Source organism: Psychrobacter sp. NC44, from assembly GCF_904846655.1.
Taxonomy (GTDB): domain Bacteria; phylum Pseudomonadota; class Gammaproteobacteria; order Pseudomonadales; family Moraxellaceae; genus Psychrobacter.
The window spans coordinates 1-57,671 of the sequence record NZ_CAJHBN010000014.1 but is presented as its reverse complement, the minus strand read 5'-3'; the positions used below and the strand labels follow the sequence as shown (position 1 = coordinate 57,671).

48 protein-coding genes (1 of these 48 running past the window's edge) are annotated in these 57,671 nt (G+C 42.4%); 14 read left to right on the top strand and 34 right to left on the bottom strand.

All coding sequences use genetic code 11. From position 1 onward, the window contains the following. Nucleotides 1-59, top strand: the final stretch of a protein-coding gene (locus tag JMX95_RS10685; protein ID WP_109592225.1) for a phosphoglycolate phosphatase. 643 nt of this gene lie to the left of the window's left edge; 59 of the gene's 702 nt are visible here — the last part of the coding sequence; its start codon lies beyond the left edge, outside the window; its stop codon occupies nucleotides 57-59. A gap of 45 nt (nucleotides 60-104) precedes the next feature. Here JMX95_RS10685 and JMX95_RS10680 read toward each other — a convergent pair whose 3' ends face one another. Then, the gene (locus JMX95_RS10680; RefSeq protein ID WP_201560788.1) at nucleotides 105-1,682 is read right to left on the bottom strand and encodes a YifB family Mg chelatase-like AAA ATPase; all 1,578 of its coding nucleotides are present in this window, start codon (nucleotides 1,680-1,682) and stop codon (nucleotides 105-107) included. Nucleotides 1,683-2,052: 370 nt separating this feature from the next. Between JMX95_RS10680 and JMX95_RS10675 the strand changes: the two genes are divergently transcribed. Next, nucleotides 2,053-4,536, top strand: coding sequence for a penicillin acylase family protein (locus JMX95_RS10675; protein ID WP_201560787.1), 2,484 nt, complete (start codon nucleotides 2,053-2,055; stop codon nucleotides 4,534-4,536). Between the two features lie 438 nt (nucleotides 4,537-4,974). Further along, on the top strand, nucleotides 4,975-6,516 hold the full coding sequence (gene hemN, locus JMX95_RS10670; RefSeq protein ID WP_109592231.1) for an oxygen-independent coproporphyrinogen III oxidase: 1,542 nt from the start codon (nucleotides 4,975-4,977) through the stop codon (nucleotides 6,514-6,516). A 278-nt stretch (nucleotides 6,517-6,794) separates the two neighbouring features. Here the strand turns inward: hemN and JMX95_RS10665 are convergent, their stop codons facing one another. From JMX95_RS10665 to JMX95_RS10640, 6 genes are all read right to left on the bottom strand, one after another. Further along, complete coding sequence (locus JMX95_RS10665) at nucleotides 6,795-8,186, bottom strand: esterase-like activity of phytase family protein (protein WP_109592234.1); 1,392 nt, start codon at nucleotides 8,184-8,186, stop codon at nucleotides 6,795-6,797. 164 nt (nucleotides 8,187-8,350) lie between these two features. After that, the gene (locus tag JMX95_RS10660) at nucleotides 8,351-9,211 is read right to left on the bottom strand and encodes an SPFH domain-containing protein (protein WP_045447605.1); all 861 of its coding nucleotides are present in this window, start codon (nucleotides 9,209-9,211) and stop codon (nucleotides 8,351-8,353) included. 15 nt (nucleotides 9,212-9,226) lie between these two features. Beyond that, on the bottom strand, nucleotides 9,227-9,724 hold the full coding sequence (locus JMX95_RS10655) for an NfeD family protein (RefSeq protein ID WP_087816353.1): 498 nt from the start codon (nucleotides 9,722-9,724) through the stop codon (nucleotides 9,227-9,229). Between the two features lie 184 nt (nucleotides 9,725-9,908). Continuing rightward, nucleotides 9,909-10,457 (bottom strand): porin family protein, encoded by a 549-nt coding sequence (locus JMX95_RS10650; protein ID WP_087816351.1) that lies wholly within the window; start codon nucleotides 10,455-10,457, stop codon nucleotides 9,909-9,911. Between the two features lie 209 nt (nucleotides 10,458-10,666). Next, a complete protein-coding gene (locus JMX95_RS10645; RefSeq protein ID WP_045447596.1) occupies nucleotides 10,667-11,209 on the bottom strand; it encodes a porin family protein in 543 nt (180 codons plus the stop codon). Nucleotides 11,210-11,320: 111 nt separating this feature from the next. Further along, nucleotides 11,321-11,866 (bottom strand): porin family protein, encoded by a 546-nt coding sequence (locus JMX95_RS10640; protein ID WP_060492091.1) that lies wholly within the window; start codon nucleotides 11,864-11,866, stop codon nucleotides 11,321-11,323. A 307-nt stretch (nucleotides 11,867-12,173) separates the two neighbouring features. On the opposite strand from JMX95_RS10640, the gene JMX95_RS10635 reads away from it, so the two are divergent. Further along, nucleotides 12,174-13,406 carry an 8-amino-7-oxononanoate synthase gene (locus tag JMX95_RS10635; RefSeq protein ID WP_109592236.1) on the top strand — a complete coding sequence of 411 codons (1,233 nt, stop codon included), beginning with the start codon at nucleotides 12,174-12,176 and terminating at the stop codon, nucleotides 13,404-13,406. Nucleotides 13,407-13,480: 74 nt separating this feature from the next. Beyond that, complete coding sequence (locus tag JMX95_RS10630; protein WP_201560786.1) at nucleotides 13,481-14,290, top strand: methyltransferase domain-containing protein; 810 nt, start codon at nucleotides 13,481-13,483, stop codon at nucleotides 14,288-14,290. A 108-nt stretch (nucleotides 14,291-14,398) separates the two neighbouring features. Here JMX95_RS10630 and dnaK read toward each other — a convergent pair whose 3' ends face one another. Then, entirely contained in the window at nucleotides 14,399-16,342 is a 1,944-nt protein-coding gene (gene dnaK / locus JMX95_RS10625) for a molecular chaperone DnaK (protein ID WP_045447587.1), read from the bottom strand. Between the two features lie 192 nt (nucleotides 16,343-16,534). Next, nucleotides 16,535-17,134 carry a nucleotide exchange factor GrpE gene (gene grpE, locus JMX95_RS10620; RefSeq protein WP_055125643.1) on the bottom strand — a complete coding sequence of 200 codons (600 nt, stop codon included), beginning with the start codon at nucleotides 17,132-17,134 and terminating at the stop codon, nucleotides 16,535-16,537. Between the two features lie 454 nt (nucleotides 17,135-17,588). On the opposite strand from grpE, the gene JMX95_RS10615 reads away from it, so the two are divergent. Next, nucleotides 17,589-18,992: an alpha/beta hydrolase gene (locus JMX95_RS10615; RefSeq protein ID WP_109592240.1), complete on the top strand. Its 1,404-nt coding sequence runs from the start codon at nucleotides 17,589-17,591 to the stop codon at nucleotides 18,990-18,992. Nucleotides 18,993-19,116: 124 nt separating this feature from the next. On the opposite strand, the gene JMX95_RS10610 is transcribed toward JMX95_RS10615, so the two are convergent. From JMX95_RS10610 to fmt, 15 genes are all read right to left on the bottom strand, one after another. After that, entirely contained in the window at nucleotides 19,117-20,259 is a 1,143-nt protein-coding gene (locus tag JMX95_RS10610) for a metallophosphoesterase (RefSeq protein ID WP_109592242.1), read from the bottom strand. A gap of 156 nt (nucleotides 20,260-20,415) precedes the next feature. Further along, nucleotides 20,416-21,450, bottom strand: a complete 1,035-nt coding sequence (locus JMX95_RS10605) for a metallophosphoesterase (RefSeq protein WP_227676047.1) — start codon at nucleotides 21,448-21,450, stop codon at nucleotides 20,416-20,418. A 187-nt stretch (nucleotides 21,451-21,637) separates the two neighbouring features. Then, the gene (locus JMX95_RS10600; RefSeq protein ID WP_109592246.1) at nucleotides 21,638-22,099 is read right to left on the bottom strand and encodes a thiol-disulfide oxidoreductase DCC family protein; all 462 of its coding nucleotides are present in this window, start codon (nucleotides 22,097-22,099) and stop codon (nucleotides 21,638-21,640) included. A 1-nt stretch (nucleotide 22,100) separates the two neighbouring features. Continuing rightward, nucleotides 22,101-22,970 carry a fatty acid desaturase family protein gene (locus JMX95_RS10595; protein ID WP_109592248.1) on the bottom strand — a complete coding sequence of 290 codons (870 nt, stop codon included), beginning with the start codon at nucleotides 22,968-22,970 and terminating at the stop codon, nucleotides 22,101-22,103. Nucleotides 22,971-23,085: 115 nt separating this feature from the next. Next, nucleotides 23,086-23,541, bottom strand: coding sequence for a hypothetical protein (locus tag JMX95_RS10590; protein WP_109592250.1), 456 nt, complete (start codon nucleotides 23,539-23,541; stop codon nucleotides 23,086-23,088). 83 nt (nucleotides 23,542-23,624) lie between these two features. Further along, nucleotides 23,625-24,590: a TIGR01777 family oxidoreductase gene (locus tag JMX95_RS10585; RefSeq protein WP_109592252.1), complete on the bottom strand. Its 966-nt coding sequence runs from the start codon at nucleotides 24,588-24,590 to the stop codon at nucleotides 23,625-23,627. A gap of 23 nt (nucleotides 24,591-24,613) precedes the next feature. Next, entirely contained in the window at nucleotides 24,614-25,114 is a 501-nt protein-coding gene (locus tag JMX95_RS10580; RefSeq protein WP_109592254.1) for a hypothetical protein, read from the bottom strand. Between the two features lie 117 nt (nucleotides 25,115-25,231). After that, the gene (locus tag JMX95_RS10575) at nucleotides 25,232-26,179 is read right to left on the bottom strand and encodes a fatty acid desaturase family protein (protein ID WP_109592256.1); all 948 of its coding nucleotides are present in this window, start codon (nucleotides 26,177-26,179) and stop codon (nucleotides 25,232-25,234) included. 156 nt (nucleotides 26,180-26,335) lie between these two features. Next, a complete protein-coding gene (locus JMX95_RS10570) occupies nucleotides 26,336-26,854 on the bottom strand; it encodes a GbsR/MarR family transcriptional regulator (protein ID WP_045447558.1) in 519 nt (172 codons plus the stop codon). A 123-nt stretch (nucleotides 26,855-26,977) separates the two neighbouring features. Then, on the bottom strand, nucleotides 26,978-27,607 hold the full coding sequence (locus JMX95_RS10565) for an L-threonylcarbamoyladenylate synthase (RefSeq protein WP_109592258.1): 630 nt from the start codon (nucleotides 27,605-27,607) through the stop codon (nucleotides 26,978-26,980). A gap of 336 nt (nucleotides 27,608-27,943) precedes the next feature. Beyond that, nucleotides 27,944-29,215 carry a DNA-processing protein DprA gene (gene dprA, locus JMX95_RS10560; protein ID WP_109592294.1) on the bottom strand — a complete coding sequence of 424 codons (1,272 nt, stop codon included), beginning with the start codon at nucleotides 29,213-29,215 and terminating at the stop codon, nucleotides 27,944-27,946. Nucleotides 29,216-29,291: 76 nt separating this feature from the next. Next, nucleotides 29,292-30,389 carry a LysM peptidoglycan-binding domain-containing protein gene (locus JMX95_RS10555; protein ID WP_227676046.1) on the bottom strand — a complete coding sequence of 366 codons (1,098 nt, stop codon included), beginning with the start codon at nucleotides 30,387-30,389 and terminating at the stop codon, nucleotides 29,292-29,294. Nucleotides 30,390-30,762: 373 nt separating this feature from the next. After that, a complete protein-coding gene (gene thrC, locus JMX95_RS10550) occupies nucleotides 30,763-32,184 on the bottom strand; it encodes a threonine synthase (protein ID WP_109592260.1) in 1,422 nt (473 codons plus the stop codon). Nucleotides 32,185-32,225: 41 nt separating this feature from the next. Then, nucleotides 32,226-33,794 (bottom strand): transcription antitermination factor NusB, encoded by a 1,569-nt coding sequence (locus JMX95_RS10545; RefSeq protein WP_201560784.1) that lies wholly within the window; start codon nucleotides 33,792-33,794, stop codon nucleotides 32,226-32,228. A 119-nt stretch (nucleotides 33,795-33,913) separates the two neighbouring features. Then, nucleotides 33,914-34,966, bottom strand: coding sequence for a methionyl-tRNA formyltransferase (gene fmt, locus JMX95_RS10540; RefSeq protein WP_407691885.1), 1,053 nt, complete (start codon nucleotides 34,964-34,966; stop codon nucleotides 33,914-33,916). A 349-nt stretch (nucleotides 34,967-35,315) separates the two neighbouring features. On the opposite strand from fmt, the gene JMX95_RS10535 reads away from it, so the two are divergent. Beyond that, nucleotides 35,316-38,156, top strand: a complete 2,841-nt coding sequence (locus tag JMX95_RS10535; protein ID WP_055125627.1) for a response regulator — start codon at nucleotides 35,316-35,318, stop codon at nucleotides 38,154-38,156. 82 nt (nucleotides 38,157-38,238) lie between these two features. Here the strand turns inward: JMX95_RS10535 and JMX95_RS10530 are convergent, their stop codons facing one another. The 8 genes from JMX95_RS10530 to rpmH form a co-directional block, all read right to left on the bottom strand. Next, nucleotides 38,239-38,913 (bottom strand): riboflavin synthase, encoded by a 675-nt coding sequence (locus JMX95_RS10530; protein ID WP_109592268.1) that lies wholly within the window; start codon nucleotides 38,911-38,913, stop codon nucleotides 38,239-38,241. Between the two features lie 421 nt (nucleotides 38,914-39,334). Next, nucleotides 39,335-40,390: a bifunctional diaminohydroxyphosphoribosylaminopyrimidine deaminase/5-amino-6-(5-phosphoribosylamino)uracil reductase RibD gene (gene ribD, locus JMX95_RS10525; protein ID WP_109592270.1), complete on the bottom strand. Its 1,056-nt coding sequence runs from the start codon at nucleotides 40,388-40,390 to the stop codon at nucleotides 39,335-39,337. A gap of 37 nt (nucleotides 40,391-40,427) precedes the next feature. Beyond that, nucleotides 40,428-40,904: a transcriptional regulator NrdR gene (nrdR, locus tag JMX95_RS10520; RefSeq protein WP_045442876.1), complete on the bottom strand. Its 477-nt coding sequence runs from the start codon at nucleotides 40,902-40,904 to the stop codon at nucleotides 40,428-40,430. Between the two features lie 148 nt (nucleotides 40,905-41,052). Then, nucleotides 41,053-42,498: a tRNA uridine-5-carboxymethylaminomethyl(34) synthesis GTPase MnmE gene (gene mnmE, locus JMX95_RS10515; RefSeq protein WP_109592272.1), complete on the bottom strand. Its 1,446-nt coding sequence runs from the start codon at nucleotides 42,496-42,498 to the stop codon at nucleotides 41,053-41,055. Between the two features lie 192 nt (nucleotides 42,499-42,690). Further along, nucleotides 42,691-44,388 (bottom strand): membrane protein insertase YidC, encoded by a 1,698-nt coding sequence (gene yidC, locus JMX95_RS10510; protein ID WP_055125623.1) that lies wholly within the window; start codon nucleotides 44,386-44,388, stop codon nucleotides 42,691-42,693. A 211-nt stretch (nucleotides 44,389-44,599) separates the two neighbouring features. Then, nucleotides 44,600-44,977, bottom strand: coding sequence for a membrane protein insertion efficiency factor YidD (gene yidD / locus JMX95_RS10505; protein WP_109592274.1), 378 nt, complete (start codon nucleotides 44,975-44,977; stop codon nucleotides 44,600-44,602). 1 nt (nucleotide 44,978) lies between these two features. Further along, a complete protein-coding gene (rnpA, locus tag JMX95_RS10500; protein WP_109592276.1) occupies nucleotides 44,979-45,350 on the bottom strand; it encodes a ribonuclease P protein component in 372 nt (123 codons plus the stop codon). Between the two features lie 200 nt (nucleotides 45,351-45,550). Continuing rightward, a complete protein-coding gene (gene rpmH, locus JMX95_RS10495; protein ID WP_007394757.1) occupies nucleotides 45,551-45,685 on the bottom strand; it encodes a 50S ribosomal protein L34 in 135 nt (44 codons plus the stop codon). 623 nt (nucleotides 45,686-46,308) lie between these two features. On the opposite strand from rpmH, the gene dnaA reads away from it, so the two are divergent. The 5 genes from dnaA to JMX95_RS10470 all read left to right on the top strand — a co-directional run bounded on the left by dnaA (nucleotide 46,309) and on the right by JMX95_RS10470 (nucleotide 54,326). Further along, a complete protein-coding gene (dnaA, locus tag JMX95_RS10490; RefSeq protein ID WP_109592278.1) occupies nucleotides 46,309-47,754 on the top strand; it encodes a chromosomal replication initiator protein DnaA in 1,446 nt (481 codons plus the stop codon). Between the two features lie 161 nt (nucleotides 47,755-47,915). Then, nucleotides 47,916-49,091 (top strand): DNA polymerase III subunit beta, encoded by a 1,176-nt coding sequence (dnaN, locus tag JMX95_RS10485; protein ID WP_109592280.1) that lies wholly within the window; start codon nucleotides 47,916-47,918, stop codon nucleotides 49,089-49,091. A 181-nt stretch (nucleotides 49,092-49,272) separates the two neighbouring features. Continuing rightward, on the top strand, nucleotides 49,273-50,472 hold the full coding sequence (recF, locus tag JMX95_RS10480; RefSeq protein WP_109592298.1) for a DNA replication/repair protein RecF: 1,200 nt from the start codon (nucleotides 49,273-49,275) through the stop codon (nucleotides 50,470-50,472). Nucleotides 50,473-50,974: 502 nt separating this feature from the next. Beyond that, nucleotides 50,975-53,590: a DNA topoisomerase (ATP-hydrolyzing) subunit B gene (gene gyrB / locus JMX95_RS10475; RefSeq protein WP_201560783.1), complete on the top strand. Its 2,616-nt coding sequence runs from the start codon at nucleotides 50,975-50,977 to the stop codon at nucleotides 53,588-53,590. 154 nt (nucleotides 53,591-53,744) lie between these two features. Next, nucleotides 53,745-54,326: a manganese efflux pump MntP family protein gene (locus JMX95_RS10470; protein WP_109592284.1), complete on the top strand. Its 582-nt coding sequence runs from the start codon at nucleotides 53,745-53,747 to the stop codon at nucleotides 54,324-54,326. Between the two features lie 123 nt (nucleotides 54,327-54,449). Here the strand turns inward: JMX95_RS10470 and rlmF are convergent, their stop codons facing one another. Then, nucleotides 54,450-55,487: a 23S rRNA (adenine(1618)-N(6))-methyltransferase RlmF gene (gene rlmF, locus JMX95_RS10465; protein WP_109592300.1), complete on the bottom strand. Its 1,038-nt coding sequence runs from the start codon at nucleotides 55,485-55,487 to the stop codon at nucleotides 54,450-54,452. A 65-nt stretch (nucleotides 55,488-55,552) separates the two neighbouring features. Next, nucleotides 55,553-56,290, bottom strand: a complete 738-nt coding sequence (locus tag JMX95_RS10460; RefSeq protein ID WP_109592286.1) for a LysE family translocator — start codon at nucleotides 56,288-56,290, stop codon at nucleotides 55,553-55,555. A gap of 216 nt (nucleotides 56,291-56,506) precedes the next feature. Between JMX95_RS10460 and JMX95_RS10455 the strand changes: the two genes are divergently transcribed. Next, nucleotides 56,507-57,322, top strand: coding sequence for a crotonase/enoyl-CoA hydratase family protein (locus JMX95_RS10455; RefSeq protein ID WP_109592288.1), 816 nt, complete (start codon nucleotides 56,507-56,509; stop codon nucleotides 57,320-57,322). 45 nt (nucleotides 57,323-57,367) lie between these two features. Continuing rightward, complete coding sequence (locus JMX95_RS10450) at nucleotides 57,368-57,610, top strand: hypothetical protein (RefSeq protein ID WP_201560782.1); 243 nt, start codon at nucleotides 57,368-57,370, stop codon at nucleotides 57,608-57,610. Nucleotides 57,611-57,671 lie beyond the last annotated feature (61 nt).

The window sequence follows — 57,671 nt, the reverse complement described above, 5'->3', positions numbered from 1 at the left end:
TTGATGATTTTGCGGCATTGGTAGAATATTTTTTCAAAAATTATACGATAGACAGCTAAAACTTGAACCTTAGAATGATTCATTTAAGCCATTCTTTGAAATCATTATTTGCTCCGATAGCTCAGCGCCTCAGACACATGAGCGCTTGTAATATCGATACTGTCAGCCAAATCAGCAATGGTACGCGCCACTCGCAATACTCGATGATAACCGCGTGCCGATAGATTTAGGCGCTGCTGAGCGAGCTGTAATAGTTGCTGTTCGCCCTCTCCTAGTTGGATATATTTATCAATCTCGCTAGGGCTAAGCTCATTATTGACCTTTTGTTGCCGCTGCATCTGATGTTTATGTGCAGCAATAACTCGAACGCGCACTTGTTCGGAGGTTTCGCCAGCTTGAGCATTTTGCAAATCTGCAATCGGTAATGCAGGCACCGTGATATGCAAATCAATGCGATCAAGCAGTGGACCTGATAGTTTATCTTGGTAACGTTTAATCTGCTCAGGTCGACAGCGACAACGCCCTGAGGTATCGCCATCATAGCCGCATGGGCATGGATTCATGGCAGTGACCAATTGGAAATTTGCCGGAAAAGTCATCTGCGAATTGGCACGGCTAATAGTGATTTGCTTGGCTTCTAACGGCTGACGCAATACCTCAAGCACACTCCGATCAAACTCTGGCAATTCGTCAAGGAATAATACGCCTTTATTGGCAAGGGTAATTTCACCCGGTTTTGGTCGTGAGCCACCACCCACCAAAGCCACGGCTGATATAGTGTGATGAACCTGCCTAAACGGTCTTGTCCCATAATCGTAATCGCTGTCTGCCACTGAATAAGTACTGGCAACTTCTAACGCATCCTCAGCACTCAAATCCGGCAATATGGTCGGTAGCCGTGACGCCATTAACGTCTTGCCTGAGCCGGGTGGCCCTGTAAATAACAGCGAATGACCACCAGCAGCGGCAATCTCTAGCGCGCGCCGTGCATGATGCTGTCCTTTGACATCAGCCAAATCCACTTGATAGCCAACTTGCTGCTGTGCTGGACTCGGTTGTACAACGTCCAAAGATTCATAGGCTGCGCTTGGGTTCGCTAACGACTGTAAGTGCTCACAAACTGTCTTTAAGCTTTGCGCGGCTAGTATCGTCACGCCATCCACACGGCTAGCCTCAGCACCATTATCAATCGGTACGATAAGCTGCGGTGTTTGTGGTTTTTGCCGTGGCTCGATCAGCTCCTGTTCAGTGATATTTGCCACCTGCAATACTTTGGACGCCAGCGCCTCAGCTTTGATCGCTCGTGCCACCGCTAAGCTGCCTGTCACTTGCCGTAAATTCCCATTGAGCGCTAACTCCCCGATAAACTCAAACCCTGATAATACTTCTGGATCCAATTGATCACTGGCTGCCAAGATTCCGATGGCAATCGGTAAATCAAGACGTGCACCATCTTTAGGCAAATCAGCGGGGGCTAAATTGATAGTAAGACGACGATTAGGAAATTGAAAGCCAGAGTTCAGAATCGCAGAGCGTACACGGTCTTTGCTTTCACGTACCGCCGCCTCCGGCAAACCGACGATGGTCAATGCTGGCAACCCTTGTGACAGATGCACCTCAATAATGACCTTGGGCGCATGCAGTCCGACGACTGAACGGGTATAGACTTGGGCAAACGACATCAGCATTTTCCTAATATAGGGAATAATTGATCATAAAGTATTATGTATCAGTGCGCAAATGTCGTGTTTTATTGTCTCATTTTATTTACTAGCATAATTATCAACAGTTGTTATATGATAAACGGATGCTCTTTCGCTCAGTCTTATTCGGCTATGCTGCCCCAAAGATTATCCAAAGATTCTCACGCCTGTTAACCATGTTATTAACGTATTGGATAATTTTAATCGCGCTACAAAGCATTAAAGATTAGCAAGAGTATTGGCAATAAAAGGATTTTATTGATCATATAAAGTTTGCTGGCGGCTTTTTGCTGCAGATTTATATAACACCTACTTTATATAATACCTACTACCATGGATGGATAAGCTTATGAGCATAAAGATGCATAATCGGCGTGTGCCCACACTCACGCTACTGACAGTAGCAGTATCCTTAGGACTATTCGGCTGCTCAGACAGCGACAATAGTTTCAATGACGATGATGTCATATCCCCTTCCATTAATTATGAAGCCGATATTCAGCGCACTGAGTTCGGTATACCGCACATCACCGCAAAGGATTACAAAGGTCTGGGTTATGGCGTCGGTTATGCATTCGCAGAAGATAATTTCTGCTCACTAGCGCGTGAAGTTGTAGTCGCTAGCGGTCAGAGTATGCTGTATCTAGGCACTGACGGTAATTTGGCTAGCGATGCTTTTTATACGTGGTACAACACTGACAAGCGAAAAGCTGAATTTTTAGCAGCTCAAGACCCTGAAGTCATTGATGCTGTGACAGGTTATGCAGCAGGCTATAGCCGTTATCTACGTGATAAAGGCGTGGCCAATATCGATCCTGCTTGTGCCAATGCTGAATGGGTACGAGAGATTACTCTCGATGATTTATTGACGGTCTACGGTAAAGCCAATCTACGTGGTGGCTTATCTAATTTTGTCGGTCCCATTGTAGCAGCGGCACCGCCCTCTATTGCTGGCGTTCAGGGTAGCTCAAGAATGCGTAGTGTTCCAGTCGCAAACCCTGTCGTAGAGTCAGCACCTGCATTCAATATGGATACGATTAATGCGATGAGTGGCGGTAGTAATGCCTATGCCTTTGGTAAGGAGGTGACTGGTACTAATAGCGGGGTCATGTATGGCAATCCGCATGAGCCATGGGATGGCGTCCAACGCTTCTATCAGTTTCACTTAACGATGCCAGGTGAGCTGGATGTGATGGGCGCGGCTCAACAAGGTCAGCCTTTCCCTAACATCGGTTTTAATAAAGACGTGGCTTGGAGCCATACCGTATCCACTGCCAAACGTTTTACGCTTTATCAGCTTAGCTTAGTTGATGGAGATCCTCTCAAATACAATTATATTAATAGCGCTGGTGTGACTGAGCAGCGTGATATCGAAACCGTTCCTGTCACTATTCAGCTACCAAATAATCAGACGCAGGTTCACAATATTTATGTCTCACAATATGGACCTATGTTAGCGGTCAATTTACTCAATGGTCAATTACCAGCATGGGGCGCTAATAATCTAGCTTATACTATTCGTGATGCCGCCTCTGAAAACCCAAGAGCACTCAATCAGTGGCGTAGTATGAATAAGGCTACAAGCGTTGAGGACTTAGTCGATAGAATGCAAAGCGTCCTTGGTCTTGGATTTGTTAATACTATTGCTACCGACCGTAATGGTAAGGCACTCTATGCTGACATCTCAACCGTACCAAATGTGACCAAAACTAAGCTTGAAGCTTGTAGTAGTGCTGCATCTGGCCCCTTCCTTGGTGCGTTAATTGCCTCTGACTTGCCAGCACTGAATGGTAGTACCGCTGCCTGTGAATGGGGAGTTGATACAGACTCACCGCAAGCAGGTATTTTTGGGCGCTCAAACTTACCTTTCTTGATCCGCGATGATTATGTTGCTAACTCAAATGATAGCTATTGGTTAAGCAATTTAGAGCAACCACTGACTGGATTTTCACCGCTCCTACGTCGTCGTTTAGCCCCCTTCTTAGGTGCTAGTCCAGCAGCTGGTGTTCCATTGCTTATGCGCTCACGTATGGGACTGGTTCAAATACAAGATCGATTCAGTAATAAAGATAACTTAGGCGGTACTAAGTTCAATTTAAACAATATGCAAGAGGTCGTCTATGGTAACCGCAGTTATGTCGCTGAGTTGGTACTCGACGACGTACTAGCAGATTGTCGAGCGAATGCTAGCATGCCTTTGACGGGTGGCTCTACTATTGATGCAACCAATGCTTGTAATATCTTGAGTAATTGGGATCGTCGTAATAATTTAGATAGCAAAGGTGCTCATGTCTTTAGAGAGTTTTGGCGTAATGTGGACTTTAATGAAACGACGGATACGATATTCAGTGTTAAATTTGATGCAAAAGACCCAGTCAATACGCCTCGTGGTTTAATTATTAGTGCGGATACACGTACTGCTTTAGGAGATTCCATTAAGTTCTTCCAAGATAAAAACATCGCTCTTGATGCGTCTTTATCTGATTTGCAGTATATCGTTGATGCTAGTAAAAACGACGAGCGTATTGCTATGCATGGTGGCTTTGGTCGTGAAGGTGTATTCAATGTTGCAGAAACGAGAGGCACAAGCGCTAATGATGGCGCAAACTACCTCATTAATTTTGGTCCGACATATATGCAAAGCGTTACCTTTGATAACGGTGGCCCTGTAGCAGAAGCCTTATTAGGTTACTCACAAGCTTCTGATACTACTCGACCATTCCATCGTGACCAGAGTCGTCGCTACTCAGCTAAAGAATGGATTCGTTTACCCTTCAATGCTAGTGACGTTAGCAAGCAAGCCGTTGGCAATAAAATTCAGCTAAAAGAATAAGTTTGACGTAACTTAAATTAATGATAATTTAAATTAGTGATAACTTAAATTAGTGATAAAAAGACCTCAGATATATGCTGAGGTCTTTTTTACTTTATGGAAGCAGTCTGTTTGAATATCGTCGATGCATCATGATGCCAGCACTTAGCCAGCTAACCGCAAGAGGGGTATGAGTATAATTGCCAAAACCAAATGGACTTATCATAGACAGTTTGCATGTAAGAAAACTCGCCGACCACCCCACTGCAAACAAGGATTTGTTATACTAGTGCTTATTGATGGCTATAACTTTAGCAGCATATAGCGCTGTGAAAATTATTATTGATAACAAAGTTATTATGGTTATTAACGATCTATCAAACACCTACTGGCTTTTAAATATTTGGTCGTTAGAGATGTAAGAACAGTAATACTCAAGGTCAAAACGAGGAGTACCGCATGACAGAACATTCAGAATCAAATACTCAGCAACCTTACAATCGTGCAGGAGAGCAACCGACCACGACACGCCCTGTTATGCAATCAGAAAGTCCTTATGCCAGTACGCGTGGCAGTATGATGAGTAAGCAGCTACCTGCCTTTGATGAAGCTATTATTAATAAATACAATCGTTCAGGACCACGTTATACCTCCTATCCGACCGCTTTAGAGTTCTCACCCATCTCTGATGGTCTTGAGGCAAAGATCCTTCAGAACCGTGAAGCTCGTGCACCACTGTCTTTATATTTTCATATTCCTTTTTGTCGTCACCTCTGCTATTACTGCGCTTGCAATAAAATTATCACCAAGAAAAATAGCGACTCAGGCGATTATTTGCAGTATTTAATCGCTGAGATTAAGCACAAACGCCGCCTGCTATCTGTCCCAGAAGGTAGTAGTAAACCCCTCGTTAAACAGCTGCATTTGGGTGGGGGTACGCCAACATTTTTGCGTGATGAAGAAATGGTTCAACTGTGGCAGTTTTTACAAACTCAGTTTGAATTCTTACCTGAAGACAAAGGCGATTACTCTATTGAAATTGACCCACGTGAGCTGAGTGGCGAGACGTTAAAAGTATTGCGTAACCTTGGCTTTAACCGTGTCAGTTTAGGTGTACAAGACCTCGATGAAACGGTACAAATCGCCGTCAACCGTGTACATTCAGCAGAGCTCATTGAAAATGTGTTAAATGAGGCGCGGGATCTAGGTTTTCACTCTATCAATATCGACCTGATTTATGGCTTGCCGCATCAAACACCCGCAACCTTAGATAAAACGGTGCGCCGTATCATCGAGATGTCGCCGGATCGCTTGTCAGTATTCAATTACGCACACTTGCCAGAACGTTTTAAGGCCCAGCGCCAGATTAAAGAAGCCGATTTACCAGACCCAGCAGCCAAGCTTACAATGCTTGGCAATAGCATCAATACGCTGACCGAAGCTGGCTATCAATATATCGGTATTGATCACTTCGCCAAGCCTGATGATGAATTAGCCGTGGCGCAGCGTGAGGGCAAACTGCATCGTAACTTTCAAGGTTATACCATCATGGGCGATTGTGATTTATTGGGCTTCGGCGTCTCCTCTATCAGTCAAATTGCCAATGCCAATACCCGCTATATTTTGCAAAATGATACAGATTTATCAGTTTATCAAGCGAGCATCGATGCTGCACAAAGTAACTCGGCTGCCATGCCTGCAGTAAAAGTCATCAAAACATCTATCAAAGATCGCTTGCGTGAATATGTGATTATGAATCTACTCTGTCACGACTATATCGACTTTAAAGACGTCAATCAAAAATTTGGTATCGATGCCATCACTTACTTTATCAATGAGATTCAACAGCTTGGCGCCATGCAAGAAGACAAGCTCATCGATATGGACGCGGCTGGCATTCGCGTGCTACCAAAAGGTCGATTGTTAGGTCGTAACGTCGCCATGGTATTTGATGAGTATCTTGAGAAAAAACATAAGAATCGTTTCTCAAAAGTTATCTGATTGAGTGATTCCATACATTAAAAGCAGTCATAAAAAAGACCTTAATCGAGGTCTTTTTTACGGTGTTTAATAAAGCTGATGATTGACGAAAAATACCTCTAGGGCGTGTCCTCATTTCAAAAATGGTGATAAAAATGAGATAAATTGCAGTCAAACGAGGAAAATAGCACAGATAATATCGGGATATTAACCAGCTATTTAACGATGTTTGGCAAAATTTAGCCATTTTTTGTCCGTTTAGATATGATCAATTGAATTGAGGACATGCCCTAGCCTACTCAGTAGCCATCACCACATTCAGAAGGCATCACCATATATAGCCTATTTGCATCTTCTATTGTTTTTTCACTGTCCAAATATTTTTGCTCGATTGTGCTTTTAGCGTTGGCAATCATTGAATCCGTCATCGCAAAGTCATCGTCATTCAGTAGACCCAATGAGCCATCTTGACGCAACCATAAACCTTCTAACTTATCATGTGGATACTCTACAGTTGCGAGAACGTCGACTGCCAAGGTTTTCTTGACTGGTTTGATTGCCAATTCCTTCAGCAATTGCCAATTTTTTTCATCGGCTGCAATAAGCTGCTCCAGCGTTTGTTCATTAATCGTTAAACCCAATACATGATCTTGCTTGATATTATCTGTATTTAAAATATTCTCAATATCAGTCGCCTGCGAGAGATCAATTTTATAAATGAGCTTTTGCGCAGACTTGTCTTGCAGCGGAAACTTGCGATCATGTTCAATCAAATAAAACTCGTGATTGTTAATCGCAACGATACCCGAAGTCACATGGTGAGCATGATCGAGACGATACAAATACTGTGCTATTTGACCAGAGTATAGATTGATAGTGACGATGCGCGTCAAACTAGAAACACGACCTGAGTGATCAGGGTTGTCCATAGAAGACTCCATAATACCCACCAGTGTGCTCTGATCTGGAGTAATCGTTAATGCTTCCATACCGCGATTTGCACGACGTTTGATAAATTCTGCTGGTAGTAAAATCGGCTGACCATTAGCCATCACATTATTGCGCTCATCGCTCGCAAAGGCATTGATACGCTCAATCTCCACCCCCTGCGCATTGTAATGAACCAAATGAGGACCATACTCATCACTGATCCAAAAACTACCATCTGTGAGCGCAGCAAGACCTTCAGGATCTAAACCATTGATATCGTTTTTGATAGGATTGGTCACTGCATCAAAAGGTAGGTTGGGATTAATGGTCATCGGCTGGCCGTCGACATCGTAAGGGACTTCATTAGTTCCGCCGAGTGCTTGTGGATTCGGTAGCCCAGAGATAGGATTGCCATTTGCGTCTTTTAGCAGTATCTCTTTGATCTTAATAATTTGCCCAGTTGCTTGTAGCTCAAACAGTCCGATGCGCGGTGTATAGTCAGGTACTAAAAACTGTTTACCTTTGCCTGCACTACCTTCGAAATCCGCATTGGGACCGCGATCGGTGAGCACATAAAATTGATTGGCATTGGTTGGATGAGCCGCTGCATCTGAACCGAAACCACCCCCTCTAACCTCAAGCTTCCTCTCAGGATACGCAGCATTGATATGCGTATCATCTAGCACGGTATAAGGTAGTGCCGTGCCTTGGATAAAGTCTTTTATTTGAATGATTTCTGTATTAATATTTTTTATCGTCATTTTTTATCCCTGATATATATTTTATTCTTGTTAAACGAACCATATGAGTAATTTATTAGATGTAGCGTTCAGCACAATTGACAGTCGAAAAAATAGCCAGCGCCTAATAAGCTCACTGACCATTTTAAGAGTTAATGCTATAGCACATGGCTATACATGACCGATTAAACCTTAAGCTTATCACCCACCATACCCTTGATGGTACTTAAGATATCAGCAGGTAATACCACCATTTTTGCATTGTCAGACTCTGCCAGCTCACGAATCGCCTTAATATATTGCTCACCAAGTAAGTAGACAATAGGCATCTCTTCCTCGCCCATTGCATTAGTAATCAGGCGAATAGACTCTTCAGAACCTCTCGCCAATACCACTTGTGCTTCGGCATCACGACGTGACGCCTCTAAACGTCCATCTGCCTCTAAGATAGCCGCTTGCTTTTGACCATCAGCACGAGTTACTGTCGCACGGCGCAGACGCTCTGCCGCTGCCTGCTCTTCCATTGATGCTTGCATCGTTTGCGATGGATTAATATCTTGAATTTCTACTGTCTTTAGGGTGATACCCCAGTCCGCAATATCTTCTGATATCGCATGCTTTAGCTTCATTTTGATTTCATCACGGCTAGATAATGCACTATCAAGATCCATCTCACCGATAATTGAACGTAGTGACGTCTGCACCAAATTACGAATACCATATTCATAATCTTCAATGCCATAAACGGCCTTATCTGGGCGCACGATATTGATATACGCCACGGCGTTGGCAATGATAACAACGTTGTCTCGCGTAATGACCTCTTGTGAGGGAATATCAAGAACAATGTCTTTGGTCGTCACTTTATAAGCGACATCATCAACGAAAGGAATAATAAGGTTGAGACCTGGCTCTAGTGTTTGGCTATATTTGCCCAATCGCTGCACCACCCACTTATAGCCTTGTGGCACGATTCGAACGCCTTTGAAAACCGTAAAGACAACCAGTGCAACCAAAACCACCATGACAATGCTAAAGCTTTCCATAATTCATCCTTATTATTATAATTGCATGTCTTTATTAATCGCTGCCTGCGATTTCATACTGCTCACAATCAGCTCATTACCGACAATATCGGTCACCACCACTCGATCGCCGACCGCCACCGGCTCACCCGTAGTGCGGCACATCCACTCCGCTGCCCCAACAATAGGAACACTGAATCTGACGGTGCCCGCTCTATCTGGCTGTGGCTGGACGATAATCATGCCAGTTTCACCAACGATAACACTACCACCCAAGCCTGCTTTGGTGCGATCTACTGATAAGGGTTTAATAAACTTGAACCATGCCAGCAAGAATATGGCAGAAAGCACCAACCAAATAATAATTTGCACAGAGACAGAAATAGGCAATAGCCACGAAAGCGCGGCAACGATGATGGCAGCGGCACCAAACCAAAGGCTGGCGAATGTCGGCACAAACATCTCAATGATCAGCAATATGAAACCTAAGACTAACCAGTGCCAAGGTTCAATCATCCACAGCATCTCCATCATCACTACATTCCCTATCTTTATCATTCTAACTTTTAATGTAGCACATTTTTGGTGTTAGTAATTTCTTAAAAATCATCAATATATGATGTGTATACTTCGAAAAATGTAAGAAACACATATTAAAACTTAGAGCATAAAAAAACGACCGCCAAAGCGATCGTTTCTTTTTTCTTTAATCAACTTATTAAAACTTAATGTGAGCACCTAAAGTTAATAGAGTAATATCTTCAGCGACATAATCATATTCAGCTTCAACGCTCATGCTAGGGTTAAAGTTATAACCCAAACCAATACCACCAGCAACACCACTATCGCTATCGCTTTCACTAATAGTGTTTCCAAGTACGTCACTTAAAGACGCATCAATCTCAGCTTTAGCAAACCCTAACTTACCTTTGGCATATAAACCAGTATTAGGGAATTGATAACGGTAAGTACCGTAAGCACCATAAGTTTTAAGGTCATATTCACCCTTAAGAAGTCTGGTACCTGTATCAATATCAGTGTCACTAGAGCCTACATATTCAACTTCAGCACCAAAGTTAGGATCAAAGTTATAACCAGCATAAATACCATAAGCAGTAGGATCATCTAGATCATCAGCATCTACCATGAACTTACCAGCTTTTACACCAACATACGGCTGACCTGCATAGTTAACTGCCGCTTGCGCGCTGACACTCAATAAAGAGCCAACTGATAGGGCGATCAAAGCTTTTTGTAAAGTATTCATATATCTTCCTGTTAAATAAAACTAAAAATACCATCTGAATGAAAATAACAGAGCATATAAGTTAGCTGAACTATTGTCGAATTCGAGATATTAACAGAACCTTATTTCGAATGCACTCTTTTTTAATGACGCTTACAGTGCTTTTTATCGTACAAAAAAACGCACCTCGAAGGGTGCGTTTTTTAGTTATCATACTGCTAATCAGAAACTTAGAATTTTAGCTGAGCACCAACAGTCATAAGATCTGCGTCGCTACCTAACATGTCATATTCAGCTTCAACACTGAAGTTTGGGTTAACCGAATAACCAAGGCCTACACCACCTGCAAGACTGGTATCATCGTTAGAAATGGTTTTTCTATTAGAGTCTTCAACGATATAGTTACCTTCGATTTCAGTCTTAGCAACACCTAGCTTACCTTTGGCATATAGCGCAGTATTTGGGAACTGATAACGATAAGTACCATACGCGCCATAGCTCTTGGCATCGATATCACCGTTATAATAATCGGCATCGCCTGAACCTACATATTCTGCTTCGATACCAAAGTTAGGATCAAAGTTGTAACCACCATAGACACCATAAGCAGTTGGCTTGTCAGCACCGTTTACATCTAGGTCAAACTGACCGACTTTTACACCAACGTATGGCTGACCAGTGTAACCGTTGCCATAAGATACGGCAGCTTGTGCACCCATGCTTAATAAAGAACCAGCTGCTAATGCAAGTAACGTTTTTTGTAAAGTTTTCATAGTATTCCCCTAGGGTTATATTTTTAATTATTTGTCTGTAAAGTATCTGGATGAGAAAAAATTATTATTGCCATCTTCTCTCACTCATTTAGCTGATAAATCGTTTTGGCTTTAGAACTTCAACTGAGCGCCAACAGTAAGTAGTTTGGCATCGACATCACTGTCCATCATTGAGTATTCAGCTTCGACACCAAAGTTAGGGTTCACTGAGTAACCAAGACCTACACCACCAGCAAGACCTGTGTCGCTGCTAGATTTCGAAACTTTAACTGGACCAACGGTGTAATCACCTTCTACTTCAGTTTTAGCAACCCCTAGCTTACCTTTAGCGTATAAGCCAGTATTTGGGAACTGGTAGCGTGCCGTACCATATGCGCCATAAGTTTTGGCATCAAGATCACCATTTTTGTAATCAGCATCATCTGAACCTACATACTCTGCTTCGACACCAAAGTTTTGATCGAAGTTATAACCACCGTAGACACCATAAGCAGTTGGATCATCTGCATTGTCGATATCTAGATCAAACTGACCGACTTTTACGCCGACATACGGCTGACCAGTGTAACCGTTGCTATAAGAAGTAGCGGCCTGTGCGCCAACAGTTAACAAAGAACCAGCTGCTAGTGCAAGTAGCGTTTTTTGTAGCGTTTTCATTATTAGCTCCTTAAAATCAATTTGGACAAACAAGTTATCTATTTATATTGGCTTTTATAGCCCTATCGCCTTGTTTGCTAACGATGGGTATATAGTAACAAACTATTTCAAGTCGTCTGTCAGTGTTTGATGGTATGAGAGTTAAGATTTGCAAGTATTTATCAGTGCTTGGGTTACAAAGGCAAAGATATGAAATCTTTTGTTACAACCACTGAGTTTATGCAATAATCCCTACTCATTTCATCGCCTTCCTAGCAGAAATAAGCATAAAACAATAAGAGAAACCGAATATTTTAAGGTAAAAATAATGACTGGACGTATAACTAGCCGCCTACAAGAAGCGCTTACAGTACTCAAAGCCACCCAACAATATCGTCAATTACCCAATCTCCAACATCATGGGCAATACGTTATTAGCGAGGGTAAAACCTTACTCAATATCGCCAGTAACGATTATTTGGGCTTAGGCGGCGATACCGAATTACAAAACGAATTTCTCAGTCAACTAACACCGCTATCAGTCGCACAAATGCCTAAAATGAGTGCGACGTCCTCACGCTTGCTCACTGGAAATGATGCACAGCTACAAGCGCTAGAGTCTGAGTTGCAGGAATGGTATCAAACCGCTATCGGCAAACGTGATATCTCTGTCTCAAAATCGGTGTTGGTATTGAATAGCGGCTATCATGCCAATCTTGGTATATTGCCCGCCCTCACAGCGTTGCCAGTCAAAACACTTATTCTGGCTGACAAACTGGTACATGCCAGCATTATCGATGGGTTGCGGTTGAGCCAAAGCAAACTTGTCAGCTATCGTCGTTATCGTCACAATGATTATGAACATTTGGCGACGTTTATTGAGCAAGCAGCGCCAGACATTGAGCGCATCATTATTGTCACTGAGAGCATCTTTAGTATGGATGGTGATCGTGCGGATTTATGTCAACTGGTACACTTAAAAGCTAGCGATGCTCGTATCGAACTGTATGTCGATGAGGCTCATGCCATCGGTGTGTTAGGTCATACAGGATTGGGACTAGCGGAAGAAACGCAGACATTGGCTGATATTAACTATTTGGTCGGTACTTTCGGTAAAGCGTTTGCCTCGGTGGGTGCTTATATCATGTGCGATGATGTCGTCAAGCAATGGCTAATTAACCGCATGCGTCCGCTAATTTTTAGTACTGCACTACCCCCTATCAATCACGCATGGACGCGATTTATTTTAGCAAAAATGCCAATGCTAAATAATCAACGGGCGCATTTAGCGCGGTTGTCTACCAAGCTTAGTCAAGCCATCGACCCAAGATACCGTGTGTCCCAGAACACCCGGCATCCAAACTATGACTCACCGATTGTGCCTTACATCTTGGGCGACAATGCCAGCACGCTTGCCAAAGCACAACAATTGCAAGCAGCAGGTTTTTATGCCCTGCCTATCAGGCCACCCACTGTGCCTGCAAACACCGCTCGTATCCGTTTGGTCATGAACGCCAAGCTGACAGATGAAGACTGCGAACAACTGATACAACAATTATAAACATGTTGTTATACATCAGCGACGTCAGTCCTGCTATCGATTGATAATTGGCTCACTTGGATATAATAAACCGTATGAAAACACTCGCCACGCCTGATAACTTTAGCACCAGAAAACAAACCATCGCTCGTCATTTTGCCAATGCCAGCGACTATGACCAGCATGCCAATATTCAGCAGCAAGTCTGTCAATATTTAATAGACAAACTCACCCACACTGAACACGACAGTGTGCTTGAAGTCGGTGCAGGAACTGGTCAAATGACCCGTCTACTCGCAGCACACATTCAAAGTCAATATTGGCTGATCAATGAATTATGCGCTGAACAAGCGGCTACTTTACAATCCATATTGCCCAATGCTGACATAGCAATTGGCGATGCTGAAACGATGGACTTTGAGGATGAGCATAGCTTGATAATCAGTGCCAATGCTGTGCAATGGTTTGATGATCCCTTAAACTTTGTTGCGCAATCAGCACGCCGCTTGCGAGCTGGAGGTCAACTGCTGTTTAACACTTTTACGCCAAATAACTTTTTGCAAATAAAGACTCTAACGGATCAGGGTCTTCACTATCCCGATATCATTGAGTGGCGATTGGCACTGATTAGTGCTGGTTTTGAGAAAATTGAACTGTCCACTCAGCGTTTCGAGTTACCGTTTGCCAGTCCTTACGCCACCCTAAAACATATGAAGTTGACGGGCGTATCGACCAATCAGACGCAAGTAAAAGCCAACAGCACCCAGCCCTTTATGTGGACCAAGGCACGCTTGCAACAGTTTGAGTCTGATTATTGGCAACATTTTTCGGCGCAAGATGACGCCGGTCAGCCTATCGTTCATTTGACTTATGAAGTACTGATAGTGCGTGCCTTTAAATTGTGAAGATAAGATATAGAGTGGTAGGATATTTCTTATAAATAACAGTCATAAAAAAACGCACCCCGAAGGATGCGTTTTTTGTTTTAATTGCGTTTAGTTACTAAATCACAGTTATTTTTTGTCTTCGTCTACTTCAGTAAACTCAGCATCAACGACGTCATCATCAGCTTGGTTGCTATCTGCTGCATTGTCCGCGCCTTGTTGGAACTGGCTTGGATCCATGCCCTCGCTACCTGCGCCTGCATCAGCATAAATCTTCTGACTAACTGGCAAGAAGGCATTGTCTAATGCTTCAAGCTTGGCTTTGATGTCATCATGATCATCTTCTTTCATTACCGCTTCAAGCTCAGAGATAGCAGCTTCTACTGTTGATTTCTCTTCAGCAGTTACCTTATCTTCAGCGTCTTTCAACGCTTTTTGTACCGCATGAATACGACCATCTGCTTCGTTACGAACTTGCGCTAAGTTAGCGAATTTTTCGTCTTCTGCAGCATTGGCTTCTGCATCACGAACCATTTGCTCGATTTCTTCATCCGTCAAGCCAGAATCTGCTTTGATCTGGATGCTTTGCGCTTTACCCGTACCTTTGTCAGTTGCTGAGATATTCATGATACCGTCAGCATTGATGTCAAAAGTAACTTCAATTTGCGGTAGACCACGTGGTGCTGGTGGAATATCCGTCAAATCAAAACGACCAAGCTGTTTATTTTGGTTAGCGATTTTACGCTCGCCTTGATAAACCTGAATGGTCACAGCTGGTTGGTTGTCTTCAGCCGTTGAGAATACCTGTGATTTCTTAGTAGGAATCATGGTGTTTTTCTCAATAACTGGTGTCATGACACCACCCATCGTTTCGATACCAAGCGTTAGTGGCGTCACATCAAGTAACAATACGTCTGTTTTTTCACCAGACAATACCGCGCCTTGAATCGCTGCCCCTGCCGCTACTGCTTCATCAGGGTTCACATCTTTACGTGGCTCCTGACCGAAGAACTCTTGTACTTTTTGCTGTACCAGTGGCATACGAGTCTGACCACCAACTAAGATAACATCATCGATGTCACCAATTTTTATGCCAGCATCTTCAAGGGCAATCTTACAAGGACCCATGGTACGTTGTACCAACTCTTCAGTTAAGCTCTCAAGTTTTGAGCGACTGATAGTGACCACCAAATGCTTAGGACCATTGCTGTCTGCAGTAATATAAGGCAAGTTCACTTCAGTACTTTGCGCACTTGATAACTCAATTTTCGCTTTTTCTGCCGCTTCTTTTAGACGCTGCATCGCCAATGAGTCACCTTTCAAATTGACATCTTGGTCTTTTTTGAACTCATCAACCAAATAATCAATCAATGCTGAGTCAAAGTCTTCACCACCAAGGAATGTATCACCATTGGTTGCTAAAACTTCAAACTGCTGCTCGCCATCAACGTCAGCGATTTCGATGATTGATACGTCAAAAGTACCACCACCCAAGTCATAAACAGCAACCGTGCTATCGCCTTGCTTCTTGTCCATACCGTACGCAAGAGCCGCAGCTGTTGGTTCGTTGATGATACGTTTTACATCAAGACCCGCAATTTTACCCGCGTCTTTTGTTGCTTGACGCTGTGAGTCATTAAAATAAGCTGGTACGGTTACAACCGCTTCAGTAACAGTTTCACCAAGATAGTCTTCTGCTGTTTTTTTCATTTTTTTCAAGATTTCAGCAGAAACCTGTGGTGGTGCTAATTTTTTACCGTTAATTTCTACCCATGCATCACCGTTATCTGCTTTGGCGATTTTGTAAGGTACCATGCCGATGTCTTTTTGCACGACTTTGTCATCAAAACGACGACCAATCAAACGCTTAATCGCAAACAACGTGTTGTTTGGATTGGTGACCGCTTGACGTTTGGCTGACTGACCCACCAAAATTTCATCGTTTTTATAAGCAACGATAGATGGCGTTGTACGAGTACCTTCAGCATTTTCGATGACTTTGACTTTGTCACCTTCCATCACTGCGACACACGAGTTAGTCGTACCTAAATCAATACCAATTACTTTACCCATAATTATTTGCTCCTAATTTGTTTTAAGTATTTATCTATTCAGACCGTGGTTGATCTCTTGTTGCTATATATATCGGTTTACTTATGGATTTTTTCAAGTCAATCATCATGCAAAATTTGTCTTTCGTGTGACTTTTTGTGAAAACCCTTAATAATAGTAGGGTTTAGCACATTAAAAATCCAATTTTTAGTACTACTGCCCAACACGTACCATGGCTGGGCGTAATAAACGACCGTTCAAGCTATAACCTTTTTGTAATACAGTACCGACAGTATCAGCCTCGGCTTCTTCATCAATACCCACCGCTTCATGCAAATCAGCATTAAATTTCTCGCCTTGTGGGTCAACCATTTCGACGCCGTTCTTATTTAATACGTCCAATAACGCTTTGTGCGTCAGTCTCACCCCTTCTGTAACAGGGTCATCGGCATGGGCGCTTTCAATGGCGCGTTCTAAATTATCGACCACTTCTAATAGCTCTTTGGCAAATTTCTGCAAGGCAAAACGCTTACTCTTATCAGCCTCTTGCTCCATGCGTTTCTGTGCATTGTAAGCTTCGGCATTGGCACGGGCGGTGACTTCTTTAGCTTGCTTCACTTCACCTTCTAGCTCAGCGATGCGCGCTTTAAAGGTGTCTAGATCGATTTCATTGTCGATGGTCATCTCTTCACCTGAGTTATGCTTTGGATCAAACTCTTTCATAGTTTCTTCTAAAATACTGTCACTGTGTTCAATATTGTCATGCGCCACATTTTGCTCAGGCGATTCGTGGTTGGTATTTTGCTCGCTCATGATAGCTCCTTAGAATTTTAATAATGACAATTTATATAAGAGGCAACAAGTTCACTATTTGCTAGGGATACTATGCTCTCATTAAATAATTAACCCGTCTTACACATTGTTGTTATAAGTACCTTCTACTAGCTGTTTGATAAAGGTGATGGAGGTAAATTTCAAGCCTAAGCCAAGGGAATTTTTCTAATTTACAACAAATATTGCCTAAATCTAGATTAAAGTGCTCAAAACAGAATTTCATAGGTGGTAAATGGCTATCCATGTTCGTTAACACAAGCTACAAGAAAGCAGTACTTATTCCAAAAAACTTACCATTGGTACATAAGCCATTACCAAACAATACTCAACTTTATTTTTGATTACTCTATTATTGCTACAAATAGTATGGCTCATGTCAAAGTGAACGCTCATATATGACAACGCATACTGACAATCATCAACGAGAAGTGTTATGTCTAAATCAACCGTGTTATCAATCAACGCGTTATTAAATAAAGCGCTGATGACGATAAAACTCGCATCAACAGATCGTATAGATAAGGGTATAAGAAAAGAAAATGGCACTCAAGAGAATCGTTTGACCGTCAAACAAAAAGTGCTTAGCTATAACCCGTTGACGACTTGCCAGCCGCATACCTTGCACTATGCCATGAAAGGAGTCGGCTATCTGCCAACGCCACTATTAGAGAGCTTGGTTGGTTATTTGAAAGGACCTACCTCAAAACAATACCTGCACGCCGATGCTCACCTACGTTTGATTCTCGCTGTGAATAGTAAGCTGAAAACGCCTCTTGAGCTGACACCTATGCATGAGCTGCGCGCAAGGTTCGCTGCTGACGCCGTGGCGATGCAAGCGCCGCAGGTATGGCAGCAAGTAAGTGACAATATCATCGGCAACATGAAGCGATTTACGAAAAAAAATCAGAAGCTTGTGTATTGGGAAGACAAAGTGATTGCCAACGCTGATGATGGCGATATGACCATTCGCTGTTATCAATCAGACGCCAGCTCTCATGGCTTAGGGTTAAAAAAAGCGGATACTCATAATTCTGATGAAACAGTGCTGTTATATTTTCATGGGGGTGGATTTTGTATTGGTGATGTCAATACCCATCATGAGTTTTGCCACGCGGTTTGTGAGCAAACGGGCTGGCCGATAGTCAGTGTTGATTATCGCTTAGCACCTGAGCATCCAGCACCAGCCGCATTAAAAGACTGTATCACTGCCTACGCTTGGCTGGCGGAGCATTGCCATACCTTAGGCGCTTTACCCTCGCGAATCGTACTAGCAGGCGATAGTGCTGGCGGCGGATTGTCCACTTTGATTGCCCAACAACTCACTGCCCCCTCGCAAATCGCATGGTCAGATCTGGGCATTGCAGGTCAAAAAATGTTTGATTTATTAGAGCGCTTACCAAAGCCACTTGCACAAATGCCTTTATATCCTGTGACGGATATCGAAACGGATTATCCAAGTTGGGAGTTATATGGCGAGGGATTATTATTGGATCATGCCGATGTGGCTGTATTTGATGCTGCTTGTTTGGATAACAGCCCCTTGCCACGCCAGCATATCCTTAACTGTCCGATGCTTGGTGATAATAGTAAAGTATGCCCGACTTATATTGTCGCCGCAGAATTAGACGTATTACGTGATGAAGCATTTGCTTATGCAAAGCAATTAAAGGTGCATGGTATAGCAGTCGAGACTCATACCATTCTTGGTGCGCCGCATGGTTTTATTCATTTTATGAGTATTCATCAAGGTATCGGACAAGCAACAGACGATATTATTAAAGGGTTTGCGAGTTTTGTGCGTGACGTTATCAATACCCAGTCACAATTAGCGGCATAGTTATCAATATAGTTGTATAAGAGAGTGCCAGTTTACTTAGAAAATATAATGGTACTGCCACTATTTAAACGTTATTTTTTTAAGCATTGTTTTTTTAAGCATTGTTTTCTTAAATATTACTTTCTTAAACGTTATCTTCAACCTGACCATTCAAAGTGATCAGCCAAATCTCTGAGCGCGAACCCAAGCGAAATGGAATGCCCCAAAAGCCGTAACCAGATGACACCACAAAGTGTCCTTTGCCCATGGCTTCATAGCCATAACCCAAGCGGTTGATGGCACTGACAATGAAGTTGGCGGGGAATATTTGACCGTTATAGGTATGCCCTGAGAGCTGTAAATCAATCGGCATTTGGCTGTGCTCAGCAATATCACTTGGTCTATGATCTAGCAGTATCACTGGCTGTGTAGTATCAACTTGAGCCAGTAGATCGGTTGTGGCTACTCGTTGTCTTTTATGGTTATCAAAACGCCCAACCAGCCAGATTGGTTGACCTTCATGCTCGATACCGATTACTTCATCATTTAACAACTGCACGCCAGCAGCACGCAACGCTTGGACAATCGGCTGCTCGTGCCCGTATAAATCATGATTGCCCAGCGTTGCATAAACACCATACGGCAGGCTTTTGCATAACTCCGCCAAGTTTTTCGCCATATTATATTTGGTAAATGCCTGTATATTGTCATCCATGATATCGCCCGGCATCAGCAGTATGTCTGCTTTATGCTGCACAATAAGATGATGCAGCCTATCTATTGCACCGCTACCAAACAGTCTCCCGATATGTAAGTCGCTAGCGACCGCAATACGTAATGGCTTAGCCAAAGGTTTATCAATATCAACAGATAACTCACGTACCACAGGCGCATAAGCACTATATAAGGCGTAAACAAATAACCCGATAAACACTGCCAATGCCAATATGCGCAGCCCAAAATCGACGGTAGCCGGTGTAGCGAGCGCATCACCAGTTAGCGATGTGACCAACCAATATCCACCATAAAATAGGCTGGTAACTAAAGCCGTCAATAGCATAAAGTGCATGACTAACATCCAACCACTGATCCAGCGATAGCTGTTTTTAAATGCTCTATTGACACTGAGTAGCAGCAAACCGTTGGTAATAACGAATACAATAACCCATACCGAAGTTTGCAAACCTGCTGTCTGCCAAGGCTGTAACCACCATTGCACGCTTAGAGCTGCACCGACACTAAACAGCTGCAATAGCACAAAAATGGTGATAAAAAATGCGTAGCGCATGAAAAATCCTTGAGTATGATGGCAGCCATGCAGTGTATTTTCAGCTGACAAGACGAGCAAAGTAGCTATTAGCCAGCCTAACAGCAAATAAAAGCCTCTAACATTTAGATATGGTAGAGGCTTTATCATTAGGGTAACACTGTTTATTTAAATGGCTCATATACCAGACTGTAACGTAATTATCCAAATCTCAGAACGCGTACCCAGTCTAAATGGTACGGGACCAATGCCATAACCAGAGGTCACCAAAAACTGCGTATCGTCTATTTTTTTGCTGCCATAGTTTAGTGGTGTCAACCAATCCATCAATATCGTTAACGGAAATATCTGCCCACCATGGGTATGCCCAGACAGATGCAAATCGACTGGCAGGGCGCTGACCTCATCCATCGCGCTAGGACGATGCTCCAAAAATATCACCGGTTTGTCTGTCTTTACTTGCGTCAATAACTCCTCGGCTGACAGTCTGGTACGATCAATATCATCTGAGCGCCCCACCAGCCACACCGAGTCATTTAATAGCAAACTCTCATTATCAAGCGCTTTGATGCGAGCCTCTTCCACCGCCTGTGTGATCTGTTGGTCATAACCGAAATAATCGTGATTGCCTAAAGTCGCGTAGACGCCAAGCGGTGCCTTTAGCTTTGATAACTGCTCATGCATATTGGTATTATCGTAAGCAATCGTATTATCATTCATAATGTCACCAGCGATAACCACGACATCGGGATGTTGCGCATCGATAAGGCGCACCATTTTCTTTATCTGCCGATTGCCAAACCATCTGCCCAGATGCGTATCAGAGACAAGCGCGATATCCATTGGTTTAGCCAGCGGTTTGTCAATCGTAACAGTTAGACGATGTACGACGGGCGAATAAGCATTAAATACCGCTAAGCTAACAATGGCGACATAAACTGTAATGGCAAAGGTACGCAAGAGTATTGGACGAGATTTTTGTTTAAAGAGCCGATAGACAATGAGCGCAACTACAGAAGTTATCAAACCAGCATAAAACATAAAACCTTGCAAAATACTAACGACCAGATAAACGTGAAAGCGCTCACCCCAAAACTCAGTCAAGCCATAAATGAGAGCACTATTATTAATAATAAAGACAGCAGCTATCAGCACAGCTTTGGCGGCAGTCGTTTTTGGCTTTATTAACCAGTAAATAAGAACGGTGGTCATAACAGCTAGCAACTGAGTAAAAACGATGAAGAACCACATAGTAAGGTCTAATCAGATAGAGATAACGCTATCTTACGTGAAAAATTTGATGCTCTGGATATAGCCTCCTTTTTTCCACGAAAACTTCATATACTTTACGCCCAAGGTGCTGTTGCCACAAAACTAAATGGTTGCCACTAAACGTACTTTAACGTTTATCTGGTGCTATTTTGCAAACGCCATTGTCACAAGCTTGCATCAGCGCTTTGCCATAGAGCAACTTGGTCACCCAATTTGGAATTCTATAGCGATTGCGCGCGACATACGGATAAGCAAAGTCGCCAAGTTGTTTGACCACTGGCAAAAATAACAACGTTGACCATTTCACGCCGCCCGTTCTGTAGAGCAGTCGTACGGCATCCATGTGCGTATACCAATTGCCGTAGCTGTCTTGCATACACATATAAGTCATCGCATCCTTACGGCTAAATCCTGCGGCGGCCAACTCATCAACCCCCTCGTCTACAGGAACTAAGTGTATCTTTTCCGGTTGACGTTTTTTCATATTATGCGCCTCGGTGCTGCATATCACGCACGCATCATCGTAGTACATGGCAATGGACAAATTCGCTTGCTCTCTATAACTGTTGATATGATTTTGGATAATCATCTTACGACTCCTTTATGAGTGATATCTCAGTATCAAGACTATTAGATTTTTGAGTCACGCTAGATTGTTGGTGCTGATTGGCTGCGGCTAAAAGAGGGATGACTGGCTGCTGCGTCCATTGCGGTGCGGCAACATCTAAGCGCTTCGCCAGTGTTGGTAAATGATTGGTCGGCACCGCTGGGAACAGATGATGCTCGATGTGATAGAGTAAGTTAAAAGTCAGTAAATTAATCAATGGATGACGCTCACTGCGCGCATATACCACGTCATCACAACCATGATGGACGCTCCATACTGCAAAGAATCCCACCATGATATTGGCCAATATCATTACCAATACGTGATACATCAAAACTGGATGCATCGTGATAAAAGCGGTGGCAATCACTGCGAAAATGAGCAACAGATCAAAGCCAACGAGAATATGATTACGACGACTACCATGCGTCAAGCCAAACCACTGAATCGCAATCGAGAAAAGTCCGCCGCCCAATATCGCCTGATACCAAGGCAGACGAGCCCAATTACCCTCGACATCGCTGTCTCCAAGTGGATCTCTATGATGATTGAGATGTGTGTGCCGAATAGCATGCGTGCTACAGAGCATCGTGATACTGAGAAAAAACAGCATGAGCTCAGTGGCAAGCTTCCCTACTCCCAACGTTCGATGATAACAATCATGGGCTTGTCTAAGCGCGGCGGTAAAAAAGAAAAAAGTCGCCACAAGTGCAGGCAACCACCACCCTTGCCACGCGCTCCACCATGACAATAATAAAAAAGGCAAAGATAAAAAAATATTATAAACAGTCTCGCTCAGACTAAGCTGTCGCAAATCTTGCCATTCAACACTGTCTAACGAAGGATGACGCATGATGTTCTCCTTACTTGGTGATAAGCAGTAGCTGTCTTGCTGGCGCGACCACTTAATTTAATCGGCTGTTTTAATTTACTTTATTTCTGTCAATAATGAAATTTAAAGTTAAATTTTATTTGTGTTTAGGTAATGCGATAAGACCTGTAATCACAGCGCTGGCTCCACCTATCAAGCTAAGAACCAATCCAAATATTATTTTCTCTAAAAAAACATCTGTTGCTATAATCCAAACTGAAAATATAAAAGTACTAAAGAATCCAATGAAGAATAACGGTACTATTTTTAGTATGGAGTCAAAGACTATCTTCAACTTACATATAGTTAATCCAGCTACTAACGTAGGGAGCAAACCAAAAAAGAATCCGCCTACAATAGAAGCTAATAGCATTTTGAAAATATCTGTTAACTCTTGCCTAAAAATATTACCGTCAATTACAAGCATCACAATCATATATAAGCAGACAATCAGACCACCTATCGCACCTCCCAACAATCCATAAGTTCCTATTACCTTAGCTTTAGGATAGCTGGATGCTGTCGCTGTAGCGCTAATCTCAATATCACTCATACACACCTCTATTTAGGTTTCACATGAAACAAAGCATCATGTAAATAATAATGATGTTTCACATGAAACAGTCGCTTAATGATTTACGAACTCTGCTCTTCTAAAGCTTGCTTCAGTGTTGGCTGTTTAAAATCATAACCTGCGTCCTGTAATGCTTGCGGCACTACTTTTTGACCATCAATTAATAGAGTCGACATCTCACCAAATATCAGCTTAAGCAGAAAATTGGGTAAAGTAAAAAAGGTGGGACGGTGTAGCCATGCTCCAAGCGTTTTGGTAAAAGTATGATTGGTCACTGGATTAGGCGCAGTGAGGTTATACACCAGCACTGGCGTATCATTGATAGTTTCTAACGAGTGATCATCGGTAGTCTGAGTGTCCGCATAATTAGCAAGATGCTTTTCAATGATGAATATCACTGCCCCAACCCAGTCTTCACGACTGATCCAGCTCATGATTTGCTTACCATCACCCAACTGTCCACCGACGCCCATTTTAAATGGGGTTAATAACTTACCGAGCATCCCGCCATCAGGATGGATAACCACGCCCGTACGCACGATAGCCACAGGCACGCCATGTTCAGTGGCTTTGAGCGCTAACTGCTCCCATTCATGACATAATTGATGGGCAAAATCAGTTTCAAAATCACTGCTTTCGGTAAGAGGTTTATCGCCTTGTGCGCCATACCAGCCAATCGCAGAGCCGCTGACCATTAGCTTGGGCTTAATACTGATGCGCTTCATAAATACCAATAAGGATTCGGTAGGCTTGATACGGCTGGCGAGCAACTGCTCCTTGCGCGCATCGCTCCAGCGCGAGTCAGCAATGCCTGCGCCTGCTAGATTTAAGATAACATCAAAGCTTTTATCCGAACTCGCTAGCTCATCGTAGGTCATCATGCTGATCGCTTCAGGATGCGTTTGGCTGCTATCGCGTGTTAGCCATGTAATATGTAAGTCCTTATCCTGCGTACGATAACGTTTGATAAGCTCGTCACTAAAAGCACTGCCTAAAAAGCCTGAGCCACCACTGATTAAAATATTCATGTCCTACTCCCTATATTTTTCGCTTATCGTTTAGTAAAACTTAATCCGTTATAGTTATCGTCTACTTTTTTAGTACTAACATCAAAATGACTTTTACATACTTTTGGTAAAGCAATGCGGCTGGCAATCGCTGAATTGATTGCGCCAAACAATCCTATACCAATCATAAAGGCCAGTAGCACGCCAACCTCTATCCATGAGTTGATGCCTAAATATAGGATGATTGCACCCATATAACCTGCTGACGTTATAAACCCCACTAAAAATGTCGTGCTTAGACTCTTATGATCACCGCGCCATATATTCTTATAAGCGACGATAACACCCGTTAATAAAGCAGGAATAGAACCAAGCAGACCAACATAGAGTAATGGCTGGTAACCAATTTGGGCAAAATCCGCATTCCTAAAAACAAACAATAAAGCCAGCTCCGCAATCAATCCACCAATCATACTACCAAGCCCTGCAAACAAAATAATCACTTGTAGATAAGGATACACACCTAACTCATTATTTGTTTTCATTCTATTTATCCTATTAACATTCGTCGTTAATTGAGTATAAATACGGCGTTGCCAAAGCCAATGAAATTCCTGTGGATAATTGGTGGATAAGTATCTTGATTTTGTTTTGCCTACTGATTAAGCAAAACGCTTACGAATAGGACACTCACTATCATTACTATTTTGAGATTTATTCTTTAATTGGTTCCAACGATGATTAATAAAATCTATGACGTTAACCATACTTGGCAATACATGTGCTTTGGTCAGATGTGGCGCTGCTGCATCTAAACGCTTGGCAAGCTTGGGTAAATGATTGGATGGCACAGCAGGAAAGAGATGATGCTCTACGTGATAAAGCAAATTAAAGGTCAGCAAGTTGACCAAAAGATTGCGCTCGGTGCGAGCGATTGTCTCATCACAATCATGATGCACGCCCCACACCGCAATGATGCCAACACTGGCATTGGCCAACATCATGGTCAATATGTGATACATCAATACTTGCGCTAATATCGCGAGAGTAGGAATAGTAAAGGCGGTCAATATAAGGGCAACTATGATGACTAAACCAATCAAAGCAAACTCTAGCCACGCTAATTTTTGATTGCGACGGTTACTTAGGCGCAATCCTTGACGATAAATATCGAGTCGATAAGTTATTCCGCCGAGTAGCGCTTGCCACCATGACACTTTTGCTAGACTGCCTTCAATATCACTATCACCCAATGGGTCACGATGATGCGCCATGTGCGTGGCTCGAATGCTGTGCAAACTGGTCATTAATAGTACGCTGAGCAATAATAATATGGCGGTGGTCGTACGTTTTCCTGTACCCAAACTATGATGATAGCCATCGTGCGCTTGGCGAAAAGCGGCAGCAAAGAATAAATAAGAAGCCCCGCATGCTAAGACATACCAAGAGTGGCTGGCGAACCACCAAGACAACAATAAAAACGGATAAGGCAAAATAACGTTGTAAGCGATTTGAGCGCGCGTTAACCGGCGCAAGTCTTGCCACTCGACTGCAGCAATAGCCTTTTTAATGGCTTGCTCTTTATTAGCGTGTGTCTGATTGACTGTCATTTTACACATCCATTTGTTATTACTATTTTTTGTTGCTGCTATTTTATAAAAACTTATCTCACTTAAACTTAGCTGGCTTTTATAGTTATTACATATATTTCTGTCAAAACAGAAATTTTATTATAAATTTTTTATTTTAAATTACACCGCTAACTATTAACGTAAGACCTTTTTAATACTAGCGCCCAGTTTTAGGACTTTTTTGAGGATGCTTGTGGGCAGTTTAAGCATCTCAGATGACCATGTGGTTAGGGTACTAACGAATTCTTGGGTATCACGAATACGTGACTTTACCTCATTATTTTCATGTTCAAATTCAGGACTGTCCATCAATTCTTGTAAGAACTGTACTGTTGGCTCAAGCTCACGCTTTTGTCGTTCAACCACGATGATGCGTGCCAGCTCCCAAACGTCAGTATTGGTCGTGAAGTGATCGCGACGATCGCCTAATATGGAAACCTTCTGTACTAAGCCCCAATGCTGCAACTCTTTAATACTATTTGAGACGTTAGAGCGAGCAACCCCAAGTGTTTCGGTGATTTCTTCAGCATTTAATGGCTTACCAATGATGAATAACAACGCATGAATCTGTGACATGGTGCGATTAACACCCCACTGCGAGCCCATTTCACCCCAATGTAAGATAAATTTTTCGGTCACAGGATTTAGTTTCATGATTAATATGTACTCTACTTTATAAGTTTTGATTATTTTATTTACTTATCTTGCGCTATTCTTTTATTTCTGTCAATAGTGAAATCAACAGATAACACTCATCATTTGGTTGACTGTCATGCGCTAACGAATCACTAAACCCGTGGTTGCGTCACGAATTTGGCTCGGTAAAGTATAGCCTAGAGTGTCAGCCTGCAAGTAGCTGATTTGCTCGCCAAAATATCTATAGGCATCAGTAAAAGTCATAGCAGGCGGTTGCCCTGATGGATTGCAGCTTGTGGAAACCAATAGCCCAAATGAGTTTTGAACGTCGACCAGTTGTTGACACAATTGACGAATCATAGGATGCGCAATAACTCTAACCGCCACTGTTTGATGCTGCCCTGTGATCCAAGGAGGGATAGTCGTTTCAAGTGTCTGAGGGATAGGCAGTAGCCATGTATGGGCTTGCTTACCTTGTAGCTCTATACTGTCAGTATCTGCCTGCCAACTCTTGATGATTTGTTGGCGCTGACCTTCTTCTAAAGGCTCTAGTAACGGCATTAAACGCTCAGCGCTGTCAGTAATGACGATCATACCTTTGGCTTGTGGACGCTGTTTAATGGATAAAATACGTTGAACGGCTGCTTCGTCATAAGCGTCACAACCGATACCCCAAACGCTTTCGGTGGGATAAGCAAGTAGCTGTCCTTCTTTAAGCCATTTGGCAGCTTGAATGACAGAGTCAGTAGTAAAAGATGTGGATTTTTCCATAGCTTGAGGGCTTCAAAAAGGTAGAAATTTAAGCACTCATCATAACATAAGACTAAGAAAAATTAGGGCTGCGAAGTTTAAAGCGACCTTATTAGCAGCTACCTAGGGCGTGTCATCAATTAGCACATTAGTACGTTTAGTGGTCTTAAAATGGCTAAATTTTGCTAAACATGGTCAGCAATTTTGTCAATATTAACGGCAATTGCTTCCTTGTTTATCTACAATTTTTCTCATTTTAAGCCTCACAATCTAATTGATGACACGCCCTAGATTGTACTGTCGTCAATCACTTGGCAGTAGATAGGTGAAAAGCCTAAAGCGGTAGAAAGTACGATTTTAAACGCGCAAATACCGTCCACCTTGCACACTAATGATGCCTAATAATTCAAGCTCCATTAACTGTCCAATCAGCTGCGGTGTGACAATTTTGGTAGCGATAATCAGCGCATCTAAATCCTGCCCGTGCCAATCAAGCTGCTCATAAACGAGGGTTAAATGCTCCGGTACGACGATAGCACTGGGAGCAGATTTGATATTAGAGGGTATTGGATGGTTAGCCATTACAGCGATGCTTTTATCTTTATTTGTATGTTTAGTAGCTTTGCTATGATTCGTTTGAGAGCCATTAGATTCGGTAATATCTATACCACTATCCACAGTATCTTTTGATTTATGAGAATAACTTTCATAACCCAACTGAGCATTGACGTCTTCTAGCACTTGCTGTGGATGATAAATTAAGGTCGCACCTTCACGTATCAAATGATGACAGCCTTCTGCATTGCTATTATCAATATGACTTGGAATGGCAAAAACTTGCTTACCCTGTTCCGAGGTTAAACGCGCGGTAATCAGCGAACCACTCTGAATGGTCGCCTCCGTCACAATTGTGGCGAGGCTCAATCCAGCGACCAAACGATTACGCCGTGGAAACGTATGCTTATGTGGCATTGTATGCGGCAATAGCTCACTAATAATACAGCCGCCTTGCTCAATTATTTGGGCAAACAATTTATCATGATGATTGGGATAATTGACCTCAATACCCGTACCCATTACCCCAATCGTTCGACCTTGATATTCGGTATCTGCCTGTGCTAAAGCGCCTAGATGTGCTCGTTTATCAACACCCATGGCAAGACCGCTGGTGATGATATAACCAGCTTGCGCCAAATATTGCGCGATATCAAAGGTGATTTTTTGGGCATGGGCAGTGGGTTTTCGGCTACCGACGATCGCAATTTGCGCTTGACGCAAACGCGATTTATTGCCTCGGTAAAATAATAAAGGCGGTGGGTCATAGATTTGCGAGAGCTGTGCGGGATAATCAGGCTGGTCAGCAAATAGCAGACCATAGCGCCCTTCGATGAGCGCTTGCTGAATTTTATCGATACTGGCTTGCGTTTGCTCTGGCTGTTCATGACGGGCAAGATGGCTATGATGAATACCCAATTGCCGCCATGCATCTACTTTGGCGTACCAAGCAAGCTCTGCTGTGCCAAAAGAAGTAATGAGCTTATGATAAGCAGATAATGATGCATTCACCTCAGTCCACAGCGCCAGTACTGCGCGCTGCTCATTTGATAAAGAAGAAGTAACTGCCATCATAATCATCTAGCTCGTATAGGCTAAGTTAGTGTGTCCCGTCCAAAAATAAGCATGTTCTCACTTATAGTGTACTCATTTATAGATATGGCGGTGGTAACAGCTGGTCGCCGACGTTTAATGGTAGCTCTGAATCAAGCACATAAGCATAGCTAATATTATCGAAAGTATTGAATACCATGACCATACCGCTTGGCTCATTTGGTAAGCGTACTGGCGTGTCATTGTCTTTGGTATCGCGGATCAAGGCCCCTTTTTGATATACAGTCAATACATCACCAGGCTTAGCACCATGGGTACTACCTAAATTGATAGCAACGACACTACCCTTCGCTGCTGAGCTGATTGAGTCCATGACGCGGACAATCATGCCACCACGACTGACCGTTGCAGGGGCTGGATAAAACACAGGTGGAATAGAGTTATTCAACTCAACGAATACGCGATCACCTTCACGCACTTCTTTGTCGTAACTGTCGGTGAGCTGCAAACTGCTGACGCCGTTGGTTTCTGTCGAAGTAACCAAACCCGTCGCAACTTGCGTGACCTCTAAACCGATAACTTCTTGGGTTTTTGGCTCAACATATAGCTCTCCTTCACGGTAGATACCATAACGCTGACCGACGATCAGTGGCACACCTTTGGCATACACTTTATCGCCGCTAGCGGTAATTAAGTTGCCTTTTTTAGAAGCCAATATATAAGAGGTGGTATTAAAATCTTGTGGATTAACGATGACTGTCTTATCTAACCAGTGTTGAATAGCAGACCACGGAAGCGGTGGAATACTGTTGGCTGTTGAAGTGACTGAGACTGTGCTAGATACCACGTTACCCGTTAACTGCTTTTCAACTCCAGCACAACCTTCGCCAGTATCAACACCAATTAAGGTTTTACCTTGAATCACACATAAGATAAGGATGTCGTTAGGATAAATAAGATTGGGGTTTTTGATTTGCTTATTGGTTGCCCAGATTTCTTTCCAGCGCCACGGACTGTCTAAATAACGTCCTGATATGTCCCACAACGTATCGCCTTTTTTGACGATATAGCGATTAGGCGCATCCGCTTTGATGGCTGGTGGTGGATTGTTAGCGTGGGCAGCACTCATTAGCATTGCACTACTAAATGTCGTGATTAACAGTGCTTTTGCTATCGTTTTTAAGCTCATCTTCATTGTTATATCCACAATATGTACCGCTGTTGTCGCCACAATTAGTACCATTTAGATCTATTACTTAACCTTAATCTTTGACTGTCATTAAAATAGTGACAAGCAATGAGGGTCGTAAAAGGATTTAACTGTACGATTATCATGACGCTTATAGGGCAGCTGTTCAGTGTAATTGGCTGGTATGATTACTAAAAAAAGCGTCTAGCAAAATGATGAGTCGCCGACGCTGTTTCTAATATTACAATTATATCTACCATAACACAATCATAAACACTTTATTACAATGGCGTAACTTTTGTATGAATATTATTTCTATAGTTTGTCATTGAATTTTATAGAGTTCCTCATGAAAATAAGCATTAAAATCCACTCTGATTTATGCTAGATTTGGTATCACATGCTGCCGAATTTGCTCAGCGACCAATTCGGCATCATTATCAAGCACCACCACATGCTGCGGTAACGCTTCTAAGCCTTCGGTATGGGCGGGGCGTGCGATTTCTATCGGTCCAATAGCTTCGATGATCGTATCGGCAAATTTCACTGGCAGTGCGGTTTCGGCACAAACAATCACCTCGCCTTTGCGCTGTAATTCTTTGGCAACCTTGATACCATCAGCGGTATGCGGATCAACCAACTCTCCATGCTGCTCATAAAGTGTTTTGATAGTGTCGAGACGGTCGGCATGAGTAGATTTACCCGCAGCAAAACCGTAGCGAGTGTTAACCGCCTCCATTAGGTCAGACAAATCAAAACCTTGACCAGATTTCACACCTTCAAACAACTCATGAACGCGGGCGCTGTCTTTATCTAATAAGAGATAAACAAAACGCTCAAAGTTAGAGGCTTTAGAGATATCCATTGAAGGACTTGAAGTAATATAGGTTTTTTCAGTCGGACGCGGCTGATAAGCACCTTGATTAAAGAAGTCGTTGAGTACATCGTTTTCGTTAGTTGCGACGATTAAACGCTCAATCGGCAGACCCATCTCTCGTGCTATATGACCGGCACAAATATTACCAAAGTTGCCTGATGGCACGCTAAAGCTCACCTTTTCATCGTTGTTTGAAGTGACGGCAAAATAGGCTTTAAAGTAATAAACGATTTGCGCAAGGATACGACCCCAGTTAATAGAGTTAACCGTACCTAGATTATAAGCCGCTTTAAATTCAGCATCTTGTTGTAGCGCTTTGACAATATCTTGGCAATCATCAAACATGCCTTCGATGGCGATATTATGAATGTTTTTATCAGTCAAGCTATACATTTGCGCGCGCTGGAATTCGCTCATTTTACCGTGCGGTGACAGCATAAAGACTTCGATATTTTCTTTACCACGCAAAGCATATTCTGCCGCACTACCTGTATCGCCACTGGTGGCACCAATGATGGTAATACGCGCGTCTTTTCTTTTAAGCACATATTCAAAAGCATTACCCAAAAACTGCATGGCAACATCTTTAAATGCCAATGTCGGACCGTTCGACAAGCCTAAAATGTATAAGTTATCTTCAAGTTTGCGGACAGGAACAATCTCATCAGAGCCAAATACCTCAGCAGTGTAAGTGCGCTCAATGATATCTTGCAAATCAGCCGCAGGAATATCAGTGGCAAAACGCTGCATAATCGCCATCGCAAGCTGTGGATAGCTCAGCGCGCGCCACTCAGTAAGCGTCGCACTATCAATATTCGGATAGTGCTCAGGCAGCATCAATCCACCGTCTGGGGCAAGACCCATTAATAACACATCACTAAAATCCATCGGCGCTGTCTGACCACGGGTACTGATATATTTCATTAGATTGTCCTGTCTACAATGAGATTATTAGTTAAAACGGTTTATTCAGCAGTTTTTTGCAATAAGGCATAATAAAAACCATCGCCGCTCTCGCTATCAATTGGCAAGCACTGACGACCAATCGCCTGTTCAATACCCCAATTACAATCGTCGCTAAATTCAATGGCTACTACATTGTTATAGTGAGTCATAAAATCCTGCATCTGCTCAACGTTTTCTTGCTTTAGGATAGAGCAAGTGACGTATAAGAGGTAACCACCAACTTTAAGTTGTGGCCATAGATTATGCAAGATATCGGCTTGTAGCAATGCCGTTTGCTCAACGTCTTCTTCAGTACGCAAAATACTGATATCAGGATGACGACGGATTACGCCTGTCGCTGTACAAGGTGAGTCTAGTAATATAGCGTCAAATACGAGCTTACTCTTTTTCTTACCCGCCCCTTGCCATGTGGTCGCATCAGCACAGACAATATTAAGCTCAATATTTTTCTCAGCTTGCTGCAAGTCGTGCTGACTTAGGTTTAAGCGCTGTAAATTAGTATGAATACGCTCGATACGTGGCGCTTCATTATCTATCGCAGTAATCTTAACTTTCGAAATCACAGGCGACGTTTCAGCATCGTCTTGTTTCACGTGAAACAACGAAGACTCATTTGAGCTGATTAATTCCAACCAATGAGCAAGCTTACCACCCGGCGCTGCACAAGCATCTAAAATGCGGATCTCGTTGTTATTGGTGTCTATATCGCCGTCTGCATCGTCGTTTTTAACACTCAGCTTATTAATTAAAGCGTTATGAATAAGCGGCGCGGCAAGCTGAGCATGCATATCTTGTACACTAGCAGCTCCTTCAGCGAATTGCGGTAAGGCATTGACTGCGGTACTTTGATGTAATCTTAACCCTTTGGTTAATATGCTATTAGATGCGGCTGCATCCGATGAGCTGGCTAAATTAAAACCACTTGTTAGCTCAACCAGATCTGCTTCAACTTCAAATTCCACCAATGCTTGCTGATAGTCCTCTATCGAAGTCACCGCTGTATTCACGCGTAAAAACATCGGTGCAGGTTGACGTAAACCCTGCATCAGATCGTCATATTGCTCACTCCAATCTTGCTTGAGCTGATAGGCAAGCCAATTCGGTAAGCTGTGTTTTTTATCACATTTCTTACGGAACTTACTTGAGTTCTTAGCGACTTTACGCAAGATGGCATTGATTAAACCCGTCGCATGCGCAAATTCGATTTCTTTTGCCGCTTCAACCGTTTCATGAATTGCCGCATGGTCAGCCACTTGCAAATAAAGCAGCTGGGTTAAACCTACTTGTATCGTCGTACGTACTTCTTTTTCATCAATAGAGTTATCAGCCAGACTATCGAGTAGACGCTCAAGGGCGTACCATTGGCGCAACGTCGTCAACAATAGCGCATGAGCAAAACCTTTATCACCGTCATGCAAACTGTTTAATAGCGGATCAAGGACGCTCGCTAGCGACTGACCATTTTGAATCGCCAGTAAGGTGCGAATCACGCGGACGCGGACGCTACCATTCATGATAAGGTTGCTTGACGGTTTGAGCTTATTGTTTCTTGGCGCAGTGCTTCTCATTAAATTGAATTTCCTTGACGCCTAATAGTTAGCGTCTGATAAAAGTTGGATTGTTTGGTATTAAATGACGAATATAAAAATAAATAAGGTTAAGCGGTATTAAACTGATTTAGGAGCAATTATTTTGAGTCTGCTGTGAACTGGTCACCATCATTCAGTTGGTTGCCATGGCAGATTTGCTCGGCTGTCATTGGTTTACCACCAGCAAACTGTAATTGGGTGATAGCTAAAGTGCTGGCTTGCGGTTTTTCGACACCATTATCAATATTACTATCATGACCACAAGCTACCAATATCGCTTTGCGTCCAACGCTGATGACCGTACCAGCAGGCTGATTGGTTTGCTGCGACGGATTCACAGGTAAGCTGGCTAAAATCTTGACGCGCTGCCCTGCCAAAAAACTATAAGCACCTGGCCATGGCGTCAGTCCACGAATTTGTCGCTCAATTTCAGTAGCGGATTGTGTCCAGTTGATTTCGCCTTCGGTTTTGACCAGTTTTTCAGCGTAGTTGGCTTGACTGTCATCTTGAGGTACAGCCTGTGCTTGATAATGTGGCAAGTCTTGTAGCACAGTAATAATCGCCGTCGCACCAAGCTCAGCCATCTTATCATGGAGGCTGGCAGCCGTATCATCAGCCTCAATAGGAGCACTGACTTTATAAAGCATGTCGCCAGTATCAAGCCCTTTATCCATCTGCATAATGGTAATGCCAGTCTCGCTATCACCCGCCAATAATGCACGGTGAATAGGCGCTGCACCGCGCCAGCGTGGTAATAAGGACGCATGAATATTTAGGCAACCATAAGTCGGTGTGGTCAATACACCAATCGGCAATATCAAGCCATAAGCCGCGACAATCATCACATCTGGCTGATAACTACGCAGAGTCTCACGTGCGATCAACCCTTCACTACTAGATTTTTTAAAGGTGAGAGGCTGCTCAACGGCAATATCATGCGCCAATGCGACTTGCTTTACTGCAGAGGCTGATAATTTTTGACCCCGTCCTGCCTTGCGATCAGGTTGCGTATACACAGCGACGATGTCTATATTCAATGCTTCTTGCTGGCTGATAAGCGCCTCAAGACTAACAGCGGCAAACTCAGGAGTGCCAGCAAACGCAACTCTTAAGCGCTTACTAGATGAGCAATCTTTCGTCGTAGATGGCATGGATAAATCGGAGGCAGAAGCAATTGTAGTCATAAACAGGCATTATATAGGGTTGGTTGACTCATTATAGGTGAGTTTGCGATGTTGTGCCATGGTTGTAATAACGGTAATCGAGCGTTACCAATGATACGGTTTGTCTTTATAATAGAAAGTAAGCAGGGCGCTCTTATTGATGAGTTTATTTACAAAACAATGCGTGATTGAGCGATATTCCACTGCCATTCGCCATTTTTTTCTAGATAATAGCTGTACAACCGTAAAAGACAAAACGGCTTGAATAAACCAGCTACTGTGCCAAACTGATGACTTACTCACTATGTTTCTTGTGTCGATATAGGACCACGCTTTCATGCAACAGTTTCAGTCCTTACAGCGCTTACTCATATTTTATGCACTGACCTTGCTGGTCATGTTGTCTATCTATTATTTTGCGCTGTTTCACGAGATAAAAAAACACAGTGAACAACACAGTATCGATACTTTTCATACATTACAGTATGAAGTTACTGAACGTGATGATCTTCTAAATCCTGACATTAAAAGGATTTTAGAAAAACCCGTATTTGAAGACATAAGCTATCAGCTGGTTTTTATGATGCCATCTGGGCAGACTTATATCCATCGCCATACTCAGCCCAATGAGCCTGCTTTTGCTAACGTTACGTTTCCTATTATTAGCTCATCTCCTTCTAATAACGGCAGTCATAGTGCTTACACGCTCAATAATCGCAACTTAACCGGCACCATTAAACTAAAAAGTGGTCATCAGCTTTATATTATATTGCGCCATAAGCCGCTTATCATTGACTGGATATCATATCGCTACTGGTTGCCATTGATGGCAGCGATCATGCTTTTTATTATCGCTTTGCTGTATATGCTCAATCGTCGCACCAATTGGGAACAACTTCTGATTTATACGGACAATCTAAGTAGCCACGCAAAAGAAGCCTATAGTCCGCCGCCTTTTTTGCAAAAAAAATCTACGCCTGAGTTTCTGCGTTTAGGCCATGCGCTGAGCCGTGTCAGCTACCAGTTGCATAATGACTATCGCCGCATTAAAACCCTAACACATCGTCTTGAACGTTTGGTTGATCAATCCCCTTTACCGATGCTGATGATCATGCGTCATGGTCAAATCAGCTTTTTTAATAAACGCTTTGAACAAATATTCATGTCTTTACCGCAAAGCGATAGCAACTATGAACTGACGGACTTTATCGCGGGTAAAGATGAATCCACGCAACGATTGCTGCAAACGTTATCCAACCTACGCGTTACTCGTACCTTAACAGTCTATGGGTTAGAAAATGAACAGGCTTACCAACTACACATTACGCCATGGTTTGGTGAACATGGTCAGGTTCACGGCTTTACCGTACTGCTGAATAATGTTAATGAATTTGCCAGTCAAATAGGGCAATTACAGCAACAAAATCAACGGCTACAACGCCAAATTGATGAATTTAATACGATTAAATCGACGATGGGTCATGATTTGCGCCTACCGTTAGAAGCAATGATTGACACGCTAGAACCGATTGATCCTGAGACATTGACTGCTGCGCAGAATGACATTTTAATATCTTTAATTAAAAGCAGTCAGAGTATGCTCACGACACTTAATGATGTGCTAGACATCGAGGAGATAGCGGTAAGAAAAACCCGCCTAAGCATTGAGCCTGTTGATATTTATAGACTGGGGCAACAGGTCAGTCAGTCATTTATAGAAAGGATAAGGCAGCAAGGACTTGAGCTGCTGTATTTTTTTGCACCTGACAGTCCGCGTTGTATTGATACAGACCATCAGCGCCTACAGCAAATCTTGTACGACTTATTAGATAATGCAGTGAAATTTACCACTTCTGGCTATGTATCACTGACCATCGAAACAGTCAGTAATGCAGAGATATTAGCAACAAAAAACCGAAGCTTAGTAAATCTTAATAAAGACCTTACACTGATTAAAAATAGTCAAATCAATAAAGACAATCCCAATCATGCCTCACACGACTGGATTCGTTTTAGCATAAAAGACAGCGGTATGGGCATCGATATAGCGAAGCAACATCAACTGTTGGTTCAGCTTAATAAAAGCAGCAATCAAAACACCCATCGAAACGTTAATTACATTCAGAAGAACACGACTGGGCAAGGCCTAGGATTAAATAACGTCAATAGCTTTGCGCGATTATTGGGTGGTTTTATTGAAATAAAAAGCACGATGACAGCAGGCAGCAGTCTGAATCTTTATCTGCCTTGCAGACGTCCAAATTATCAGCCTATTTATCATCATAGTCAGCATTTGACTCATATCCACCTAATAGCAGTGATTAAACAACCACTACGTGCCAAACATCTGCGCGATTTTTGCGCATATTTATCGATGCCAGCTACTATCTATACCTCTATAGATAAATTAGATCTACAACAATTAAACGAAAAATTGGCACAAGACGAGCAAAGACTCGCCCCTATCTTGCTATTAGATTATGAATATTATGAAACCCTGTCTATTGCTTCTGCTAATCAGGCGATAAGGAATGATGATAGACAACAAGCATTAAATACCCTACTCGATAATCCGTCGCTACCAAAGATACTACTCAGTATGAAACCTGAGCGCCGTATTCCCTCTATATTATTAGATAAATATGAAGGATTCTTGAGCAAGCCATTAGATGCGACTTTATTGCTCTCTGAATTACTGCGCTTAACCTTACCAGCGAGACAGAAGCTGGTTCAAACCATAGAGATAAAAGAAGAGTGTAAGCAGCTAGCAAACGAAGCAGATAAAGCAGATAAAGCGGCCAACGAGAATGTATTGCCACTTATCTTGGTAGTAGAAGACAGTCCAACCAATCAGAAAATAACGTGCAAGATATTGAGTAAACTTGGTTATCGTAGTGTGGTCGCAGAAGATGGTCAGCAGGCGTTAGATATGCTACAACAACAGCGTCAAGATATCTCACTCATTTTGATGGACTGTCGCATGCCTGTCATGGATGGGCTTCAGGCTACCCAAGCGATTCGTGCGCAAGGCGATAAAATTGCGATTGTGGCGCTAACTGCAAACAATACCAAAGAAGATCGCGATGCTTGTATAGAAGTAGGAATGGATGAGTTTTTAGCAAAGCCGATCAATAAAAAAGAGCTAGAGTCGGTTTTACAGAGCTTCATAAAATCATGACAATCTGTAAAACTGACTCTTCAGGTTTAAACCATTACTTTATAAATCAATTACTTTATAAATCAGCTAATTCATGAACCAATTATTTCATAAAACCATTATCTGCTAAAAATGCTTCTGTAATTTGGCTTTGCGGACTTGGCGTATTCATACCACTGGTTTGCGACTTATTTAACAAACGTTCTAAATAGCGCGCGACGATATCCACTTCGATGTTGACCTTATTTCCAACCAGCCAATGCTTAGCGATATTGGTCACTTGTGCGGTATGAGGAATGATATTTAAAGAGACAATATTGTCTCTTACAAGATTGGTCGTCAGACTAATACCATCAACCGTGATGGAGCCTTTAGTCGCTGTATAGTGCGCCAGCTCTTGTGGTATCTCAATTTCGATATAGATAGAGCGCGCATCTTGTTGCAGCTTGCTGACCACGCCGACGCCGTCGACGTGACCAGCGACGATATGACCACCAAAACGCGTGGTTGGTAGCATCGCTTTCTCTAAATTCACTGTGTGACCAGCTTTTAAAGTTTCTAATGCGGTACGAGCGATAGTTTCACGTGAGACATCGACCGAGTAATGATTACTACCTAGGTCTACGACGGTTAAGCAGATACCATTGGAGGCAATAGAATCTCCTAGCTTCACATCATTAAAGTCCAAACCATTAGACTCTATCGTCAAACGTATATCACCGCCCGTAGGCTGCATGCACTTAACCTTTCCAACACTCTCTATAATTCCAGTAAACATATCGACCTCATTTCATTATGATGTTGTCTTTATAGACAATATATCTTGATCTATTAATATTGTGGCAGCATTTGTCTAAGCCAGTTTTTTTAGTGCAACTTGAGCTTAATTAAGTCTATGATGGGATAGATTGTGGATAAGTACTGATAAATCAACTCATAACGTATTAAAACACGCATTTCCGTTAAGTTATCCACAGAAAACTAGATGTTGGCTAATATTAAGAAAGATTAACAGTGAAACCTAAGTTACTGATTATATTGGATTAATATAAAATTTTTTATAAAAGACCTATTTTTCTGTTTCATGTGAAACAAAGTTATACACAGTTTCATGTGGAACTTTGTACGACACTAGCTGCTTATCCACATTGAGTAAAAATTTAGCACAGACTGTGGATAAGCTGTTTATAAATAACAAGTTATAGCGGGAATAAAGTCAATTTAAGGTCAGGACTTAATGTTTCATGGCCATAAATATTAAAACGCAACTGCTGAGCTAGAGACAATGGGTTAAAATCGACCATCGGTCTTGCTTGCGCGCCTAACAAACAAGGCGCCTGATAGACAATCAACTCATCTACCAATTGTTGGCTTAAGAAGCCACCAGCAACACTAGCCCCTGCCTCTACCAATACGTCATAACATTGATGATCACTGACTAATTTTTTTAGTAATTCAGTTAAGTTATCTTCGCGCCAATAAATCGTATCCGGTCGACGGCATAACTGATAGTCAGACTGTAAGCTATATTCTAAGCGCTGACGCCTATCGAGTACGACAACTTTAGGAGCAGGAACTTGTTTAGGTGGCACAGCTAATTGGTTGGAACGTACATTAAGCTGTGGATTATCCGCGATAACCGTCTCACTACCGGTAATAATCGCGCCACTTTGTGCACGTAGCTTCTGCACATCTTCGCGGGCAGCCGCTGAGGTAATCCATTTCGACTCGCCAGATGCCATCGAGGTACGACCGTCAAGGCTGGTGGCAATTTTAAGTCGTACATAAGGCATCTGGGTGCGCATTGCCTTTAAAAATCCACGATTTAAAGCTTCTGCTTGCTCGGTTAATATACCGACTGTCACTTCAATCTCAGCCTGCTCTAACAGTTTTACACCGCGTCCTGCCACTTGCGGATTGGGATCGAGCCCTGCGATTACGACACGTTTCACACCAGCATTAATAAGACCCAAAGCACAAGGTGGCGTACGCCCTGTATGACTACAAGGCTCTAAAGTCACATAGGCGGTTGCATCTAAAGCTCTTGCACCCGCTTCTTTTAGCGCAAATACTTCTGCATGAGGCTGACCAGCTTTCGGATGAAACCCTTGACCGACGATCGCTTCTGCTTGCACGATGACACAGCCTACCGCTGGATTAGGTCTGGTGGTATATAAACCCTGTTTGGCTTGTTCGATCGCAAGCATCATAAAGTAGCGGTCTTGCGCATTCTGAGTATGGTTTGAGAGCGTCATAAAGAGATACACTTAATAAAAAAGTAGAGGGTAAAAACTATTTAACGTTATCGTCAGCTTTTTCATTTGGGCGAATATTGGCAATCTCTTGATGGAAAGCATCAATATCTTGAAAGTCGCGGTAAACACTAGCAAAGCGCACATAAGCAACATCATCTAACGTTTTAAGCTCACTCATGATAATCTCACCCAACACCTTGCTACTGATTTCGCGCTCACCCATCTGTCTAACACGCTTCTCAATACGGCTTATCATCGCTTCTTGTTCATCAATGGTGATAGGGCGCTTTTGTAGAGGTAATAAGATAGAACGGCGCAGTTTTTCGTTATCATAAGGCTCAATTTTACCGCTTGACTTGATGATTCTTGGCATCACCACTTCTACCATCTCAAAAGTAGTGAAACGCTCTTGGCAGCTATTGCATGAGCGGCGACGACGGACTTGCGCACCTTCTGCCGCCAGACGCGAATCAATAACTTTAGTCTCTGACGCGTTACAATACGGGCAATGCATAGCGTTTCCTTATTTCAATATTAAGCGCAAGAATCACAGTCACTATTTATAAGACCGAATGATAAGACCAAACTATAAGACCAAACTATAAGACCGAAATTTCTGAGAATTAACGAGCTGCATCAGGTAATTCAAAAAAATCGGCTGATTATTTTCCAATACAGAAACTACCAAAGATTTTGCCCAACAAGTCATCCGCACTAAACGCTCCCGTAATCTCACCCAAACTGTTTTGAGCTTGGCGTAAGCTTTCAGCGACTAACTCTCCTGCTTGAAAGACCGTTAACTGCTCGTGCGCCTCTGCTAAAGAGTCGGCTGTGCGTCTAAGTGCATCTATATGACGTGTGCGAGCAATTAGGCTGTTTTCTGGTGGATGAAAACCGACCTTAGCACACAAGGCTTCGACTAAATTATCGATACCAGCACCTGTTTCACATGAAACATTAACTTGTTCATAACCACGTTCTTTTATTGCGATTTGCGAGACAGAGTGTATTTGACTGCTACTATCATCTAGTAAATCACTTAACAAATCACTCTTATTAGCAATGATCAATAAGCGTTTGGCCTCTGGTAACTCACCAAATAATTGTTCTGCAAGCTGTAACGGTGTATCTTCTTCTTCAAGATCACGAGTCACATCGTAGACCATCAGTAGCATATCAGCCTGTGTAATGGCGGTACGCGCGCGTTCAATCCCAATACGCTCTACCGTGTCTTCAGTCTCGCGCAGACCTGCAGTATCGGTCAAATGCAACGTCAAACCATTGAGCACGACGGTTTCTTGTAACGTATCGCGCGTTGTTCCAGCAACGTCAGTAACGATAGCACGTTCTTGCCCTGCCAGACGATTCAGCAAGCTTGATTTACCCGCATTTGGTCTACCTGCTAAGACCACATGAATACCATCACGTAAGAGCTGACCTTGCTTGGCAGTCGCTAATACTTGCTGTATCTTGTCTTGCGTTTGTTCAAGTTTACTTTGTATAACACCGTCTGATAAAAAATCCACGTCTTCTTCGTCAGGGAAATCAATCGCCGCTTCAACATGCAAACGCAGATGAATAAGCTGCTCTAATAGTTGATTAATCTTCTTTGAAAACTCACCACTTAGCGAGCGAATGGCACTACTCGCAGCGGCAGCACTGGTCGCATCAATGGCATCAGCGATAGCCTCTGCTTGTACCAAATCTAATTTATCATTATCAAAAGCACGATAAGAGAATTCCCCAGCACCCGCTTGTTTTGCGCCCAGCTCAAATACCCTTGCTAGCAGTTGGTTTTGTAGAATCATGCCGCCATGCCCTTGCAGCTCAATCACATCTTCCCCTGTGAACGAATGCGGGCCTTTAAAGTACAGCACTAACCCTTCATCGATGACTGTACCATCAGCCTGATAAAAACGACAAAAACTGGCCATGCGTGGCGTAAAAGCAGACTTACCCGTTAGTGTACAGGCAATGTCATAAGCACGCGCACCAGACAGACGTACAACACCAACGCCACCTCTTCCAAGCGGTGTGGCAATGGCCGCAATCGTGGCCAAGCCAGATGCTTTAGGTGGTTCAGATGCTTTAGGTACGTTTGACGCCATCTCTAGGGAATCCACAATTACTCTCAATAGCTAAAAACTCCATTATAGACGGCTGGACACAGACTGACAAAGCAAACTTTAAATAGCCATGCTTTGCGCTTATTTTATTTCAAATCAGTGAGGGATAATAGAAATGTCACGCATAAAAAAACCACCGCCGTAGCGATGGTCTTTTATCAATTGATGAGCTACTTAGTCCAATACTTTCACAGTACGACGCTTTTGCTCTTCTTCGACTTTTTTATTGACAATATATTGCTGAGTCATACTGAATAAGTTGTTGACTGTCCAGTATAGTACGAGACCCGCTGGGAAAAACAGCATGAAAGCAGTAAAGATGATTGGTAAAAACTTCATCACTTTCGCTTGCATCGGATCAGCTGGCTGCGGGTTTAGCTGCTGCTGTACAAACATCGAGGCACCCATCAGCAATGGTAAAATAAACCAAGGATCCATCGCCGATAAATCCTGAATCCATAAAATCCAAGGTGCATGACGCAGCTCAACACTCTCAACCAACACCCAATATAACGCTAAGAAGATAGGCATTTGCATCAAAATAGGCAAACAACCTGCCATTGGATTGACTTTTTCTTCTTTATAAATAGCCATCATTTCTTGCGACATCTTCATTCGATCGTCGCCATGCTCTTCTTTAAGTGCGGCTAATCTTGGCGCAATCGCACGCATCTTCGCCATCGAATAGTAGCTCTTATTCGAGAACCACATCAAAGCAATTTTGACTAAAATCGTCAATACAATGATTGACCAACCCCAGTTACCGATGACTTTATGAATACCATCCAAGATGGCAAATAAAATTTTCGATATTGGCCATAACAAACCATAATCAACCGTTTTATTAAGGCCTACTGCCACATCTTTTAGCTCAGATTGTACCTTAGGACCAGCGTATAACGTAGCATCTAATGTCACTTGTTTATTTGGCGCGACATTGACAGGTTGACTGTTGAAACCGATGAAGTAATCATCGCCTGTTTCACGGCTAAAGAAAGTAGCGGTAAAGTTTTCAGGTATCCATGCTGATACAAAATAATGCTGCACAACACCAACCCAACCTTTATCACTACTAACAGCTAGCTCACCATCATTAAAGTCTTTAAATTTGAGCTTATTATAGGGATCATCAGGGGTGCCCCAAGCGCCGCCTAAGTAAGTCGCCATACTAAGCGCACCTTTATCAGACATACCTGGATCTTTACTGTCATCACGTTTCAACTGGGCAAATAGCTGACCTTGCCACGGTTGTGTAGAAGCATTTTGTATTTGATAGCTAATATCAATCGGATATTTATTTTCAGTAAAGGTAAAGGTCTTAGTAACGGTCACGCCATCTTTTTTATAAGTAAGCGGTACTGACAGCGTCTGTTGCCCGGCCTCCATGACGTAATTATTAGCAGTATGGCTGTATTTGGCACGACCTTCCGCAGTATCAATACCGTTAGGACCAATAAGACCAGACTGAGCCACATACACGCGATTACTATTATTCTCTAGCAATACGAAAGGCTTATCGCTATCGAGCGTTGCGTCATACTGCTTAAGAGCAGCATAAACAATATCGCCGCCTTCTGGGTTGATCTTTATATCATAGCGATCGGTAGTGACCGTGATTAATCCCGTGTCTTTAGCAGGCGTTGCCGTCACAGCATCATTAGCGACTGTATTGTTATCAACAGGCAACGTCTGTACCGGAATATCACCTGCGGCACCAGTTGTCGAAGGGATATCAGCACCTACTGAAGTAGTGGTTTCTGACACCGCATCTACAGCTGGCGCATCGGCATAATCATCTCGCCATGCCAAAATCAGCAGATAAGCGGTGATTAACATCGCAATGATGATCATCACCCGAAATATCTTTTGCATAAACCTTTCCTAGATTAAAAAATTAGGGAATGAAAAATTAGGGCATGTGTCATGACCGTACAATTATCATCATATGTGACAACAGTATTGCCAGTCATTTACATAAAATGTGCATCATTTTACTAAAAATCCGCCTTAAATGATACCAAGAGTGTGGATAACTTGTGGGTAACTAAATAGATATCCACAACTTCGCAGTCGATGACGAACGCTATGTTAGTTTCATCATATGGTTTAAGCGAGACACATAGCCTTTATTATCTCTAAAAACATATAAACCTTGAACTTTGACACTAGTAGCTAGTGCGTTAAAAGGTACATATTGATAATGATAAGAGGATAACGGTAGCGGCACAAAATCAATGCCGTGTCCACCCAAAGGATGACAACTGCTGATACGTTTTAATAATAACCAACTGCCTGCTCGGACTCCATGCCATGCCAAAGCTTGTTTACCATAATTCGAGCACGTAGGGTAATAGCGGCAACGAGCAGGTAATAGTGGACTTATTAACTTTTGATAAAAAACAATAAAATAATAAATAATTTTATAAAGAATATTATTTAAATTAATAAATAAAAAATTCATTTTATTTTTTTTCTACTTTTTTAATAATATTAATTATTTGATTCTTCAATTCTTTATTATCTATATCTTTTATAGATTTTTTGACAATAAAAACAATATCTTTGTTTTCTAAAGAATGAGCCTTTACACGAAAATGTTCACGTATTTGACGCTTGATTAAATTTCGCGCGACAGCCGTAGGAACTTTACGCTTGGTAATGGCCATCCCGACTCGCGGCTGACCATGATCATTGGTACGCACAAATGCCATTAGATGGCTCTGATGAAGCTTACGCTCAGGTGCATCAAAAACCTCACGGAAGGCTGCAGGCGTGAGCAAACGCTGCTCTTTGGTGAAGCGGGCATTAGCTGCCGCTGAAACAGTATTGGACATAGCACAACCTAGTATAAGAGCGAATAACGGTAGCGGAAATAATAGCGCAGAAATAACAACAAAGTACAGAGACAAAAAAAGCGCCGATGTGGGCGCTTTTAATATATGGCTAAGTGTCAGTTGTGGTGATTGACTATCGCAATCTATAAATAATAGAAACACAACAAGCACTATAAGCCATGCTTATCGCAATCTACTGATTATACAGTAAGACGATGACGTCCTTTAGCGCGGCGACGAGCTAAGACCTGACGGCCTTTTTTAGTTGCCATACGAGCACGGAAACCGTGAGTACGTTTACGCTTGATCACGCTTGGTTGGAATGTACGTTTCATAACTCACCTATCAAAATAATGGACTAAATTCGTAATAACGGAGGATTATACCACCGCATAGAATCTTGGTCAATGAACTAATTTAATCTATGTCGATGCAGACAGATATTTTGACAGAGGAAATATCATTTTAAATGATTCATCGTGTGTAAAGTTCATATTCATAACTCAAAAATAACGACTCAGTTAATTAATTCAGTGATGGATTCCCAAAAGTTATCCACAGTTTGTGTCGAAATCTATAATAATTAACTATTAATATATATAATTATTGTTGTTATTGGGAGCTCGATTATCTGTGGCTAAGTAAGTTTTCCTTTTTATTATCAATATATTGTACTATGGGTAAACCTGTGGATAACCTGTGGGTTAAATATGGATAACTCACCTTTCAAAGTTATGCATAAAAGTATCCACAGCCTTATCCCCAAAAAACAAGGTTTTATCCACAGGGTATTTGTGTTAGATTAGCCCCTACTTAATATGTGGCTTCGTATAGTTTATCAACGTAACTTCCAATATGGTTTCCAACGGAAATAATTGCGGAAAATATGAAGGGCTACGCAACAGATCACACTGCTAAAACACAAATATTATTTCAAATTATAGGGTTAGTATTTTTCATGATAGACACAGCAAATATTTGGGATAAATGTCTAAATGACCTACGATATAACGTCAAAGACAACGTATTTACTATGTGGTTGAGACCATTGTCAGCTCATCAAGAGGCGCAAACGCTGACTATACTTGCTCCTAATGATTATTTTGTGACTTACATCAAAAAAAACCACTTGCAAGAGATACAGCAGCTGGTTGCTAAGCACAGTCAGGGAAGTATCGAAGAGGTGGTTGTGCGTGTTGATAACGCTGGCCGCGATAACGAAGACAATCGTCAATTGCAATCAGGGTCTTTGTTTGATGAAGATAAACCCTCCCCTACCCCTGCAGACCATAAGTTTGAAACCATTCATCATAACAATGCAAAAGCAGATATTGATGCCAATATGCGTCACGCAGAATTGGTTGATTCTGCTGATGCCAAGTCGTTAAGTTATCTAAATCCTGACTTTACTTTTGAAACTTTTGTCACTGGAAAATCTAATAATTTGGCTTATAAAGCCTGTTATGAGCTTGGTAAGCGCCAATCAAAAAATCGACACAATCCTTTATTTATATACGGACCTTCTGGTTTGGGAAAAACACATTTAATGCATTCTGTAGCACATCGCTATTTAAAAAATAATCAAAGTTTTTATTATTTCACTTCTGAAAAATTTATTAATCAATTGGTTTATTCATTAAGAAATAATAAAATAGAAGATTTTAAAAAGAAAATTAAAAAAGTGGATTTATTGATTGTAGATGATATTCATGTATTAGCAGGAAAAACCAAAAGTAGTAATGAGTTTTTGACATTATTTGCAGATTTTACCAGTGGTGATAAACAACTGATTTTGGCTTCAGATCGTCATCCTTCGCAAATGACCGAATTCGATGAACGTTTTAGATCGCGATTTTCTTGGGGGCTAACTGTAGCAGTTGATCCGCCTGAGATTGATACTCGTGTGCAAATTTTGCAAAAAAAAGCAGCTTCATATGGTATGACACTGCCTAAAGAATGCGCATTATTCATCGCTCAAAATGTGGTTTCAAATGTTAGGCGTTTAGAAGGTGCTCTAAATCAAGTCTTTGCCAATGCTAACTTGACGGGTGCACAGATTACTCTTGAAATGGTGCAATATGCGCTAAAAGACATCGTCGCGATGCGTGTGCAAGCTGTGAATATGGATAATATTCGCAAAGTGGTCGCTGAGTACTATGATGTGACCATCAAAGAGATGATGGGTCGTAAACGCACACGCAGTATTGCTAGACCGCGTCAAATAGCGATGGCATTATCGCGTGAGTTGACTGGTGATAGCTTTCCTGAGATTGGTCAATCATTCGGTGGTCGCGATCATACAACGGTGATGCATGCTTGCGATAAAGTTAATGAGCTACGAGCAGCTGATCCTGCCTTTGATAAGGATTACAAAACACTGGCATTGATGCTGCAAGCGGGTTAGCAGGTCGCGGTATCACTGTGTTTTAGTAGATTGATATGGTTTATAATATTAAAAATACGAGTAGACAGACAGCGAATGGATTATAGTCAATAGACAGGGTATGATTAAGCCATTATTGTTAAGTTTTATAATAAAAATCATTTAAATAAGAGTAACCAAGCATGCAATTATCGATTAATCGAGAGTCGTTACTAAAAGCCATTAATTTGATCGCCAAGGCTGCTGATAAACGGCACAATATGGTTATTTTGGGCAATATCAAGCTACAGCTATCCGAATCAACGCTTATTTTGACGGCTTCTGATTTAGAAGTAGAGCTGACATCGACTTTAAAACTGCCTGCTGGTGCTTGTGTTGAAGCTGGTACCACGACCTTACCTGCAACAAAATTAAAAGACATCTGTAAATCATTGCCTGCACAAGCTCAAATTAATTTGGCCACTCAAGAAAATGAACGCTGCTTATTAACCAGTGGCAAGAGTCGCTTCACCTTAGGGACATTACCTAGCGAAGATTATCCGAGTTTGGGTAATCCCGAAAATATCACGCCATTGACCATCAGTCGCAATCGTCTTATCGATTTGATTCATAAAACGCAGTTTGCAATGGCGATTCAAGATGTACGCTATTATTTGACTGGCATGTTGTTTGATGTGTCGCAACAGCAGCTGACGACGGTTGCAACCGATGGGCATCGATTGGCTTTGGCGCGCAGCGTTATCGATGTCAGTGCTGATTTAAATATGCAGGCTATTTTGCCCCGTAAAGCTGTCATTGAGCTTGAGCGCTTGGCCTCTGAGCTAGGAAAAATGCTTGGTGAGCAAGACAATCAGGTCACCTTGAGCTTCGGTCGTGAGTTTTTGCAAGTGAGCTTACCCTTTGGTGACGTTGATAGTGCCGGGCAGGTCAATCAGAACCTGATGGTTACTTTCACTGCGCGTCTGATTGATGGAAAATTCCCTGATTATCGCCGAGTGATGCCAAGTAATACGGATAAATTGGCTTTATTCAATCAAGCAAAAATGACGGACGTACTGCGCCGTGTCGCGATTTTGAGTAATGAAAAATCTCGCGGTGTGGTGTTTAATTTTGCCAGCGATGGCATGGTAGAAGTGCGTGCTAATAATGCAGAGCAAGATGAAGCGGTGGAGATGATACAGGCGAAGTATCAAGGTGAGCCGATGGAGCTGTCTTTTAATGCGGCTTATTTACAAGATGTGCTTGGTGTGATTCAAGGTGATTTGCAAATGCACATGAGTCAATCAAACGCGTCGGTGCTAGTCAATCAGCTGAATGATGAGTTCCATCAGTATGTCATTATGCCAATGCGTATATAGTTTCTGTATAATTTCTATATGTTTTCAATAGGCTTAATAGCAGGGACTAAAGACACTCAGTTTGCACTAAAAAATTAAGGTAAGCTGAGAGTCTTTGATTAAAATCCAGTATTTTAAATTTAATTATTATTAAACTTTTGCCTATTATTATAGGTAGCGTCAATAGGTGGCTGTCGGCATTATGATTGAACGTCTACAAATATCCAACCTACGCAACCTGACGCACGTCAATCTACATGCAACAGCTTGCAACGTCATTATCGGTGCCAATGGCAGCGGTAAAACCTCATTACTTGAAGCCATATTTCTGCTATCAAGAGGAAAAAGCTTTCGTCATCACCAGCCAAAACGCTATATTCAGCACCATCAAAATACAGCGACTGTATACGCTAGACTCAATAATAGTAGTACCTTAGCTATCCAGAAACAAGCTGACGCGACCACAATTCTACGTTTGAATCAAACCACTGTCTATAACCAAAGCATCTTAACTGAGCAGCTACCAACGCTACTGATAGATCCATCGACGATGGATATGTTAGAGCAGGGTAGTGCTAGTCGTCGCCAGCTGCTAGATTGGCTAGTGTTTCACATGAAACAAGGTTTCCACCCGCAATGGCTCGCCTATCAGCGTCTATTAAAACAGCGCAATAGTTTGCTAAAAAAGACACGTCATTTGACCCAAGTGCAGCTCACTGAACTAAAATCGTGGGACAAAGGACTTAGTAATCATGCGGCACTGATTCATCATTATCGCGAACGCATATTCGCAGAATGGCAGCCTTATTTTGCTGAAAGTATCGCGCAGTTATTACCCGCTTATGCGGAGCAATTGAGCCTTAGCTATAATGCTGGTTACGATACTACTGTTGCGCTGGATATACAGCTTAACGAGCGCTTAGAACAGGATTTGCAACTGGGATATACTCGTATCGGTAATCACCGTGCTGATGTTCATGTGCATTGGCGTTCTAATGACTCGGCAGCGTCGAATAACGAACTCTCAGATACAATGCATGAAGCGGACACTAACCTCAAAGTACCTGTTATAAAAGAGCAGGCAGCCAATGTGTTGTCGCGTGGTGAAAAAAAGCTATTAATCACAGCACTGCGTTTATCGCAACTGCCATTACTGCTAAATACCCAAAAAACTAATGACCTATCAAATGATAGTGCTCAGGTGACACCAGTGGTATTGCTAGATGATATTACTGCAGAGCTTGATTATAGGGCGATAGATATTCTATTGTCGACGTTAGCGCAGCTGCCATGTCAGGTATTTATGACCAGTTTGACCGACGATATTTTGCCTTTGGTGCATCAATATTGGTCAAAACCCAGTACGTTTCATGTGAAACAAGGTCAAATCTTTAGTCCTTAATTATTTCCTTTATATTATTTCCTTTCTCCACGGGCTTTCATATCGATACTTATCTACCTGTCGTTTCGTAATGATATAGGCTATTTTTTCGAGCTGGTTTTATAGGCATAAAACGCTCAGTAAACAGTGACTTAGAGGCAAAAAAATGCTAAAATGGGGCTTTATTTTTGTCCTGTTCTCAGCAAGTTGTTTGATGACGTTATATAGGTATTTTCCAATGCCTGTAAATTTCTAAGTATTTGATAAATAAATGTTTTATTTGCTCTCTTGGTTTTTATAATGTTTAAAAAAAGAAGCCGATGTTAGAGAGAAAAAGCGCGGACTTGAAACTCTTTTTAAGTCGCTATCAACACTCAAGAATTTTTAGCTAATCGTGTTTTAGCTGGTAATGCTTATCAAAGGTTTTGACTATAAAAATTAAGTCTAAAATAACGTTATGAGGCGTCATCGTAGTGGTGCGCTAATAACAAACGGCTGATTATGGCTAGATTAAGGAATGCACATGAGTGATTCATTACCTACCGACCACGAGAAACTGACGTCAGACAGCATTGCTGAAACTACGGCACCAGCGGTGGTTCCTGAAAGTTTACCTTCTGATTATAGCTCCAAAGATATTCGTGTATTGCGCGGGTTAGAAGCGGTACGCGTACGCCCTGGTATGTACATCGGTGATACGGATGATGGTACAGGCTTACATCATATGGTCTTTGAGGTGGTGGATAACTCTATCGATGAGGCTCTGGCGGGTCATTGTGATCAAATCGATATCATTATCCACGAAGACGAATCTGTGAGCGTCATGGATAATGGTCGCGGCGTGCCTGTCGATATCCATCCAGAAGAGGGTGTATCTGCGGCGCAGGTCATTATGACTGTCTTGCATGCAGGCGGTAAGTTCGATGATAACAGCTATAAAGTATCAGGCGGCTTACATGGTGTTGGTGTCTCGGTCGTTAACGCCCTATCGAAAAAGCTTGAAATGAACATCTGGCGTGAAGGTTATCACTACCATCAAACCTATACTGATGGGGTGCCTGATGCGGACATTCAGCAGATGGAACCAACCGACAAAACTGGTACGCAAATTCGCTTTTATCCAAGTAGCGATGTGTTTACTGGCACCATCTTTGAGTACGATATTTTAGCGAAGCGTTTGCGTGAGCTATCATTTTTGAACTCGGGCGTACGCATTGTTTTAACGGATGAGCGTATTGATAAGCGTCATGAGTTTGAACACAAAGGCGGCTTGTCAGAATTTGTCAGCTATATCAATGCTGGTAAAGATGGCATCAATGAAGTCTTTCATTTTGTGAGTGAGCAAGATGATGGTATCAGTGTCGAAGTGGCGTTACAGTGGACAGATACTTATAACGAAAAAGTGTTTTGTTTCACCAACAATATTCCCCAAAGGGATGGTGGTACGCATCTATCTGGCTTTCGTTCAGCGTTGACGCGTTGTTTGAATACCTATATGGATCGCGAGAATCTCTTTAAAAAAGAGAAGGTCGTTGCTACTGGTGATGATGCGCGTGAAGGTCTAACCGCTATCGTATCCGTTAAAGTTCCAGATCCTAAGTTTTCGAGTCAAACCAAAGATAAACTGGTATCAAGTGAAGTAAAATCAGCGGTCGAATCAGCAATGCATGATAAGTTTAATGATTATCTGCAAGAGAATCCAAGCGCTGGTAAGGCTATTGCTGGCAAAATAATTGATGCCGCTCGTGCTCGTGATGCCGCTCGTAAAGCGCGTGAAATGACGCGTCGCAAGACCACGTTAGATATCGCTGGTCTGCCCGGTAAGTTAGCAGATTGCCAAGAAAAAGATCCAGCATTGTCAGAACTTTACATTGTGGAGGGTGACTCTGCAGGTGGTTCAGCAAAGCAGGGCCGTAGCCGCAAAACCCAAGCGATCTTGCCATTGAAAGGTAAAATCCTAAACGTAGAGCGCGCACGTTTTGACAAAATGCTGTCTTCTGCTGAAGTGGGTAACCTTATCACTGCGCTTGGTTGTGGCATTGGTCCAGACGAATATAATCCGGATAAAGTACGCTATCATAAAATCATCATCATGACCGATGCGGACGTTGATGGTTCACATATTCGTACCCTGTTGCTGACTTTCTTCTTCCGTCAAACGCCTGAGCTGATTGAACGTGGTTATATTTATATCGCCCAACCACCGCTTTATAAAGTGAAAAAAGGTCGTCAAGAACTGTACCTAAAAGACGACGAAGCACTCAAAGCGTACTTATTGTCTTCAACGATTGATAATACTAAGCTGCATATCAGTGCGGATGCGCCTGCGATTACTGGTCAAGCGCTAGAGACGCTACTGAATGATTATAACCAAACGCAGCTGATAAAGGCACGTTTGCAGATTCGTTTCCCAGCGGTGTTATTGGATGCGCTGACGCATACGCCGAAGCTTAGCACTGATATGACTTATGATTTTCCTGCGATGCAAGCTTGGAAAGAGGCGATGCAAGCTCAGCTTGAGCACTTCGGTAGTGACTTGAGTCCGGAGATTGAACTGGTCAATATCCATGCGCCGCAACCAAAAAATATGGATGCTGCTGCTGCTGATTTACTGGGTATGAAGCCTGTGGTAGAAACTGTAGAAGGCGCGGCGTCTGATAGTGAAGCGTTATCTGCTAAAGCACAGTGGCTACCGCGTATTACGGTTTATGTGCACCAGTTAGCCCATCATTATCTGCTAGATGCTAGCTTTATCAATTCGGGCGAGTACAGCAAGTTGCTGCGTTTGTCTGCTGAATGGAATACCTTGCTTGCAGAGGATGCCTTTATCCGCCGTGAAGCAACGACTGGTACGACCAAAGACATTCCTGTACGTGACTTTGATTATCTCTGGCAGCAGATGATGCTTGATGCGCGTCGTGGTCTAGCAATTCAGCGCTATAAAGGGCTGGGTGAAATGAACGCAGATCAGCTCTGGGATACCACGATGGATCCTGAAAACCGTCGTATGCTACGCGTGACGATTGAAGACGCGATTGCGGCGGATCATATGTTTACCTGCTTGATGGGTGATCATGTTGAACCGCGTCGTATTTTCATTGAAGAGAACGCATTGACGGTGTCTAATTTAGACATCTAGGTTGGGCCTCTAAGTTGGACATAAAAAGTTGCGAAATCATTGTTAATTAATTAAAAAAACCACCGCTTTGGCAATCAAGGCGGTGGTTTTTTGATGTTAGAATTGTTTCACGTGAAACTTAGTTCACGAATTTCTTTAGATAATGGATATAGAAATGATTGAAGTTTTTTTACTTGCGATAGCCTTGGCGATGGATGCATTTGCGGTATCAATTGGGCTAGGGGCTAAATCGCAAAAGCAATCATCTGCTTATGTGCTTCGTTTAGCCATTTATGCAGCGCTGTATTTTGGTATTGCGCAAGGCGTGATGCCGCTGATAGGTTATCTATTGGGTGCAGTATTATTAGGCTGGTTAGCGACTGCTGCACCGTGGATTGGTGGTGGGATTCTTATTGTGCTTGGCGCTAAGATGTTATATGAAGCGTTTAATGGTGAGGTTGAAGCGGTATTAGCAGGCAGTTTCGATGAAAATATACAAGAAAAAATCAACCATCGTATGATGTTTACATTGGCTATTGCCACCAGTATTGATGCAATGGCAGCAGGCTTTACTTTAAATTTACTGGTAGTTAATGCATGGTTAGCCTGTTTAATCATCGCTATTGTCACCGCTGTATTTGGCTTTTTAGGTATCTACTTAGGTAAGTCTTCAGGAACGTGGCTCGAGGACAAAGCTGAGATACTTGGTGGATTAGTATTGATAGCCATTGGCATAAAGGTGATGTTTATCCGTTAATAAGTATCATTATTTGAATTGATTCTCTACAATAAAAAGCACCCCTTTGATGATCAAAGGGGTACTTTTTTAACAAAGGCTTTGTTTCACGTGAAACTATAACTATTTTATATTAACTACTATCTACTCTTCGTCAGTATCAAAACGCCATGCGAGTATACGCGTACTTTTTTGACCTTGGCTCATCTCAATGATGCGCATTTGGGCAACACCAAGTTGTTTTAACAGCAATTGCAGAGGTTTTACGTTTTCTGATTTTGAGACTAAACTTGTGAACCAGCCAACATGCTCAGCGAAATCTTGACTCTCTTTTGCCATCTTGGTTAAAAAGGCAATCTCACCACCCTCAGACCATAGCTCTTTATGCTGACCACCAAAGTTTAGGTTTTGCGCGGCATTACCAGACTTGGTTGAGCTGCGGCTAATTTGTGCGTTCTCATTCTTACCGCGATGTCGTTGCAAATTATGCTGCTTACGGCTATTGGCTTCCATCGCTTCTTCTAATGAGGCATGGAATGGCGGGTTGCAAACCACCACATCAAAGTAATCTTGGCGACCGATGATATTTTTAAAAATAAATTTAGGTTCGGTCTGTAGTTTGACTTTAACGGCACTTTTTAGCTTTGGATTGGTTTCACAAATCAGCGCAGCCGTATTGACTGAAATAGGGTCAATGTCTGAAGCCGTAAAGCGCCAGCCATAGCTTTGGCTACCAACAATCGGATAAATCGCGCTGGCACCCGTACCAATATCAAGGGCATGGATTTCTTTGCCAGTCGGTGGCGTATTGTCTTTATTCACATGCGTTGTTTGCGCAAGCAAATCAGCAATGTAGTGAATATAATCGGCACGTCCCGGAATCGGTGGGCAGAGATAACCTTCCGGAATATCCCAAAATTTCACACCATAATAATTTGCTAGTAGTGCCTGATTAAGGACGCGCACGGCGGCACTGTCTGAGAAGTTAATCGTCGACTCGCCTTTAGGATTGGTAATGGTGTGCTTAGCAAGCTCAGGCAAAGCGCGAGTCAATACTTCAAAGTCATAACGACCTTGGTGCGGATTGCGCGGATGTAGCTGCCCTAATTTTTTAGCAGTTTCAGGCGATCTGTTTCGGTGATTATTGGCGGTCGGGCGACGGTTCATAGGCTTACTGGTCATAGTATCAGGCTTTGATGTTTGAATATAATGCACCATTTTAGCAGATTTCATGAGTCACTAGCGTCTTATCGGCTACGTAAAATCAGATTTAATCCCAATATTATCATCGCTGTACCTAATACGCGGTCGATCCAATGTTCAAAACGCTGAAAGCGACGATGAATGGCAGGAATAGACAGTAACATCACCACGGTACTAAACCATGCCATCTGCAAGACCATCATCCATACGCCATAAATAGCCAGTTGCCAAAGCGGTATATCGGGTGATAGTACGAGGGTAAATATCGCCACGAAATATACTGGTGCTTTTGGGTTAAACACATTGCAAAAAAAGCCACGCCGTAGGATGGAAGCGGTTGAGTCTGTATCAGTAGGCAGTTTTTTATTAGAAATGGCTTTATCAGAAAGTTCGGTATGATTGGTAGAAGTCGTTTGCTTAATAAGCATATCTTGTGAAACGTGAACACCTGAATCTATTAGCTCTACTGGATTTGCTAATTCTGATATTTTTTCCGGTTTGGCTTGAATACCTTGCCATCCTAGATAAATAAGATAACTACCGCCCAACCATTTAATAGCAGTGAGTAGTGGCTGCGAATGGGCAATCAGTGTTGCTAGTCCTAGCACCGAATAAATGATGTGTACGGCAAGACCCAAGGTAATACCAAAGCTACAAATCAAACCGGTGCGCCTCCCTTTTGCCAAGGTTTGCTGCGAGACTAATACAAAATCAGGACCCGGAGAGGCGGCAGCGAGTAGATGGACGCTGGTGATAAGCAAAAAACCGTGCCAAAATTCCATAAAATGCTCTGAGTCATGTCTTGAGTTGGATAATAGTTGCACATTAGCGTAAATGAGGTCAACTGATATTGGTACCAGCTATTGAGGCTCATGCTAAAACGATGCTTGCGTTGCACGTAGCGTATGTCTATATTGAAAGTAAGTTACATGATTTTTAGCAGTGTTAATTCGCCATAGGACAAACCATAAAACGATCGCTCTAATAAGGATAAAAACATGACTACGGAAAGTAATAATAGTAATTCCACTAGCAGTGACACTCGCATTACCTATGACGTCCAAGATTACATCTGTTTGATCGGGCTCAATCGCGCGGATAAACGCAATGCCTTTGATAGCCATATGATTAAGCAACTCTCTGAGGCACTCACTCAATACGAAAATGATGCCAATCTTCGCTGTGCGCTGATATTCGCCCATGGAGAGCATTTTACCGCTGGGCTTGATTTGATGGAGCTACAAGATAAATGGGATAAAGGCGCATTTGAATTCGATGAAACCCAAATAGATCCATGGGGAATCGGTGGCAAACTGCGCACTAAACCAGTCGTCGTCGCAGTACAAGGCACTTGCTTTACCGCTGGGATTGAGTTGATGCTCAATAGTGATGTCGTTATCGCTAGTGATAACTGCAACTTTGCGCAAATGGAAGTTCAGCGCGGTATTATGCCGTTTGGTGGTGCGACTGTACGCTTTGTAGCAGCAGCTGGCTGGCAAAAAGCCATGCCGTATCTATTAACAGGTAAAAACTTTGACGCGCAAACGGCTGATAGATTGAATTTGGTCAGCGAAGTGGTGGCAAATGGAGAAGAATACGAGCGCGCGCTAACTATCGCTAAAGAGATTTGCAAAGCTGCACCGCTTGGCGTACAAGGATTACTATCCTCAGCACAAGAGGCCAGTCGCAATGGCGCAAAAGTAGCATTAGCTAATATTCATGGTTATCTGCCACATTTGTTTCATTCAGAAGATGCCAAAGAGGGTGCGATGGCGATGGTTGAGAGACGGGAAGCTGAGTTTGTGGGACGGTAAAAAACAAACTAAAGTTAATTAAGTATATTTTCAGCAGATATATGTATGGTAAAGTTAGGTGTTTACCATACACAAAGTGGATATAAAGGGATGTCAAAACTAAAAAATAACGCTATTGCCTCTGTACAAGGTATTACTTACCAGAACTTAGTTGCTTTAGAAAAATGCTTAGAGTTGACAGAGGATCAAACACTCTATATAGAGATTTGGGGTGATGTGACTATTGAAGATGATTCACAAGTTGAAGTCAAACACGAAAAAGGTAGTTTAAATAAGGGGCTGTCCTAGATAACTAGTTCAGTTCCTGTTTAACCCATTGTTTTAGCTGGTGTAATTGACGTTTTGGATC

What these genes read in the sequence shown, in the direction of transcription:
- ribD (WP_109592270.1), bottom strand. Translation starts at nt 40,390, where the DNA reads ATGACGCTCTCAAACCATACTCAGAATGCGCAAGACCGCTACTTTATG.
- dnaA (WP_109592278.1), top strand. Translation starts at nt 46,309, where the DNA reads ATGATAGACACAGCAAATATTTGGGATAAATGTCTAAATGACCTACGA.
- yidC (WP_055125623.1), bottom strand. Translation starts at nt 44,388, where the DNA reads ATGCAAAAGATATTTCGGGTGATGATCATCATTGCGATGTTAATCACC.
- JMX95_RS10665 (WP_109592234.1), bottom strand. Translation starts at nt 8,186, where the DNA reads ATGACGATAAAAAATATTAATACAGAAATCATTCAAATAAAAGACTTT.
- thrC (WP_109592260.1), bottom strand. Translation starts at nt 32,184, where the DNA reads ATGAAATATATCAGTACCCGTGGTCAGACAGCGCCGATGGATTTTAGT.
- JMX95_RS10615 (WP_109592240.1), top strand. Translation starts at nt 17,589, where the DNA reads ATGTCTAAATCAACCGTGTTATCAATCAACGCGTTATTAAATAAAGCG.
- JMX95_RS10600 (WP_109592246.1), bottom strand. Translation starts at nt 22,099, where the DNA reads ATGATTATCCAAAATCATATCAACAGTTATAGAGAGCAAGCGAATTTG.
- JMX95_RS10455 (WP_109592288.1), top strand. Translation starts at nt 56,507, where the DNA reads ATGACTACGGAAAGTAATAATAGTAATTCCACTAGCAGTGACACTCGC.
- JMX95_RS10450 (WP_201560782.1), top strand. Translation starts at nt 57,368, where the DNA reads ATGGTAAAGTTAGGTGTTTACCATACACAAAGTGGATATAAAGGGATG.
- nrdR (WP_045442876.1), bottom strand. Translation starts at nt 40,904, where the DNA reads ATGCATTGCCCGTATTGTAACGCGTCAGAGACTAAAGTTATTGATTCG.
- JMX95_RS10590 (WP_109592250.1), bottom strand. Translation starts at nt 23,541, where the DNA reads ATGAGTGATATTGAGATTAGCGCTACAGCGACAGCATCCAGCTATCCT.
- JMX95_RS10635 (WP_109592236.1), top strand. Translation starts at nt 12,174, where the DNA reads ATGACTGGACGTATAACTAGCCGCCTACAAGAAGCGCTTACAGTACTC.
- JMX95_RS10640 (WP_060492091.1), bottom strand. Translation starts at nt 11,866, where the DNA reads ATGAAAACGCTACAAAAAACGCTACTTGCACTAGCAGCTGGTTCTTTG.
- rlmF (WP_109592300.1), bottom strand. Translation starts at nt 55,487, where the DNA reads ATGACCAGTAAGCCTATGAACCGTCGCCCGACCGCCAATAATCACCGA.
- fmt (WP_407691885.1), bottom strand. Translation starts at nt 34,966, where the DNA reads ATGCCATCTACGACGAAAGATTGCTCATCTAGTAAGCGCTTAAGAGTT.
- rpmH (WP_007394757.1), bottom strand. Translation starts at nt 45,685, where the DNA reads ATGAAACGTACATTCCAACCAAGCGTGATCAAGCGTAAACGTACTCAC.
- JMX95_RS10545 (WP_201560784.1), bottom strand. Translation starts at nt 33,794, where the DNA reads ATGAGAAGCACTGCGCCAAGAAACAATAAGCTCAAACCGTCAAGCAAC.
- JMX95_RS10650 (WP_087816351.1), bottom strand. Translation starts at nt 10,457, where the DNA reads ATGAATACTTTACAAAAAGCTTTGATCGCCCTATCAGTTGGCTCTTTA.
- dnaN (WP_109592280.1), top strand. Translation starts at nt 47,916, where the DNA reads ATGCAATTATCGATTAATCGAGAGTCGTTACTAAAAGCCATTAATTTG.
- JMX95_RS10680 (WP_201560788.1), bottom strand. Translation starts at nt 1,682, where the DNA reads ATGTCGTTTGCCCAAGTCTATACCCGTTCAGTCGTCGGACTGCATGCG.
- JMX95_RS10675 (WP_201560787.1), top strand. Translation starts at nt 2,053, where the DNA reads ATGAGCATAAAGATGCATAATCGGCGTGTGCCCACACTCACGCTACTG.
- JMX95_RS10645 (WP_045447596.1), bottom strand. Translation starts at nt 11,209, where the DNA reads ATGAAAACTTTACAAAAAACGTTACTTGCATTAGCAGCTGGTTCTTTA.
- JMX95_RS10585 (WP_109592252.1), bottom strand. Translation starts at nt 24,590, where the DNA reads ATGAATATTTTAATCAGTGGTGGCTCAGGCTTTTTAGGCAGTGCTTTT.
- dprA (WP_109592294.1), bottom strand. Translation starts at nt 29,215, where the DNA reads ATGATGGCAGTTACTTCTTCTTTATCAAATGAGCAGCGCGCAGTACTG.
- JMX95_RS10580 (WP_109592254.1), bottom strand. Translation starts at nt 25,114, where the DNA reads ATGAAAACAAATAATGAGTTAGGTGTGTATCCTTATCTACAAGTGATT.
- JMX95_RS10610 (WP_109592242.1), bottom strand. Translation starts at nt 20,259, where the DNA reads ATGCGCTACGCATTTTTTATCACCATTTTTGTGCTATTGCAGCTGTTT.
- JMX95_RS10660 (WP_045447605.1), bottom strand. Translation starts at nt 9,211, where the DNA reads ATGGAAAGCTTTAGCATTGTCATGGTGGTTTTGGTTGCACTGGTTGTC.
- hemN (WP_109592231.1), top strand. Translation starts at nt 4,975, where the DNA reads ATGACAGAACATTCAGAATCAAATACTCAGCAACCTTACAATCGTGCA.
- gyrB (WP_201560783.1), top strand. Translation starts at nt 50,975, where the DNA reads ATGAGTGATTCATTACCTACCGACCACGAGAAACTGACGTCAGACAGC.
- JMX95_RS10605 (WP_227676047.1), bottom strand. Translation starts at nt 21,450, where the DNA reads ATGACCACCGTTCTTATTTACTGGTTAATAAAGCCAAAAACGACTGCC.
- grpE (WP_055125643.1), bottom strand. Translation starts at nt 17,134, where the DNA reads ATGAGCGAGCAAAATACCAACCACGAATCGCCTGAGCAAAATGTGGCG.
- JMX95_RS10470 (WP_109592284.1), top strand. Translation starts at nt 53,745, where the DNA reads ATGATTGAAGTTTTTTTACTTGCGATAGCCTTGGCGATGGATGCATTT.
- JMX95_RS10565 (WP_109592258.1), bottom strand. Translation starts at nt 27,607, where the DNA reads ATGGAAAAATCCACATCTTTTACTACTGACTCTGTCATTCAAGCTGCC.
- JMX95_RS10555 (WP_227676046.1), bottom strand. Translation starts at nt 30,389, where the DNA reads ATGAAGATGAGCTTAAAAACGATAGCAAAAGCACTGTTAATCACGACA.
- JMX95_RS10460 (WP_109592286.1), bottom strand. Translation starts at nt 56,290, where the DNA reads ATGGAATTTTGGCACGGTTTTTTGCTTATCACCAGCGTCCATCTACTC.
- JMX95_RS10595 (WP_109592248.1), bottom strand. Translation starts at nt 22,970, where the DNA reads ATGCGTCATCCTTCGTTAGACAGTGTTGAATGGCAAGATTTGCGACAG.
- JMX95_RS10575 (WP_109592256.1), bottom strand. Translation starts at nt 26,179, where the DNA reads ATGACAGTCAATCAGACACACGCTAATAAAGAGCAAGCCATTAAAAAG.
- recF (WP_109592298.1), top strand. Translation starts at nt 49,273, where the DNA reads ATGATTGAACGTCTACAAATATCCAACCTACGCAACCTGACGCACGTC.
- yidD (WP_109592274.1), bottom strand. Translation starts at nt 44,977, where the DNA reads ATGAATTTTTTATTTATTAATTTAAATAATATTCTTTATAAAATTATT.
- rnpA (WP_109592276.1), bottom strand. Translation starts at nt 45,350, where the DNA reads ATGTCCAATACTGTTTCAGCGGCAGCTAATGCCCGCTTCACCAAAGAG.
- JMX95_RS10655 (WP_087816353.1), bottom strand. Translation starts at nt 9,724, where the DNA reads ATGATGGAGATGCTGTGGATGATTGAACCTTGGCACTGGTTAGTCTTA.
- JMX95_RS10530 (WP_109592268.1), bottom strand. Translation starts at nt 38,913, where the DNA reads ATGTTTACTGGAATTATAGAGAGTGTTGGAAAGGTTAAGTGCATGCAG.
- JMX95_RS10535 (WP_055125627.1), top strand. Translation starts at nt 35,316, where the DNA reads ATGCAACAGTTTCAGTCCTTACAGCGCTTACTCATATTTTATGCACTG.
- mnmE (WP_109592272.1), bottom strand. Translation starts at nt 42,498, where the DNA reads ATGGCGTCAAACGTACCTAAAGCATCTGAACCACCTAAAGCATCTGGC.
- dnaK (WP_045447587.1), bottom strand. Translation starts at nt 16,342, where the DNA reads ATGGGTAAAGTAATTGGTATTGATTTAGGTACGACTAACTCGTGTGTC.
- JMX95_RS10570 (WP_045447558.1), bottom strand. Translation starts at nt 26,854, where the DNA reads ATGAAACTAAATCCTGTGACCGAAAAATTTATCTTACATTGGGGTGAA.
- JMX95_RS10630 (WP_201560786.1), top strand. Translation starts at nt 13,481, where the DNA reads ATGAAAACACTCGCCACGCCTGATAACTTTAGCACCAGAAAACAAACC.